Here is a 57671-nt window from a genome sequence, read left to right on the forward strand (position 1 = left end):
GAAAAGCCACGGCGCTAAAGCGGTCAGGCAGCGTACAGGCGGATAAAAACAGGCACAGCAGTAGTGTGATTGCGTAGGGCAACTTCATGGTGTTTTCCATAACAGACCGTTTGCGCTATCACATGTCAGAGCGAGGCGGCACGCAAATCACAAATGCTCAACACGGATACAATGAGGTGGGATGAGGAAAAATGATGCCGCTTCCCGGCGAATCGGAAAGCGGCGTGAAGGTTATTTGAGCATAGGTTTAAGGAAGCGGGCGGTATGCGACGCCTCGCACTCCGCCACGGTTTCCGGCGTACCGGAGACGAGAATTTCGCCGCCGCCGCTGCCGCCTTCCGGGCCGAGGTCGACAATCCAGTCCGCCGTTTTAATGACGTCCAGGTTGTGTTCGATCACCACGATGGTGTTGCCCTGATCGCGCAACTGATGCAGAACGTCAAGCAACTGCTGAATATCAGCAAAGTGCAGGCCGGTGGTTGGCTCGTCGAGAATATACAGCGTTTGCCCGGTGCCGCGCTTCGACAGTTCGCGCGCCAGCTTCACGCGCTGGGCCTCGCCGCCGGAAAGCGTCGTCGCCGACTGACCAAGACGGATATAGGTCAGCCCCACGTCCATCAGCGTCTGCAGCTTACGCGCCAGCGCCGGAACCGCATCAAAGAACTCACGCGCTTCTTCAATGGTCATATCCAGCACTTCGTGGATGGTCTTGCCTTTGTACTTAATCTCCAGCGTTTCCCGGTTATAGCGCTTGCCTTTGCACTGGTCGCACGGCACGTAAATATCCGGCAGAAAGTGCATTTCGACTTTAATGACGCCATCGCCCTGGCACGCTTCGCAGCGACCGCCGCGCACGTTGAAGCTGAATCGCCCTGGCGTATAGCCGCGCGAGCGAGACTCCGGCACGCCAGCAAAAAGCTCACGAACCGGGGTGAAGACGCCCGTATAGGTCGCCGGGTTGGAACGCGGGGTACGCCCGATTGGACTCTGGTCGATATCGATCACTTTATCGAAATGTTCCAGCCCCTGAATATCCCGATACGGCGCCGGTTCGGCGATAGTCGCCCCGTTTAACTGACGCTGGGCGATGGGGAACAGCGTATCGTTAATCAGCGTTGATTTACCGGAACCCGAGACGCCGGTGATACAGGTAAACAGCCCTACCGGTAGCGTAAGGGTCACATCTTTCAGGTTATTGCCGCGCGCGCCGGTGAGTTTGAGCACTTTTTCTGGATTTGCCGGCACGCGTTGTTTCGGCACTTCAATTTTGCGTTTACCGCTCATGTACTGGCCGGTCAGTGATTCCGGTACCGCCATAATGGCTTCCAGCGGGCCTTCCGCCACCACCTCGCCGCCGTGAACGCCCGCGCCGGGGCCAATATCAATCACATGGTCGGCGGCGCGGATGGCGTCTTCATCGTGTTCCACCACAATCACGGTATTGCCAAGATTGCGCAGATGAATCAACGTACCCAGCAGCCGTTCGTTATCGCGCTGGTGCAGACCGATGGACGGTTCATCCAGCACATACATCACGCCGACTAACCCGGCGCCTATCTGGCTCGCCAGACGAATACGCTGGGCTTCGCCGCCGGAAAGCGTCTCTGCCGAGCGGGAGAGCGTGAGATAGTTCAGGCCGACGTTCACCAGAAACTTGAGGCGATCGCCGATCTCTTTTAGCACTTTTTCGGCGATTTTCGCCCGTTGCCCGGAAAGCTTGAGATTAGTGAAAAAATCCATCGCATGGCCAATGCTCATATCGGAAATAGCAGGCAGCGGCGTATTTTCCACAAATACATGGCGCGCTTCGCGATTCAGTCGCGTTCCTTCACAGCTGGCGCAGGGGCGATTACTGATGAATTTCGCTAGCTCTTCGCGCACCGCGCTGGATTCCGTTTCTTTATAACGGCGCTCCATATTATGCAGCACGCCTTCGAACGGATGGCGGCGCACGGAGGTATCGCCGCGATCGTTCATATATTTAAATTCGATGTTCTCTTTGCCGGAACCGTACAGCACGACTTTGTGTACGTTGGCGCTGAGGCTTGCCCACGGCGCATCCACGTCGAACTTATAGTGTTCCGCCAGCGACTTGAGCATTTGAAAGTAGTAAAAATTGCGACGATCCCAACCACGAATCGCGCCGCCTGCCAGCGACAGGTCGGGATTCTGGATCACGCGGTCCGGATCGAAATATTGCTGAACGCCGAGGCCGTCACAGGTCGGGCAGGCGCCTGCCGGGTTGTTGAACGAGAACAGACGCGGTTCCAGCTCGCGCATACTGTAGCCGCAAATCGGACAGGCAAAATTGGCGGAGAACAGAAGCTCCTCCGATTTCTCATCGTCCATATCGGCAACAACCGCCGTGCCGCCGGATAATTCCAGCGCCGTTTCGAACGACTCCGCCAGGCGTTGGGAAAGATCGTTGCGAACTTTGAAGCGATCGATCACCACCTCAATAGTATGTTTCTTTTGCAGCTCCAGCTTCGGCGGATCGGAGAGATCGCAGACTTCGCCGTCAATACGGGCGCGAATGTAACCCTGGCTTGCCAGATTTTCCAGCGTTTTGGTGTGTTCGCCTTTACGCTCTTTAATAATCGGCGCCAGCAGCATCAGACGTTTGCCTTCCGGCTGTGACAGCACGTTATCGACCATCTGGCTAACGGTTTGCGCCGCCAGCGGCACGTCATGATCCGGACAACGCGGTTCGCCCACGCGGGCAAACAGCAGGCGCAGGTAGTCGTGGATCTCGGTAATAGTACCCACCGTAGAGCGCGGGTTGTGCGATGTCGATTTCTGTTCAATTGAGATCGCGGGCGATAGCCCCTCAATATGGTCGACATCCGGTTTTTCCATGAGCGACAAAAACTGCCGCGCGTAAGCGGAGAGCGATTCAACGTAACGACGCTGCCCTTCGGCATACAGAGTGTCGAAAGCCAGTGAGGATTTGCCTGAACCCGAAAGCCCGGTCACGACAATCAGTTTGTCGCGTGGGATGACGAGGTTAATATTTTTGAGATTATGGGTGCGGGCGCCCCGAACTTCGATCTTATCCATTCACCTTTCCCGGTAGAGACTCGGATGCCTGGTTTGTTTGAAGGACAAACGGCAGAAACGGCTAATTATGACACAATTTAACCTGTTTGAATATACAGTATTGGAATGCATCTTCAGCTAAAGTATGCAACAATATGAGGTTCGCGCGAGTGACCTGGAACCTGCATCGCAGCTATTAAAATGCTACGTGGAAATGGTACACTCACGCGTTTACACTATTTATGAAACGTATTCAGGAGACTCAATTATGGCCAGCAGAGGCGTAAACAAGGTGATTCTCGTTGGTAATCTGGGCCAGGACCCGGAAGTACGCTATATGCCGAGTGGCGGCGCTGTCGCCAACTTAACGCTGGCTACTTCTGAATCCTGGCGCGATAAGCAGACCGGCGAAATGAAAGAGCAGACTGAATGGCACCGGGTGGTGATGTTCGGCAAACTGGCGGAAGTGGCCGGCGAATATCTGCGTAAAGGTTCTCAGGTGTATATCGAAGGTCAATTGCGTACCCGCAAGTGGACCGATCAGAGTGGCCAGGAACGCTATACGACTGAAATTAACGTTCCGCAGATCGGCGGCGTGATGCAGATGCTGGGTGGTCGCCAGGGCGGCGGCGCACCGGCAGGCGGTCAGCAGCAGGGGGGTTGGGGTCAACCGCAACAACCTCAGCAGCCGCAGGGCGGCAACCAGTTCAGCGGCGGCGCGCAGTCGCGTCCACAGCAATCCGCGCCAGCGCCGTCTAACGAACCGCCAATGGATTTTGACGACGACATTCCGTTCTGATTTTTGGTAAAAAACTCAAAGCGTTATTTGCATTTTCGCTATAGTTCTCGTCTGCTGAAATGCCTGGTGTAAACCAGGCATTTTCTTACCTGGTATTATTGTCTTTGTCTCCCTTTCAAAAAAGAGAAGCACATATCTTACGGAAAAATGTCGCTTATCGCCTCTGGCCGACTCGCCTCGGCACATCATTATCCAGCCGAAGTTCATAAATGTACTGCAATAACCCGGATTGTCTTAAATATGAAAGAGAAATCTCATCTGCAAAATATATAATTTATAGCCATTTTTTGACAACAAAAAGATATTATAAAATAACGTTAGAGAATGGTCGGTATTATCAATAGTTAATTAAATGTTTGCTTTAGCTTGTGATGAGGTCAAATATGATATGTTCATCTTGCTTTATTTTTAATTGCTGAAGATAAACTTGTTACTTATAGCTGGCTTTATATAAAAAATGGTTTTATTTATGTATTTTTTTACGCAATTCTGATTTTTTACTCCCCGCTTATTATATTTTTAATGATTTAAGTTATATTGAAGTCCCTATGACCCTATGTTTTAATTGTGAAAATTCATTTTATCTTCTGGAGGCAAATTTATTAAATACGTATGATTATAACGCGTATTAAAAAGAAATATGTCCTTAAAATGATTTAGAGTTTCAATGATTAGCTAACAAATCTATTTATCGGCGAGTGGTTTTAATTTGCTGATGACTATTTTTTATTTATGAGCTGAGAGCTTATGCGATACCTATTATTGGGGAAGATATAGTTAGTGCAATAATTGATGTATACCTAATAAAAAAATGAAGAGTGTTTTTAATTAAAGCACTCATCTTTGTTGTGGGCGCATAAAAATGGCGTCATTGTTTTTATTTTTCTGATTACGAGATGTAGGAAAACTGAAATCTATAAAGCGTATTGGTAGCAGGAAGCCAAGGGCGGTAGCGTTCACTTTCTGAATAAGTTGAGCATCCTTTATCCTTTCTAATCCACAAAAACATTTTATTCACAATGTAATATCAGGAGACAACATGGAAGACGAAAGTAATCCGTGGCCTAGTTTTGTTGATACATTCTCTACGGTATTGTGCATTTTTATATTTCTTATGTTGGTGTTTGCACTTAATAATATGATTATTATGTATGACAACTCAATTAAAGTTTATAAAGCAAATATAGAGAATAAGACTAAATCTACTGCTCAAAATAGCGGAGCCAATGACAATTCAAATCCTAATGAAATAGTTAATAAGGAAGTGAATACTCAAGATGTGTCGGACGGAATGACTACAATGTCAGGTAAGGAGGTTGGAGTATACGATATCGCCGATGGTCAGAAAATTGATATAACATCTACAAAAAATGAGCTTGTTATTACGTATCATGGCAGGCTGAGAAGCTTTTCAGAAGAGGACACTCATAAAATAAAGGCTTGGTTAGAAGACAAAATCAATAGTAATTTATTGATAGAAATGGTTATTCCTCAGGCAGACATCTCTTTCTCTGACTCTTTACGACTGGGATATGAACGGGGAATTATTTTAATGAAAGAGATTAAGAAGATATATCCTGATGTAGTTATTGACATGAGTGTTAACTCCGCAGCATCAAGTACAACGAGTAAAGCTATTATCACGACTATTAATAAAAAGGTGTCCGAGTGAAATATATAAATCATTACCGCTATTTGTTTGTCTGTTTTTTCCTTGCCATACTCCCTTTTTCCGCTTTATCTTTTCCCGGTATAAGAGAGTATGTTTTTGATAACTTTATGGTTTCTGCAATTTACAATGGAGTCATTATTGCCATTTATATTACAGGCTCTTTGTGTGCATTATTCACTATTTTTAAAAATATTTCAGCAAAAGACATATTAATAGCTCAGGACGCCAGCAGAAAAAATAGTATTCTTTCTAACCTCAATCAGATTTTGTTTTCCGGAGAACCCAAACAGTGTGATTTCAATTTGCTGATGGAATTAGATGACAATGTGTCTACCGCCCGTAACCAACGATTGTCATTTATTATGAGTTGTAGCAATGTGTCGACGCTTGTTGGCCTGTTGGGGACGTTTGCGGGTCTGTCTATTACGATTGGTTCAATCGGGAATTTATTGAGCTCGCCATCAGATGTTGGCGGTGATAATGCAAGTAATACACTCAATATGATCGTGACAATGGTAGCGTCGCTTTCTGAACCATTGAAAGGGATGAATACCGCATTTGTATCTTCTATCTATGGTGTTGTTTGCGCCATACTCCTGACCTCACAAAGTGTTTTTGTTCGCAGCTCCTATTCCCTTGTTTCTACGGAAATCAAAAAATTAAAAATCATAAGCAACAGATCCAATAATAAACAACGAAGCCTGCGGGTTGAATCAGAGACGCTTGTAGAATTTAAAGAGTTGTTTAAAGCGTTTTTTGATAACTACCTGACAGTTGAAAACTTACGGACGCAGGATGAAGAAAAGAAACGAGTGATGCTATCAGATAGCTTTGTCACTTTGCAAAACCGGCTATTGGATAACTCAGCAAAACTGGAACAACTTTCTACGCTGATTGATGGTTATCTGGTAAGCAGTAACGAAAATCTCAAAAAATTATCTGACGGTGTAATAACAATTACCTCTCGTTTATCTGAAGGTAATATCCTGCTTGCTGATAATAATGCACGACTGGAGGCAATGAGTACAATACAAAATATTATAGACAAAAAGAATGATTCAATAATGGCATCAGTTGATAAATGTTATCAGGAATCTCTTTCACATGGTAAGACCATAAACGATATTGCCGCTGGCAGTGCCGATATTTCTCATACTCTCGATGGGCTGAGAAAAGAAATGGATGAGGATATGAACAATGTTCATTTAGCGCTATCCGATCTATCGGCTACTGATAAAAAGATTATTGCCAATACTAAAGAGATTAGTGCTGAAATGGTTAGCTACCGTGATACCTATATGCCATTAATGGAAAAAATAACATCTATGCACCAGGAAATAGTAAAGCAACGTTTGTTAAACAAGGAGGAAAAAAATGAAGATTAAGATGTTTTTTCTGACGACTGCTTTTATTACACAAAGCACATACGCCAGCGAGCTTCCGGTCATTCCTCTAAGAGATTTAGTTAATGCCGCATTAACGCATCAGCCCTCTGTTGCTGTTTCATATTATGAGACTGAAAAGAAAAACAGTGACTTAGATCTTTCACGGGCAGCACTTTATCCTACCCTGGATCTAACATCTGGCCTTAATAATAACAGGAAAGAGTCATCAGGTACCGAGAGAAACGTTGAAAATAAGGTGTCTTTATCATACCGAATAACGGATTTTGGAGTGAGGGGGGCTAATATCAGGAAATCTGAATACGAAAGAGATAATAGTAAAACTGACTATGAAAAAACAAAGAATATAGTGTCTCAGGAGGTTGTGACAACCTATTACAACATCAGTAAATATCGTGAAATGATTGATGGCGTAAATCTTGAGAAAGAGTTTTATAAAAAGATGCTGGAAACTTTTTCGCTGCTGGTATCTTCCGGTGTAGCGATGCAATCTGATATGCGTAAAGTACAAGTATCTATCGATGCATTAAATACCAGAAGCATTATGTATCAGTCGATGTTGGATGATGAAATGTATAAAATGCAGAATATGACTGGTCTGAATTTATCACCAGTTCAGATTCAAAGCGATGAAAAATTCAACCTCTTCAAAAAATATATCTTTGTCGAAAGCCCTGAAAAACTTATGGACATGGTGATGAAATACAACGATGACTATAAGATGCTTGTCAATACCCGAAAAGCCGCGACCGAAGATATTAATGCCGCAAAATCATCCTATTTTCCGACTGTAGATCTCGTTTCCAGCTATGTACAGAATAACCCGAGCGGTAGTGCCAAAAAAAGTGATTATGAAGATGAATTCAAAACGGGTATCAATGTCAGTTTCAACATTTTTAATGGGTTCAGAAATTCAGCCCAGGAAAGAAAAATGGTGGCAAGTTACTCGCAGTCTAAGCTGCAAATTGACGATTTTTTGATTAAAACGCGTTATAACATTGATTCACAACTTTCAAAATACACCGCTGCAAAAGAGACTTACTCAGTGGCGGAACGTTCACATACAAACGCGTTACAGCTTACTGAGTTATATGAGCAGGAGTTTCAGTTAGGGCAAAAAAGTTTGCTTGATTTAATTTCAAGCCGTAATGAAGCATTTCAGGCATATGTAAGCATGATCGACAGCAAATATAGCCTGTATATTTTAAAGTTACAGCAGCTCTCATTGATTTTTCATTTAATGGATTATTTAAAAGGAAATACTGAAAGTGAGTTAAATGGAATGAAATGAATAGAAGACAAAGCGATCATCTCATGATGATAATTATTTCTTTGACGATCTTAATTATTATCCTTACCTACTTTATAGAAATTAATTCAGTGGTTCATGGTCAGGGCGTTATCACTACTAAAGATAATGCTCAGTTAATATCTCTTTCTAAAGGAGGAACGATACAAGATATTTATGTGGCCGAGGGTGATACTGTAAAAAAAGGAGAACTCCTTGCAAAGGTCGTTAACCTTGATCTGCAAAAAGAATATCAAAGGTATAGAACTCAAAAAGGGTATCTGGATAAAGATGTTAACGAAATATCTTTCATTCTTGATAAGGAAAATGAGAGTGGGTTGATTACCCTGGATGGTACCCGTTCTTTAAGCAATAAAGAGGTAAAAGCGAATATTGAATTAGTGCATAGTCAGATAAGAGCTAAAGAGTTAAAAAAAACCTCTCTTGATTCTGAGATTAGCGGATTACAAGAGAAGCTGAGTTCGAAAGAAAAAGAACTAGCATTGCTTGCCGAAGAAATAAATATTCTTTCCCCACTGGTAAAAAAAGGAATTAGCCCATATACCAATTTTCTTAACAAGAAACAGGCGTATATAAAAGTTAAGTCTGAAATTAATGATATTGAAAGTAGCATCACTTTAAAAAAAGATGATATTGAGCTGGTTGTTAATGATATTGAGGCGCTTAATAATGAATTGCGATTATCTTTATCTAAAATAATATCTAAAAATCTTCAGGAACTTGAGGTTGTTAACTCTACATTAAAAGTAATAGAGAAGCAGATAAATGAGGAGGATATCTATTCACCGGTTGACGGTGTGATTTATAAAATCAATAAAAGTGCCACTACTCATGGTGGTGTGATTCAGGCGGCGGACTTACTTTTTGAAATAAAACCAAAAGTAAGGACTATGCTGGCCGATGTGAAAATACTACCCAAATACCGTGACCAAATATATGTAGATGAAGCCGTTAAGCTGGATGTCCAGTCAATTATCCAACCAAAGATAAAATCGTATAATGCGACTATCGATAATATTAGCCCTGATTCCTATGAGGAAAATACCGGAGGAACAATTCAGCGTTATTATAAAGTAATTATTGCATTCGATGTTAATGAAGATGATTTACGGTGGTTAAAACCAGGTATGACTGTTGACGCCAGTGTAATTACCGGAAAACACAGCATTATGGAATACCTGTTATCTCCCTTGATGAAAGGCGTGGACAAAGCCTTTTCAGAACCCGTTAATACTAAACGATTAGATACACCTTGAGAGTGAATATAATATTATGGGAAATAAAAGCATACAAAAGTTTTTTGCCGATCAAAATTCTGTAATTGATTTATCTTCTTTGGGTAATGCCAAAGGCGCAAAAGTTTCTCTTTCCGGGCCAGACATGAACATTACGACGCCGCATGGGTCAGTGATCATTGTCAATGGCGCTCTTTATTCAAGTATCAAAGGCAATAACCTCGCTGTTAAATTTAAAGATAAGACTATTACCGGCGCTAAAATTCTGGGCAGCGTAGATTTAAAAGATATTCAACTAGAGAGAATTGACAGCTCATTGGTTGATTCTGCTCAGGTAGAAAAGAAAGGTGATGGCAAACGACGAAATAAGAGGGAAGAAGAGGAATTAAAAAAGCAGCTTGACGAGGCTGAAAACGCAAAGAAAGAAGCTGATAAGGCGAAGGAAGAAGCTGAGAAAGCTAAGGAGGCTGCAGAAAAAGCGCTCAATGAAGCGTTTGAAGTACAGAACTCGTCAAAGCAAATTGAAGAAATGCTGCAGAACTTTTTGGCTGACAATGTAGCAAAAGACAATCTGGCTCAGCAAAGCGATGCTTCCCAGCAAAATACACAGGCTAAAGCAACGCAGGCTTCTAAACAGAACGATGCTGAAAAAGTTCTTCCTCAACCTATTAATAAAAATACCAGCACTGGCAAAAGTAATAGCAGTAAAAATGAGGAAAATAAGCTCGATGCCGAGTCTGTTAAAGAGCCGCTTAAAGTCACATTAGCGCTTGCGGCCGAGAGTAACAGCGGTAGCAAAGATGATAGTATAACTAATTTTACCAAACCTCAGTTTGTAGGTAGCACTGCTCCCAATGCCACGGTCATTATTAAAATTAATGGTATTGCTGTCGGTCAGGCTGTAGCGGATAGTTTGGGTAACTTCACCTTCACTGCGCCTGAAACATTGACTGATGGAACATACAATCTGGAGGCAGAGGCCAAGACTGCTGATGGGAGCGGTAGCGCCAAACTTGTCATTACTATCGATTCCGTTACCGATAAGCCAACATTTGAACTTTCGCCTGAAAGTAGTGTGTCTGGTCATAAGGGCTTAACGCCGACCTTGACGCCTTCAATTGTTGGTACGGCGGAAGAGAATGCCAAGGTTGACATTTATGTAGATAATAAACTGGTTGCCAGCGTTGATGTCGATAAAGATGGAAACTGGAGTTATGAATTTAAAGATAATGAATTATCTGAGGGCGAAAATAGTATAAAAGTCGTTGCCGTAGATAAAGCAGGTAATAAAAACGAAACGACGGATAGTATCATAACCGACACCATTGCTCCGGAAAAGCCGACGATTGAGCTGGATGATAGTAGTGATTCCGGCATTAAAAATGACAGCATTACAAATAGCACCCTGCCAACATTTATTGGTGTGGCGGAACCCGGTTCTACAGTCTCTATTTATCTTGGACTTAAACATCTTGGTGAGGTCATTGTTGCTAAAGATGGGACATGGAGCTATACGCTTACTACGCCGCTCAAGGATGGCGAATACAATATAACAGCAACAGCTACTGATATTGCCGGGCATACCTCAGCGACGGCAAATCTGCCTTTTACTATTGATACCCGTATCAGCTATTTCAGCGCTGAGATTGAAACTACTGATGATAGCGGTATTGTTGGAGATAACGTTACTAACAATACTCGCCCAACCTTTACAGGTAAAACTGAGCCAAATGCTATTATCAGTGTCATAAATAGTGAGACTGGCGAAGAGGTTATTTTTAAAGCGAATGACAAGGGCGAATGGACGTTCAATTTCACTTCCGACTCAGTGGAAGGGGTTAACAATCTTACGTTCACTGTTGAAGATGTCGCTGGCAACAAAAAGGATTTTTCCTTTAGTTACGTTATCGATACTGTTGCCCCTGTACCTCCGACAGTTTCTTTGGAGGATTTTGTTGTTTTACCGAATGGTATAATTTTATCAGGGAATGATTTACCGGCTTTAGTCGGTACGGCAGAGCCAAAGTCTACCATCTTATTGATGCGAGATGGTAAATTATATGACAGCATTGAGGTTGACTCAAACGGGACCTGGAATTATCAGTTTAGTAATAAATTTCTTCAGGGTGCCTATGATATTGAAATCATTTCTCAGGATGCCGCCGGTAATAAATCCTCTACTGTTAAATATTCTTTTACTATTCAAACTGAAGTTGTACCTCCAAAAGCGGAACTCGATGCCAGTGATGATTCCGGTGCAAAAGGCGACTGGATTACCAATAAACATAATGCTCTGACGTTACTGGGAACAGCGGATAGGTTTGCTACCGTAAATATCCTTATTGATGGTAAAACGATAGGCGTGACGACTGCGGATGCAGACGGTAACTGGAATTTTGATATTTCCCGAAATCTGTCTGACAATGTTTATAAGATTACGGTTGAATCCATCGATCCTTTAGGAAGAACGTCATCTGTAGATTATCAGCTTACCATTGATAGCTTTACGCCGATCCCTACTGTTATGTTGCATGATAGCGCTGATTCTGGCGTTAAAGGCGATATGATTACTAAAATTAATACGCCGTTGTTTACCGGGATGGCTGAAGCTAATGCTAAGGTTTCCATCTATGTTGACGGTGTGTTAAGTGGCGAGGCTATTGCTGGCGATGATGGTGTATGGAATTTTCAATTTACCACAGCGTTATCCGATGGCTCGCATGACGTAACGGTAAAGGTAGAAGATATTGCCGGTAATACTGCCTCCTCATCAGCGTATAATTTCCAAATCGTAACGCAAACACAAAAACCAACAATAGAGTTGGTCAACGATACGGGGGTTGATAATACAGACCATATTATTAATGAAAAGAATCCTGCACTGACAGGAACCGCTGCACCCTATTCAACGGTTAAACTCTATATTGATGGTGCGCTGATCGCTGAGGTCAGAACAAATAAAGATGGCAGATGGGAGTATACTCTAAAAGCCGATCAAGGTTTGGTTGATGGCGATCATAGAATAACCGCTTCAGTTGAAGATATCGCTGGCAACATTGCCCATTCGGATCCTTTCTTAATTAGCGTCGATACTGCTATTTCAATACCGATAGTTTCATTGAGCCCGGATTCAGATTCGGGAATTTCAGATGATAATTTAACGAATATCGTTAAACCTACCTTGCACCTAAAAGATATTGATCCGGACATTATCAGTGTTCAGGTATGGGATGCCGCGTCTGATACGCAGATCGGTGTTGCCACGCAACGACCTGATGGTTCATGGGCCTATACCTTTACTTCAGATTTAACGGAAGGCTTGCATCAGGTTTATGTCAAGGTTGAGGACATTGCGGGTAATAAAGCGAACAGCGCGGTATTCGATTTTACTATCGATACCACAGTATCAACGCCGGTGATTTCCCTGCTTTCTAAGGATGATACGGGGGTTACAGGCGATAACCTGACCAACATCAATAAGCCAGGTTTTGCTATTTCCGGTGTTGATGCCGATGCGCATCGGGTCGTCGTACAGGTGATGCACAATGGCGTGAGCGAAGAGATCGAACTTTCCCACCTCAATGGTAGCTGGTTATTTACACCAGGGAATACGTGGGCGGATGGCAGCTACACGTTAACGGTGAAAGTAGAAGATAAGGCAGGAAATACCAACTACTCAGCGCCGCTGACGGTCGTTATCGATACCCAAATCGCCATTGATGGGGTGGAACTGGTCAACGATAGCGGCGTGAAAGGCGATAATATGACCAATGACGACCGTCCCCACTTTCGTGTGACGGTACCGACGGATGTCAATGAAGTCCGTCTGAGCATTGACGGTGGTAATTCGTGGGTTCAGGCAACTCCGGGCGTGGCAGGAAGCTGGGAGTATATCTGGCCGACAGACCTGGCAGATGGTCAATACACGCTAACGGTGGAAGCGACTGATAAAGCAGGCAATACAGTGACGAAGACCATCGATTTCGCGGTGGATACCACGCTGTCAGTGCCGGTCATCGTACTGAATAGCGCGGACGATACCGGTGTCCAGGGCGATAACATGACGAATAGCACCCAGCCGACATTTGCCCTGCAGCATATTGATGATGATGCCGTTCGCGTTACGGTCAGCGTGGAGCATGGCGGCGTCACCACCACATTTGACGCCACGAAAGGCGTAGGCGGATGGAGCTTTACGCCGACAGGGGCGTGGGCGGATGGTGATTATACCCTGAGTGTGTCAGTCGAAGATAAAGCGGGGAACACCAGCCATTCTGCATCGTTGACGGTGACGGTGGACACGCAAATCGCCATTAATAGCATTGAACTGGTCAATGACAGCGGTATTCCCAACGATAATCTGACTAATAACGTGCGTCCGCACTTCCAGGTGACGGTACCGACGGATGTCAACGTAGTGCGCCTGAGCATTGACGGCGGCAAGACGTGGTTCAACGCTACCCAGAACGCGACGCCGGGCGGCTGGGATTATATCTGGCCGGATGATGTGGCCGACGGAGGCTATACCCTGACGGTAGAAGCGACCGATGAGGCGGGAAATAAGACAACACAGACGCTCGATTTCACCATCGATACCACTCTGTCTGTGCCGACCCTCTCGCTGGACAGCGCAGATGACAGCGGCATCGCGGGCGATAATATCACCAATGTTAAAACGCCGGGCTTTACCCTCAACAATATTGATACCGATGTCAGCCGGGTAACAGTGGAGGTAATGCACAATGGCATTAAACAGGAGGTGCCACTGGTTCAGACCGGCGGACAGTGGCGCTTTGCGCCGACCAGCGACTGGGCGGACGGCGACTATATCCTGACGGTGAAGGTAGAAGATAGGGCCGGAAATGTGAAGCAGTCCGCGCCGTTGACGGTGACAGTAGACACGCACATCGCCATTGACCGTATTGAACTGGTTAACGACAGCGGTATCCCCGGTGATAATCTGACCAATGAAGCACGCCCGCACTTTCAGGTGACAGTACCGGCGGATGTTAACGGTGTAAGACTGAGCATTGATGGCGGCAAAACGTGGTTTGACGCCACGCAGAGCGCGACGCCGGGCGTTTGGGATTATACCTGGCTGACGAATGTGGCTAACGGCCCTCACACCCTGATGGTGGAAGCGTCCGACAAGGCGGGAAACAAAACGACGCAGAAACTGGACTTCATCATCGATACCATGCTGTCAGAACCGACTATTACCCTGGACAGTGCGGATGATAGCGCCGCTGGCGATAACATCACCAACGTTAAGATGCCAGGCTTTACCCTCGGTAATATCGACGCCGACGTGACCAAAGTGGTGGTGACGGTGGCGCATGATGGTAAGAACCAACAGATAGAGTTGATTAAGAACGGCGGTGTGTGGCGCTTTACGCCGGGCGCAGCCTGGACCGATGGCGACTATACGCTGACGGTAAAGGTAGAAGATAAGGCGGGTAATACAAATTATTCTGCGCCGCTGACGGTGACTATCGATACGCAAACGTCTATTGATCGCATTGAACTTCTTAATGACACGGGTATTGTCGGGGATAACCTGACCAATGAAGCACGTCCACAGTTTCATATTACGGTACCGACGGACGTGAACTCTGTGCAACTGAGTCTTGATGGCGGCATCAACTGGGTTAACGCAACGCTGACGCCCGACGGCGTTTGGGAGTATATATGGCCGACAGATCTGGTCGAAAATACGTATACCCTGACAGTGAAAGCAACCGATGTTGCAGGCAACACGGCGACGGAAACGCTCAATTTTATCATTGATACCACATTGTCGACACCGACCATCACGCTGGATAGCGCAGATGATAGCGGCACCGCCAACGATAATAAGACTAACGTTAAAACACCGGGTTTTATTATCGGCGGTATTGATTCTGACGTGACTCAGGTCGTCGTGCAGGTGATGCGCGATGGTCACAGCGAGGAGGTGGAGCTGACGCAGACTAACGGGCAGTGGCGTTTTGTACCCGGCAGCGCGTGGACTGATGGCGACTATACGCTGACGGTAACGGTGAAAGATGAGGCGGGTAATATTCGCCACTCAGCGCCGTTGACGGTTACCATCGATACGCAAATCGCCATTGACCATATTGAACTGGTCAATGACAGCGGTATTCCCGACGATAATCTGACCAATGAAGCGCGCCCGCACTTCCAGGTGACGGTACCGACGGATGTCAACGTGGTGCGCCTGAGCATTGACGGCGGCAAGACGTGGTTCAACGCTACCCAGAGCGCGACGCCGGGCGTCTGGGATTATACCTGGCTGGCTGATGTGGGAGAGGGTAAGCATACCCTGACAGTGGAGGCGACCGACAAGGCGGGAAACAAAACGACGCAGCAACTGGACTTCATCATCGATACCCTACTGTCAGAACCGACTATCGTGCTGGACAACACGGACGACAGCGGAACAAAAGGCGATAACCTGACCAACGTAAATAAGCCGACGTTTTTACTGGGCAATATTGACGCAGACGCGCGGTATGTCACGGTTGAGGTGCAGCATGGCGGCACGAAAGAAGTGCTGACGGCCATCAAAGACGCGACCGGCAACTGGAGCGTAACACCGACCGGCACATGGGCAGATGGCGACTATACGCTGACGGTGAGGGTGGAAGATGAGGCGGGGAACGAAAAACACTCAGCGTCGCTGACGGTCACTGTTGATACCCAAATCACCATTGATGCTATTGAACTGGTTAATGATAACGGTATTCCCGGCGACAATATGACTAACGACGCCCATCCGCAGTTCCGCGTGACGGTACCGGGGGACGTTAACGAAGTCAGTCTGAGCATTGACGGTGGCGTGACCTGGGTTAAGGCGACACAGAGCGCGACGCCGGGCGTCTGGAATTATACCTGGCCGGGCACCGTGCCGGATGGCGACTATACGCTGAATGTGAAAGCGACTGACAATGCGGGTAATACGGTGACGGAGACACTCCACTTCACTATTGATACCACGCTGTCGACGCCGGTCATCGTACTGGATAGCGCGGACGACACCGGCATCCAGGGCGATAACATGACTAATCGCACCCAGCCGACATTTAACCTGCAACATATTGATGATGATGCCGTTCGCGTTACGGTCAGCGTGGAGCATGGCGGCGTCACCACCACATTTGACGCCACGAAAGGTGTAGGCGGATGGACCTTTACGCCGCCGACATCATGGGGGGCGGGCGATTATACCCTGAGTGTGTCAGTCGAAGATAAAGCGGGGAACACCAGCCATTCGGCATCGCTGACGGTGACGGTGGACACGCAAATCGCCATTAATAACATTGAACTGGTCAATGACAGCGGTATTCCCGACGATAATCTGACTAATAACGTGCGTCCGCAGTTCCAGGTGAAGGTACCGACGGATGTTAACGAGGTGCGCCTGAGCATTGACGGCGGCAAGACATGGTTCAACGCTACCCAGAGCGCGACGCCGGGCGTCTGGGATTATACCTGGCTGGCTGATGTGGGAGAGGGGAAGCATACCCTGACAGTGGAGGCGACCGACAAGGCGGGAAACCAGACGACGCAGAAACTGGACTTCATCATCGATACCCTACTGTCAGAACCGACTATCGTGCTGGACAACACGGACGATAGCGGAATAAAAGGCGATAACCTGACCAACGCGAATAAGCCGACGTTTTTACTGGGTAATATTGACGCAGACGCGCGGTATGTCACGGTTGAGGTGCAGCATGGCAGCACGAAAGAAGTGCTGACGGCCACCAAAGGCGCGACCGGCATCTGGAGCGTGACACCGACCGGCACATGGGCAGATGGCGACTATACGCTGACGGTGAGGGTGGAGGATGAAGCGGGTAACGTAAAATACTCGGCGCCGCTGACGGTCACGGTTGATACCCAAATCACCATCGATGTTATTGAACTGGTTAATGATAACGGTATTCCCGGCGACAACCTGACCAATGACGTTCGTCCACACTTCCGCGTCACGGTGCCAGGGGATGTCAACGAGGTACGTCTGAGTATCGACGGCGGTAATACGTGGGTTCGTGCAACACAGGGCACGGCAGGGATCTGGGATTACACCTGGCCGAAAGATGTGACCGACGGGCTACATACCCTGACGGTAGAAGCGACCGATAAGGCGGGAAATAAGACGACGCAGACGCTCGATTTTACCATTGATACCCGGCTGTCAACGCCTACCATCACTATGGATAGCAGGGACGATACAGGTGCCATTGGCGATCATATTACGAGCGTCAAAAGACCGGGCTTTACCATTGGCAATATTGACTCCGATGCGCAATCGGTCATTTTGCGGATCACACAGGGCGGCAATAGCCAGGAAGTGACACTAACCCAGGTTGGAGGACAGTGGCGCTTTACGCCAGATGCTGACTGGGCGGACGGTAGCTATACACTGACGGTAGAGGTAACGGATAACGCAGGAAACGTTCGTCAGTCCACGCCGCTGATAGTGACGGTAGATACGCAAACCAGCATTACTGATATTACATTGGTCAATGATCATGGCGTGCCGGATGACAATCTAACTAACAGCACCCGTCCGCAGTTTGAGATCACGGTGCCGGCGGATGTGAATTCTGTGCAACTGAGCATTGATGGCGGCGCAAACTGGGTGAGCGCGGCGCAGGGTATCGAAGGCGTCTGGGGCTATACCTGGCCAACGGATATGGGCGATGGAAAACACACCCTAACCGTCATGGTCACCGACAGAGCGGGCAATACGGCGACGCAAACGCTTGAATTTTTCATCGACACCCGGTTGTCGACGCCGACCATTGCGCTGGATAGCACGGATGATACCGGTACGCCTGGCGATGATATGACCAATCGCACCCGACCGACCTTTATTCTGCAGAATATCGATTCGGATGTTATCAACGTTACAGTCAGCGTCACGCATAATGGAACGACAACCTCGTTTACTGCGACACAGGGGGCTGGAGGATGGAGCTTTACACCGCCAGCACCGTGGGGCGACGGTGATTATACGCTGACGGTGACAGTGGAGGATCGGGCGGGAAATACGCGTCCGTCTACGCCGCTGACGGTGACAGTGGATACGCAAATAGCCATTGATCATATTGAATTAGTCAACGATAGCGGCGTCCCTGGCGATAATATCACAAAACATGTGCGTCCGCAGTTCCAGATCTCGGTACCGGATGATGTGGAAAAGGTTCTTCTGAGTATTGACGGCGGCACGACCTGGGTTACTGCAATCAAGAGTTCGACGGCTGGCATTTGGGATTACACCTGGCCGACGGATATGCCAGAGGGACAGCATACCCTGATCGTGGAAGTGACTGACGGTGCGGGTAATAAGATGACGGGGACGCTCGATTTCACTATCGACATCACGTTGTTGACGCCAACCATTGAGCTAGCGCCCGATCAGGATACCGGACAGAATAAGAATGATAATCTGACCAGTGTCACTCAGCCGGTATTTGTGTTGGGGAGTATCGATAAAGATGTTCGACACGTGGAATTGAGTATTGAGCATAACGGCACGTTTAAAACGGTGGTACTCACCGAATCAGCCGACGGCTGGCGTTATCGACCGGATTCTGCTTTGGCGGACGGTAGCTACACATTCACCGTGACGGTAACAGATGTGGCAGGCAACCAGCAAACATCCGCGCCTTTAAAGGTGACGATAGACGGTACGTTGACTACGCCGGTGATTGAACTGGCAGCTGGCGAAGATAGCGGTACTGTTGGCGATCGCCTCACTAATCACGATCGGCCGGTGTTCGACATACGCCAGGTTGATTCTGACGTTACGCGCGTGATGGTCAAAGTAACTTACAACGGTAAAACGCACGAGGAAGCGGCGGTATTCACCAATGGTCAATGGCGCTTTACGCCTTCTGCGAGCTGGGCTGATGGCTCATATCAGTTAGCCGTTGTGGTGGAAGATCTGGCGGGGAATGTAAAAGAATCTGCGCCGTTAGAGGTGCGTATTGATACCACGACAACCATTAACAATATCGTATTGCTTAATGATACTGGCGTGCAGAATGATCAATTAACGAATGTTGCCAAACCGTCATTCAGAATTGACGTTCCCGGTGATGTCATCCAGGTACGCGTAACCCTGGATGGTGGCGCTAACTGGAATGTGATACGCAAAAATGCCGACGGACAATGGATTTTTGACAGTCCGAATACTCTGGTTGACGGCACATATACCCTTCGCGTAGAGGCCACGGATGAGGCAGGTAATATTGCGAATAAAGATTTAGTATTTAATATCGATACTAATATACAGGTTCCGACTATTGCTTTAGACGCAGGACAAGATACCGGAGCGAATACAGCCGATAATATCACTAATATTTCACGACCCACCTTTACGATTGGTAATGTTGACCCCGATGTTATTAAAGTCGTGGTGACGATTGATGGTCATGATTATAACGCGACTAAGGTTGGGGCTGGTTGGCAATTTACACCAGGCAATGCCATTCCGGATGGTTCTTATAATATTACCGTTACGGTTGAAGATAAGGCCGGAAATACCGCGACATCGAAACCATTACCTGTTGTGATAGATACGACGGCTGAAATTGAAAGCGTCACGTTGGTTACAGATAGCGGTGATAGCGATGTAGATAACATTACCAAAGTCGACAAGCCGCAGTTTAGTATTGTTACCGCTGATGATATTACCCATGTGCGCGTTAAAATCGATAACGCCGCTAATTGGATTGAACTCACAAAAGGAGGGGATGGCCGCTGGATATTTAATGTCGGTTCGGCATTACCTGATGGGAAACACACTCTCTTGGTTGATGTGACTGATATCGCTGGCAACGTTGCGCAAGAAACGCTGCAGTTTACGATTGATACGACTCTGCGAGAGCCGACAATTGTACTCGATCCCACCCATGATACTGGTGATGATACTAATGATAATCTTACCAGGATTAACAAACCGGTGTTTATTATCGGTAATGTCGATAATGATGTATCACACATTGTGGTTCATATTGATGGTCGGGATTACACCATTGAAAACACAGGGGGGAATTTAACCTTTACGCCGGATCAACCGCTGTCTGACGGTCAGCATACGATCTCTGTTACCGTAACGGATATTGCTGGTAATACCAAAACATCGGCCGAACTGCAGATTGAAATCGACACGCAGGTTCAGATTGACAGTGTTACGTTAACAACAGATAGCGGCGTCAACGATCACGATAATGTCACCAATGCTACCCGTCCCTCTTTTGAAATTGCAACGCCTGATGATGTGACATCGGTGCTGGTTTCTTTCGATGGCGTAAACTGGACGCCTATCAGTAAAAATGCGGCCGGGCAGTGGGAATTTACTGCAGGTAGCGCATTGCCTGATGGTCATTATACTCTCCATGTCCAGGCGACGGATCGGGCAGGAAATACGGCAAATTCCACGCTGGGCTTCACCGTGGATACGCAGATTGACGGCCTGAGCGTCGTGATGCTGGACGACGCCGGAAAGGATTCTACGGATGGTATTACGAATATTACCTCTCCACGTTTTGAAATTTCAGCCAGAGAACCGCTGCAGAGCGTGACGGTAATTTTAAACGGGAAATCCAGCACACTGACTCAGGGGGCAGGTAATAAATGGCTGTTTACCCCTGATACACCGTTAGTGGATGGAACTTACAAAATAGAAATAGTGGCTGAAGATATCGCAGGTAATAAAATTAGCAAAGAGGTATCATTCACAATAGACACTATTGTTTCTGATCCCAGTATTGATTTGCTGGATGCGGATGATACTGGCGAAAGCGCTGTTGATAATATTACGAGTGTCACTAAACCACGTTTCGTTATTGGCAATGTACCCGCCGATATTGATACTGTTGTAATCAGAATTAACGGCGTTTCTTATCCGGTTACGGCAAATGGCAATAACCTCTGGGAATTTCAGGTTCCCGTTGCGTTAAACGATGGCGTATATGAAGCCGTTGTTGTCTTCAGAGATATTGCCGGAAATACTTCTGAAACTAAGCTGCCCTTTACCATTGATACCACGACAAGCGTCAGTGTCAGAATGGAGCCAGCGTCTGATACCGGCAGCTCCAATAGCGATAACCTTACGAATAAGCAAAATCCCAAATTCGAAGGTACTGCGGAGCCTAATGCGAAACTGGTGATTACCATTGTTGATGATAAGTCAGGTCGGGAGGTTCTAAAACACACGATTACGGTTGGCGCCGATGGCAACTGGAGTGTGACGCCGAATATACTGCCGGATGGCATGTATACCATCAACGTCGTCGCAACAGATGTCGCGGGAAATACTGCGCAAACGCAGGAAAGATTCACTATCGATACGGTTACGATCGATCCTACCATTCGCCTTTCGGATCCATCTATTGATGATCAGTATGAAGCAACCAGCCTGCGTCCTGAGTTCAAAGGGCTAGCCGAAGCGTTCTCGACGATTATGATTCAGTGGGATGGGAAAGTGGTCGGCTCGGCAAACGCCAATGCGAATGGCGAATGGAGTTGGACGCCGCCATCAGTATTAGCGCCAGGCTCCTATGTTGTGAGCATTGTTGCCAAAGATAAAGCGGGTAATGAATCGTCGCAGGTCGACTTTCCTGTCGTAATACCTGTTATTGATGTCACGCCTCCAACCATAAAGCTCAGCGAGGAGAGCGATAGTGGTGCCTTAGGAGACTTTACCACGAATAATAAAACGCCGACCCTGGTTGGGAACACGTTACCTAATGCGATTGTGAGTATTTATGTGGATGGCGTGAAGGTCGGCGAGGCGACAGCGGATACAGCGGGTCGATATACTTTCCAGTTATCGGAAATGAAAGATGGCCATTATGTCGTCCAGGTGGGTATCGTCAACCCTCGCGATAATAGCGAACTGCGTTCCACCGCCGTTGATGTCACTATCGATACCGAGGTTGCTGAACTGGTATGGAATATATCTGGAATGCATGAGGGCGGATATATCAATACGGTGACGCCGGAGATTGGCGGCACCAGTGAGCCAAACAGCAAAATCACTATCTTTGTGAATGGCGTTGAAAAAGCGATTGCTTATACGACAGGCGCAGGACACTGGGGCGTAGTATTACCTGCTTTGGGTAATGACGGTAATTATGTATTAACGTTTAAAGTTGAAGATGTTGCCGGCAATATCAGAGAGTTTGGTCCGCAGAATGTGATACTGGATACGGTAATTTCGCCGTTAACCGTGGTATTACGCGAAGCTGATGACAGTGGCAAAGTTGGCGACTGGATCACCAATAAATCTCATGTCACCATCGATGGTACTGCCGAAGCCGGAAGTACTTTAACCATCAGGAATCCGGAGGGGGTGGTTATTGCTACCCTGGTGGTAGGCAATGATGGTCGATGGAGCGCAGAATTAGATCTGCGTGAAGGTAGTAATGCCTTTGTCGTGGTATCGGAAGATAAAGCGGGCAACAGCCAACAAAAAGATATCCTGATAGAACATGATACGCAGATTGAAATCAGCGATATTTCATTAAGTCGGGATACTAATAGCGGTGATAAATATGATCTGATTACCAATAATAAGTCTCCGGTACTGGTTGCCATGACCGATCCCGGCGCGACGGTACAGGTTTATATTAATGGTGTGTTACAAGGCACAGTAGAGGCGAGTTCGTCAGGTAATATTAGCTATACCATGCCGGCAAATAGCGCCGACGGCGAGTATCAGGTGCAATTTGTTGCTACGGATACTGCTGGTAACCGGGTTGAGTCTGCGATTACAACCGTGACAATCGATTCTCAAATTGCTGTCTTTGACATTGATGAAGATTCATTACCGGCCCTCTCTAATAACCGGGCGTTGTCAGTCTCAGGTGTCGGGGAGGCTGGTTCTCAGGTCAGCATCTTTGTCGATGGTAAATTAGTCAACGTTGTTATGGTTGAGGCTGATGGCACATGGCGCGCGCCGATACTGCTGCAAGATGATGGTACGTTTAATATTCATTTCAGCATTACTGACGTTGCTGGCAACACTGAAGTGAGCAAGGATTATAGCGTGGATGTCGATTCATCAACCGACTTCCCAACGCTCAACCTTGAAGATGCGAGCAACTCTGGTTCACTTGACGATCTGATTACTAGTCACAACAAGCCTGTGTTAGTAGGCACCGCAGAAGCGGGAGCCACAATCCATATTTATGTGGATGAAAAGATCGTGGCAAATGTTCTTGTGCTTGAAGATGGAACCTGGTCCTATCAGTTTGATAATGCGTTAAAAGATGGTGAATATTCTATCCGAGTGGTTGCCGAAGACCCGGCAGGTAATACGGCAGAATCGCCTCGCTTACTCGTCACGATAGATACCAGTACGTTTATCGATAATCCTGTTATGATGGCAGGTTCTGATAACGGTATTTTCAGTAATGATAGTATAACGAGTCAAACCCGGCCTGCGTTTAGTATTTATGGAGAAATGAACCAGAGTGTTCAGATTTTCATTGATGGGGTGTTAGTCGATACGATCACGGTGACGGACAGAAATCAAGTTTATCGACCTGAGTCACCGTTGGGCGATGGTTCCCATAGCATTTATTATGTTATCACCGATAAAGCAGGCAACACGGCTACCTCGAAAACGCTAAACTTTACTATCGATACCTTAAATACGACGCCTGTCGCTATTGATTCTATCGGTGGACAAACGTTAGCAGAGATGACCGGTAGTGATGGCAAAATATATATAACGGACACGACACGTAACTTATTGTTTAGTGGCAGTGCCGAGCCCAATAGCAAAATAGAAATCATCATTAATGGCTTAAATGTAGGGGAAGTTTGGGTTAATGACAAAGGCCACTGGCAGATGCCGGTGAACCCGCTTTATTTCACAGAAGGCCAGCTGGATATCACTGTTAAATCTACGGACCGTGCTGGTAACGTAAATCAGGAAAAGTATTCCATTTGGGTCGATACGCATATCCAGGTATTTACCAGCGAGCTTGATGACAATAAATCATCATCGAAAACGGACTGGTGGAGTAATAGCTCCACTATTACCATGAGAGGTATGGGGGAAATTGGCGCTACGGTATCATTAATCGTGGCAGGGGTCACGCTGGCAACCGCTGTCGTTGCGGCTAATGGGCAGTGGGAGTTATCGACCGATCAGCTTCCGGAAGGGAAATACGATATCACTTTGAGTATTGAGGATAACGCAGGCAACCGTAAGGAAGAGGTACATGAAATATTTATTGATCGAACGCCGCCAAACGCTCCGGTCGTAACTTATTCAGATATTGTCAACGATCTAATTATTATGCAGGGGACGGCGGAAGCCAAATCTCAGCTAATAATAACCGATAGTAATGGGAATACTTATACGTTAACCGTTCCTGATAATGGTAAATGGAGTATGGCGATCCCGTATCCATCGGAAGGGAAGTTTACCATTACGAGTGTGGATGCGATTGGTAACCGGAGTGATGATGTCCCTCTCGATATCATGAAAGAGACTCCTGTTATTTCATTATCTCCAGACTCAGACAGTGGTACGGTGGGCGATAATATTACGCGAGATAATCAGCCTACCTTTATTATCGGGAATCTGGAAAGCGATGTTGTGGTCGTTCAGGTCGATATCAATGGGACCGTATATAATGCTGAAAAAAATGCCGATGGCGTTTGGTTCTTTACGCCAGGTACACCGTTAGCTGATGGTTCCTATACGATATCGGTAATCGCAAGCGATGCCGCGGGTAATCAGAAAAACTCGTTACCCATTACCGTTACGATCGACAGTACGCTGACCGTGCCGGAGATTGCGCTGGCAGCAGGTGAAGGCAATGGCGCTTCAGACAGCGATAACGTGACGAATCACAATCACACCCAGCCTAAGTTCACGCTGCAGCATATTGATGCTGACGTGACCGGGGTGACCGTAAACGTGACGCATAATGGCGTGACAGACATCTATCAGGCGACGCAAGGCGCGGATGGCTGGACCTTCACGCCGCCAGCCGCCTGGAATGATGGTACCTACACGCTGAGCGTGACGGTGGTGGATCGCGCGGGGAACTCACTGCAATCTGCTTCGCTGGAGGTGACGGTTGACTCAACGGTGACGGTAACAGCGGATAGCCAGCATGACGATGCGAGCGATGACGCCACGCCAACAGCGGTTACTCCACCGGAGTCTGAAACAGTGAATGCCGAAAGCGCTACGCATCTTCGTACAGTGCCGTCTGCGGCGGAAGAAAGCGTGGTGAAGGAGACAGCCTATAGTATTACATTGTTAAATGCTGACTCTGGGGATGAAATAGATCGTTCAATTAGTCAGACACCTTCTTTTGAAATATCAGTACCTGAGAATATTGTTAATGTCAGTGTTATGTTTGAAGGAGAAGAGTTTACTCTGCCGATAACTAACCAGAAAGCAATATTCGAAGTTCCGCTATCTTTGGAAGATGGTGAATATACTATGGACGTGAAATTCCTTGATAAGGACGATGATTTCCTGATTAAGGAGAAAACATTCTCAGTCGATCACTCCTCGGCGGATATTGTGAACGCAATGAATGCAAGAGGAAAGACCGAGGATGATATTAATGATTCCCCTTCAACGAGTTCTGTAGGGCACAACAATAACGGCGCTATTGATGTTTTCGCCGTTAATGAAGTTACGTTACCTGTAGATAATCAAGAAGAACACGCATAATAACGGAGACCCCTCACCTTTGGGTGAGGGGGTTTACTTATGGATAAAAAACTAGAACCTTATTATTTAAGTGCGGAAACGGCATTATCTATAGTGTCTAAAAAATTCAACATAAAAATTGACATCAAAGAGGATGATATAAATTTAAGATTTAAAAAGTACGACAGAAATAACACTGACGACTCTATACAAATGAAGAATTTCTTTTTGTCGTTAGGGCTTTCTCTACAGGATATATTATTTAATAATGGTGAGGATTTACTAAATGAGCCTATGCCGATTTTACTATTAACACCAGAAATGAAGTGGATGGTGTGTGTGAGTGGCGGGCAAAAAATAAAGTTGGTAAACGCGCGCGGTGAACTCTGTTATGTTGAAATTGAAGATGAATATTTAAAAGAGTTATCTGCATTTAGTATACTACCTTTAAATAAAGTTGTTGATAGTATAAGAGTAAAAAATATCATAAAAAACTCTTTATCGATGAACAAGATTTTTTATACTAAATACTTCTTTTCATCTCTTTTTATGGCAATTTTTGCGTTAACTATTCCAGTATTTAGTAATCTGTTCTATGATAAGCTTGTTCCAAGCGCTTCGGTTTCATCTTTATTTGGCGTGGCTATAATTGTTGCTGTATTTATTGTTTTTGAGTTTATCCTTCGTACTTCGAAAGATATTTATCAGTCTATCACAGCAAGGCAGGATGACGTCGATATTGATATCGCATTTCTTGAAGCGGTACTTTATAGTAAAAAGAAAAATGGCAGATCCATGTCATCAGCATTTGTGCTATGGAATGAGTTTCAGAAAATTAAACCCGTTTTATTAAACTCGATCTTTCAACGTATAGCCGATATTCCAATATTTATTATATTTCTCATTGTTATATATGTAAATTTAGGTCTGGTCGTTATTGTCCCTGTTACCATGTTTATCGTCTCTATTATTATTTCCCTCGTTAACCACCATTATACTAATGAGTTAATGAACAAACAAAAAGAAGGACAGAAGAACAGGAATATCTTCATCTCAGAGGTTTTCTTATCTATTAAAATGATCCATACCTTAAATAATCAAGGTTTACTTTTTGATTGGGTCAACACATCAAATGAACAGTCGTATCTTAACCTGAAGATAAGGAAATTAAATCTTATCTATCAATCTATATTGGGGAGTATGTCATCTATTACCCAAATAACTATTATGGTAATAGCCTTTTTTATGGTAATCAAGGGTGATGTTACTACTGGCGCAATTGTTTCATCTGTCATTGTCTCTGGTCGTATTTCCGGGATCATTTCGAATTTTTCTTCTACATTAATCTCTATTTTATCAGCAGAAAAAACCGGTAAGGATCTGCTTTCTTTTTTTGATGAAGATCAGGCAGAAAAAACACCGGCATTACAGTCCATATCAAAGTGCAATGGCGATATCTCTATTCGGGGTGTGAGTTATCAGTATGACGCTCAATCTCCGATGATTATTAACCGACTGTCTATAGACATACCTGCGGGGCAGCGTGTCGCAGTGATAGGCGAATGCGGTGCAGGAAAAAGCTCATTACTGGGAATGCTATCTGGCTACCTTTCGCCAACAGACGGCGCCATCTTATATGATGGATATAACTTAGGGCATTTATCGCAGAACTTTTTTTCTCAGCATTTAAGCGTGGTGACGACACATGATGTTTTATTCACCGGAACCATTGAAAGTAATTTCGCGTTAAAACCGCAAAACGACAGGGGCCGGGTACTCAAGGCGCTCCATCTGGCGAACTGTGGTTTTATCTTGCAACATCCTATGGGGCTGAAGTTTCCGGTGAATTTTATGGCTAAAAACCTGTCATCCGGACAGCAACAGCAGTTATTATTAGCACGTAGTCTGAGCAGTAACGCCAGCGTCTTTTTATGGGATGAACCAACATCAAATCTGGATGAAAATACCGAGAAGCAAATTTTTGATAACTTAGATGAGTTTATTCATGGGAAAACGTTGATCATGGTGACGCATCGTCGATATCTGATAAAGTATTTTGACCGGGTTCTGGTAATGAAAGGTGGAAAAATAATCCGTGATTGTTCTCCGGATAAATTATTAATGTAAAATAAGCAGCGCTTGTCGCTGTTATCAGGTGGTACTGCTTAATAAAAAAGACCCGTTGCACAAACGGGTCTTTTTTGTCATTTAACGAGTCGGCAATGTCTTCAATAAGTTTAGCTCGATTCTGTTAGGGCTATTCCACTTGCCATTTTTGGATAACCACACCTGGCGGCCCTCATCAACGGCAATGCGAGGGACGTGATGGTTCGCAAGGCTACTCCTGGCGCGCGATTCCGCGTTGAGATAACCGGTGGGCGGCTTCATCGGCAGCGATAGCGTATCAGGTCAGCACCATCGGCCATTCTGGCGGGGTCTGGCTCATCGTTTCGACCATTACGGCTTCAATGTTATGCCAGATCGCAGCGAGATCCATCATGGTAATACCGAGTAAACCGGTGGCAAACCAGCAGGCGGATACCACGCCCAGACCGCTACTGATCACCGCCAGACCAATATAATCTGATTTACGGAAACGGATATTGAGCGTGCTGGCTAAAAACATGAGCACGGCGCTCAACAGTTGCCAGCGGAGAAGAACGACACCAGTGGTTATGGCAGCCATGAAACATTTCCTCTGAATAGACCTTTGTCCAGGACAGCACGGCATTGTTCCCGGGAAACGTGGGACATTCTGGCTATCAACGGACGTCACATCAACATCGAATGAAACATTGTTTCTGTTTCATTGTTTTTGTGAACTATATCACAAAAACAGACTTATTCGCCAGATCGGCAATGTATTTTTTGTGCGTTTTATAACCTTATTTTTTGTGTGACTTCTGCGCGTCCGTAGAGAAACAGCCGGAAAGCAAAGATGTATTATTACTACTCTTTTATTTTTTTTCGTGAAATTCAGACCTGATAAAAATATCAAGTTATTTATCAAAAGAAAGGAGTAAAGATGTATGCCCCATCGTTTACTTAGGTATAAATCTGATGTTATCAAAAATATTTAGCGTCCTGCCTGGTATGCGAGAGAGATTGCGCTTAGTTATTAATGGTAAATGTTGATCGGTAAAAGTCTGTTGCTAATATTGATAAATTCATGCACCGTAAACCTCCGTTTGGTTCACGTCTTATTTTGCCAACAATAGTCACAAATAATGCAGGGAAATAGGCTGAAAATGAGTCAAAGCACACGACGCAAGGTGTTGAGATTTCTCGGAACGATCATTGTGGTGTTACTTCCTGTATTGCTGGCGATCTGGTTTGCTCATATCCGGGCAGTCTCTGAAACCAGAAATCAGTTACATTCATTTGCGCAGTTGGTATTAGATAAAACGGAGCGGGTTATCCTGCAAGCAGATTTAGCCCGCGATGCCGCTGAACAATATCAGGGGCAAGCCTGTACGCCAGCCCATCAACAGCGAATGCTGAATATTATCCGCGGTCGTTTGTACATTTATGAGTTGATTTATGCTAAGGGCCAGCGTTTTCTATGCTCTACGGTTATGACGCCAACAAGTCCTTATTTTATTCCCCGCGCTGACTATAAACGAAAGCCTGACATCGCTATTTATTACTATCGTGATACGCCTTTTTTCAACGGTTATAAAATGACATATATGCAGCGGGGAAACTATGTCGCGGTTATCAATCCCTTATCTTATAGCGAGGTGATGTCAGACGATCCGGCGTTGGCCTGGGGAATGTATGATACGGTGACCAACACCTTTTTCTCCCTGAGTGAACAGGCGCAGGCTGATCAGCTATTACCTTTGGTACGACGGAGTGAACCTGTGTTCCAACAGGGTGAGCGTTTTTATGCTCTGGTTAAATCAGCAAAACGACCGGTTGCCGCGATTGTGTCAACCTCAAAGCAACGCTTTTACCAGAACCTCTTTCATCAGCTTACGTTAACGCTACCGTTAGGGATCATCTGTAGCATTATCGTCTTATTTATGTGGTCACGATCCCGGCAGGCATATTACTCACCGCGTCGATTGCTGCAACGGGCCATTACCAGGCACCAGCTTTGCCTTCATTATCAGCCGATCATTGATATCCGAAACGGGACATGTGTAGGTGCCGAAGCGCTATTGCGTTGGCCGGGCTATCACGGTCCGGTGATGAGCCCGTGCGAATTTATTCCGCTGGCGGAAAAAGAGGGGATGATTGAGCAGATCACCGATTATGTCGTCGAAGAGGTATTTAATGATTTAGGTGGTTTTCTGGCCGCGCACCCGCATCTTTATGTCTCTATCAATCTCTCTGCCGCCGATTTTCTCTCTTCCCGACTAATTGTGATGATTCATGAAAAAACGCGTCAGCATTCAGTGCTTGCGCAACAGATAAAGGTTGAAGTGACCGAGCGCGGATTTATTGATGTGCCTAAAATGACGCCGATTATTCAGGCGTTTCGCCAGGCGGGATACGAGGTGGCAATTGATGACTTTGGTACCGGCTATTCGAACTTGCATAACCTGTACTCATTAAATGTCGACCTTTTAAAAATTGATAAATCTTTTGTCGACACGCTAACCACTAATAGCGCCAGCCATTTGATTGTGGAACATATTATTGAAATGGCGCAAAGTTTGCGGCTAAAAATCATTGCGGAGGGGGTTGAAACGGCTGAACAGGTTAGCTGGTTGCTAAAACGCGGCGTTCAGTATTGTCAGGGATGGCACTTTGCGAAGGCGTTACCACCGCAGGAATTCATCTCCTGGCTACAACAAACGCCCGCGCCTCTGACGATACGCGGGCAGACGCCCTACAGGCGGTGACGGTAATCGCTGGGAGTGCGATCGAACTCGCGGCGGAATACACGCGAGAAGGTTTGCTGCGATACATAGCCCAGGTCCATCGCGATATCAAAAATCGGGCGCTCGGTCGTTCGTAGCTCAACGGCCGCCAACAGGAGACGGCGCTGGCGAATATACTCGCCTAATGTTTGATGCGTTACCGTACGAAACATCCGCTGCAAATACCACTTGGAGTAGCCCGATTTTTTTGCCACCACATCAATGTTTAGCGGTTGGTCGATATGTTCATCAATCCATTCGATAAGGGTCTGAATTATCTGCTGATGCGACATATTGTTGCCTCTTAAACAGTATTCGATTCGTCGTTTTGTCTGCGGGCGAGTATAATTCCTCAAGTTAACTTGAGGTAAAGCGATTTATGGAAAAAAAATCTCCCCGTTTAAAAGCCTTACTGACGCCGGGGGAAGTTGCGAAACGTAGCGGTGTTGCTGTGTCCGCCCTGCACTTCTATGAAAGCAAAGGGCTAATTACCAGTATCCGTAATAGCGGTAACCAACGGCGATACAAGCGTGACGTGTTGCGTTATGTCGCGATTATCAAGATCGCCCAGCGTATCGGCATCCCGCTGGCAACTATCGGCGACGCGTTTGGTATCTTGCCGGAAGGGCATACGTTAAGCGCGAAAGAGTGGAAGCAGCTCTCCTCGCAGTGGCGCGAAGAGTTAGACCGACGTATTCATACGCTGGTGGCGTTGCGCGATGAGCTGGACGGTTGTATCGGCTGCGGCTGTTTATCGCGTAGCGACTGTCCGCTGCGAAATCCAGGCGACAGGCTTGGCGAACACGGGACGGGTGCCCGGCTGCTTGAAGATGATTAATATGCACTCGGCCATCGGGCTGAGTTCACCTAAAACTAAAGCGCCGCTAAGGGCGCTTTAGTTTGTTTCCGGTCTTTGTCTTTCGCTCTATCCCGCTGATTACAGGAGGGTTTCCCCCGACGTCAACACCCCTCATATCGAGCACGTGGTGGAGGTTCCGGTTTGTGTTGATACTGTAAGTGTAAGCGACGACGCCCTGTTCGCCAGCGAAATGCTGATTTTTTAGCCGAAATTTTTACGGCAACTGCCATAATTTTCTATAGTTAGTTGGCATACCTTACAGGAGACAGCCATGCTGACGGTGCACCATTTAAATCAGTCTCGTTCGCAGCGCATCCTCTGGGCGCTGGAAGAGCTGGCGTTGCCTTACCAGATTGTGCGTTACCAGCGTGAAAAGACCATGCTGGCGCCGCCGGCATTGAAAAAAGTGCATCCGCTGGGCAAGTCTCCGGTTATTGAAGATCACGGTATGGTTATTGCGGAATCGGGCGCCATCCTGGAATATTTGCAGGACACTTACGACAGTATCGGACGCTTTAAACCTGCGGATGCGCAGGGGAAACAACACTATCGATTCTGGCTACATTACGCTGAAGGTTCGCTCATGCCCTTACTATTGATGAGACTGCTCTTTACCTCTCTGGGTAAACCGCCGGTACCATTGGGCCTGCGAACGTTGGGCGGCGTTATCGGTAAGGGCGCGCAAAAAGCGTACCTCAATCCGCAACTGGAAACCCATGCGCGCTTTATTGACGGGCATCTGGCAAATCACCCCTGGTTTGCCGGAGAGCAGTTAAGTATGGCGGATATCCAGATGAGCTTCCCGCTATTTGCGCTGCTTGCCCGAGGCGGGATCGCTCATCTCGACCATATCAACGCATGGAAAGCGCGGGTAGAAATGCGTCCAGCCTGGCAACGAGCGATTCAGCAGGGCGGTCCGTTTACCATTCCTGGCGGATAATGGCGTTTTTGTGAGCAGATTGCGCAACGTATTTGCTAACAGCGATGCGAAAAATTGTTGCTGGATTGCGCAGGGACGATAACGTTTGCGCATCGTCTGGCGATTTATTGAGCATACTAAGCAGAAAAGCATAAAAAGCGGCAAAGTTCAGTTGAAAAAGCGTTGATGATCGCTGGATAATCGTTTGCTTTTTTTTTGCCACCCGTTTTGTATACGTGGAGCTAAACGTTTGCTTTTTTGCGGCGCCCCGGTTGTCGTAAATGTAGCACAAGGAGATAACGTTGCGCTGTTAGTGGATTACCTCCCGCGTATACCGACGAATAATAAATTCTCAGGGGATGTTTTCTATGTCTACGCCTTCAGCGCGTACCGGCGGTTCACTCGACGCCTGGTTTAAAATTTCACAACGCGGGAGCACCGTTCGCCAGGAAGTCGTTGCTGGCTTAACCACGTTTCTCGCGATGGTTTACTCCGTCATCGTGGTGCCAGGGATGCTGGGTAAAGCCGGGTTCCCGCCTGCCGCCGTCTTTGTAGCGACCTGCCTGGTCGCAGGCGTCGGCTCTATCGTTATGGGGCTTTGGGCGAATCTGCCGCTGGCTATCGGTTGCGCTATCTCGTTGACGGCGTTTACCGCGTTTAGCCTGGTCCTGGGGCAGCATATTAGCGTACCGGTCGCGCTTGGCGCCGTATTCCTGATGGGCGTACTGTTTACCGTTATCTCCGCCACCGGCATTCGTAGCTGGATTTTGCGTAACTTGCCGCAGGGCGTGGCCCACGGAACCGGTATCGGTATTGGCCTGTTTTTGTTGCTGATTGCCGCCAACGGCGTCGGCCTGGTCATTAAAAACCCGCTGGATGGCCTGCCGGTCGCGCTGGGCGATTTCGACACCTTCCCGGTGATTATGTCGCTCGTGGGGCTGGCTGTTATTCTCGGTCTGGAAAAGCTGAAAGTCCCCGGCGGCATTCTGTTGACCATTATTGGCATTTCTATTGTGGGTTTGCTCTTCGATCCTAACGTCCATTTTTCCGGCATTTTCGCCATGCCTTCGTTGAGCGATGAAAACGGCAACTCACTGATCGGCAGCCTGGATATTATGGGCGCGTTAAACCCTGTCGTTCTGCCAAGCGTACTGGCGCTGGTGATGACGGCGGTGTTTGATGCGACCGGAACGATCCGTGCGGTCGCAGGGCAGGCTAATCTGCTGGACAAAGATGGACAAATTATCGATGGCGGTAAAGCGCTAACCACCGACTCCCTGAGTAGCGTTTTCTCCGGCCTGGTCGGGGCGGCGCCTGCGGCGGTGTATATCGAGTCTGCGGCTGGTACGGCGGCGGGCGGTAAAACGGGCCTGACGGCGATTACCGTGGGCGTGCTGTTTTTGCTGATCCTGTTTCTTTCGCCGCTCTCTTATCTCGTTCCCGTCTACGCAACCGCCCCGGCGCTCATGTATGTCGGTCTGCTGATGCTGAGTAACGTGGCGAAAATCGATTTTGCTGATTTCGTCGATGCGATGGCGGGGCTGGTAACGGCTGTATTTATTGTACTGACCTGTAACATTGTCACCGGGATTATGATCGGCTTTGCCACGCTGGTCGTCGGGCGTCTGGTTTCCGGCGAATGGCGTAAGCTGAATATCGGAACTGTCGTCATTGCGGTCGCGCTGGTCGCTTTTTATGCTGGCGGCTGGGCTATCTAGTTCTGCCTTCATTCTGAAAAACGGGCGGCGTTGGTCGCCCGTTTTCATTTTCAGGACACATCACGTTACCTTTTGCGTTAATCTGAAGAAGGTGAAACCGAGGCATGATGCCTTTCTCCATCATAAAAAACATCGCAAACAGGGAACGCATGGAAATTTTCTTCACAATACTCATCATGACCCTTGTGGTCTCGCTGTCGGGGGTATTTACGCGTGTATTACCCTTCCAGCTTCCTTTACCCCTTATGCAGATCGCCGTTGGCGCGCTGTTGGCGTGGCCGACGTTTGGTTTGCATGTGGAATTCGACCCGGAACTCTTCCTGGTGCTGTTTATTCCGCCGCTGCTGTTTGCGGATGGCTGGAAGACGCCGACCCGTGAATTTCTTGAGCATGGACGAGAGATTTTCGGGCTGGCGCTGGCGCTGGTCCTGGTAACGGTCGTGGGAATCGGCTTCCTGATTTATTGGCTGGTGCCCGGCATTCCGCTGATCCCCGCCTTTGCGCTGGCCGCCGTGCTGTCGCCGACCGATGCGGTAGCGCTCTCCGGAATTGTGGGCGAGGGGCGTATCCCGAAAAAAATCATGGGCATTCTGCAGGGAGAGGCGTTAATGAACGACGCCTCCGGTCTGGTATCGCTGAAATTCGCCGTCGCGGTGGCGATGGGGACGATGGTCTTTACCGTCGGCGGCGCGACGCTGGAATTTTTTAAGGTCGCTATCGGCGGTATTCTGGCGGGTTTTGTGGTCAGTTGGCTGTATGGCCGCTCGCTGCGTTTTTTGAGCCGCTGGGGCGGCGATGAACCCGCGACGCAAATTGTCCTGCTGTTTCTGCTGCCCTTCGCGTCTTACCTGATTGCCGAGCATATTGGCGTCTCAGGCATCCTGGCCGCGGTTGCCGCCGGGATGACCATCACCCGTTCTGGCGTAATGCGCCGCGCGCCGCTGGCAATGCGTTTGCGCGCGAACAGTACCTGGGCGATGCTGGAATTTGTCTTTAACGGTATGGTCTTTCTGCTGTTGGGACTGCAATTGCCGGGTATTCTGGAATCTTCGCTGGCGGCGGCGGAAGCTGACCCGAATGTCGAAACCTGGATGCTCTTTACCGATATCGTGCTGATTTATGCGGCATTGATGCTGGTTCGCTTCGGCTGGCTGTGGGCCATGAAAAAGTTCAGCCTGCGTTTTTTGAAGAAGAAACCGATGGAGTTCGCCAGCTGGACGTCGCGTGAAATTCTGATTGCTTCCTTCGCTGGCGTTCGTGGGGCGATCACCCTGGCTGGTGTGCTCTCTATACCGTTACTTTTGCCGGATGGCAGCGGATTTCCGGCGCGTTATGAACTGGTATTCCTGGCGGCTGGCGTCATTCTGTTCTCGTTATTTGTCGGCGTGATCATGCTGCCGCTGCTGTTGCAACATCTGGAAGTCGCCGATCATGCGCAACAGTTGAAAGAGGAGCGTATCGCCCGTGCGGCGACGGCGGAGGTGGCAATTGTCGCCATTCAGAAAATGGAAGAGCGTTTGGCGGCGGATACCGAAGAAAACATCGATAATCAGTTGCTTACTGAAGTAAGCTCGCGTGTCATTGGTAACTTGCGTCGCCGTGCCGATGGGCGAAACGATGTCGAAAGCTCCATACAGGAAGAAAATCTGGAGCGACGTTTCCGTCTTGCCGCGCTGCGTTCTGAACGCGCCGAGTTGTATCATCTGCGCGCCACACGAGAAATCAGCAATGAAACATTGCAAAAGCTGCTGCACGACCTGGATTTGATGGAAGCGCTACTGATAGAAAATCAGTAGTCCTTGTGGCCCGGTGGCGCCATGCTTACCGGGTCTACAAGTAGGCCGGATAAGGTGCTTGCGCCGCCATCCGGCAAGGGTTTTAACCTATGGCTTACGGTTGTTTCAGCCAAAACCCTTCGCAACAGGTTAACCATGCCCGGGCGCTGTGCGACAGATACACGCCCTCTCGCCAAATCATGCCTAACTGCCAGCGGAGATCGCTTTCCAGCGGTAGCCAGCGCAGCGTGGCCTTATCCAGACGCTGACAAATCGGCTCCGGCAAAATGGCGATGCCGACGCCCGCTTGCACCATGGCGGCGAGAAAATCCCATTGCCCGCTGCGCACGGCAATCCGTGGTTTTACGTCATGCTGGCTAAATAAGGTCATCAACTGGCGGCTCAGGGCAAAGTCTTCGTTATAGATAAGAAGAGGATGCTCCGCCAGTGCTTCAGGCGCGATGGAGTCGCAGGTTGTCCACTGACCTGAACGGGGAACCAGCACGCACAGCGGATGACTGAACAGCGATAATGTCGTCAGCCCGCTCGCTTCTTCCACCGGGAGCGCGGTCATCGCAACATCCAGCTCGCCATTCATTACCGCCTGCTGTACCGTCAGGCCGCCAAACTCCGAAATTTTGAGTTCAACGCCAGGGTAGCGTTGTCGAAACAAACTGATTGGCCCGGCCATCAACATGCCGACCATCGGGGGAATACCCAGCCGCAGCACGCCCTTATTGAGATGGTTAATATCGCTCAACTCGGCCTCTAACTGGCGAAACTCAGCGAGGATCGCCAGACCGCGTTCAAACACCACGCGTCCGGTATCGGTCAGCAATAACTTACGTCCGTCGCGGATCAGTAGCGTACAGTTAAGCTCATCTTCAAGATTTTTCAGCATCTTGCTAATGGTGGGCTGGGTGACAAATAACTTCTCCGCTGCGCGGGTGAAACTTTGCTGACGCACCACCTCGACAAAATAACGCAGCGTTCTGATATCCATGATTATTCCTTCCGACTATGCCTGCAATGATTTTAATTCATTTCTGCCCGTGACGGAGGTTCTCTATACTGGCGCTCCGTATTATTTTTCAGGACATTCCCTCATGGCTGTGGCGATAAGCCGCGTTACGCCTGCCGTTGTGCAACGACTCCAGGTACCGGTTCAGGTACTGCTCTATGCAGGTTTATTTATTTTTTCCCAATATCTTGTCTCCTGGCTGCACCTGCCGTTGCCCGCGAATCTGGTCGGCATGGTGCTTATGTTGGCGCTGATCGTTTGCCGGATTATTCCGCTTAGCTGGGTACGCGCAGGCGCACGCTGGCTGCTGGCGGAGATGCTGTTATTCTTTGTTCCCGCTGTCGTGGCGGTAGTGAACTATGCCCATCTGTTACTGGTGGACGGCTGGCGCATCTTCTCGGTGATAGCGATCAGTACCTTAATGGTACTCGGCGCGACGGCGTGGGTGGTGGATAAAGTGTATCGCTATGAGATGAGCAGGCTAAACCGTGAATAACGTTCAGTTAAGCGTACTGTGCCTGGTGATTACGCTGGGGATTTACTTCGCCAATAAGCGTCTGTATCGCCGTTTTCGCAAACTGCCGTTGATGCCATTAGTGTTGACGCCGGCACTGCTGGTGTTAATGCTGGTGTTCGGTCATATCTCCTGGCAAAACTACATTGGTGAATCGCACTGGCTATTGTGGCTGCTCGGCCCGGCGACCATTGCCTTTGCGGTGCCGGTGTACGATAACCTCGCGATTATCAAACGTCACTGGATGTCGCTCACTGCGGGCGTAGTGACGGCGACGGTGGTGGCGGTCACCAGTTCCGTTTGGCTGGCGCGTCTGTTCACGTTATCGGATGAGATTCAGCGTAGTCTGGCGGTACGTTCCGTTACTACGCCGTTTGCGCTGGCGGCGGCAGAACCCCTGGGCGGGCAGCCAGATCTGGTGGCGCTGTTCGTGGTCGTCACTGGCGTGTTTGGCATGGCGGTCGGCGACGCGCTATTTTTGCGTCTCTCTATCCGGGAAGGCATGGCAAAAGGGGCAGGATTCGGCGCGGCGTCACATGGGGCGGGCACGGCGCGTTCCTATGAACTTGGTCAGCAGGAGGGTGTCGTCGCCAGTCTGGTAATGATGCTGTCCGGCGTGGTGATGGTGCTGGCAGCCCCGCTGGTGGCGAGGGTAATGTTCTGATTTTCCTCCGACCCACAGGGCCGGAGGAAACGGTAAGATTAATGCGCACGCCCTTGTTGTACGCCGAATCCCGTTTGGGAGCGGATAAACTGAGCGCGGAACTGCTCACGTTCACGGTTGCCTTCTGCCGAGTTATCGGTGGCCGAGAAAAACCAGATCCCCAGGAACGCCACGCTGATAGAGAACAGCGCCGGATACTCATACGGGAAGATCGCTTTTTCGTGGCCGAGGATCTGCACCCAAATGGTAGGGCCAAGAATCATCAGCACCACCGCTGTCAGTAAACCTAACCAGCCGCCCAGCATAGCGCCGCGCGTGGTCAGTTTTGACCAGTACATGGAAAGCAGAATGATGGGGAAGTTGCAGCTCGCGGCGATAGCAAACGCCAGGCCCACCATAAAGGCGATGTTCTGATTTTCAAACAGGACGCCGAGGATAATGGCGATCACGCCCAGCACCAGGACGGTGATTTTCGACACCTTCAGCTCTTCACGTTCGGTTGCGCCTTTGCGGAACACGTTAGCGTACAAATCATGCGACACCGCCGATGCGCCCGCCAGCGTCAGACCGGCGACCACCGCCAGAATGGTGGCAAACGCCACTGCCGAAATAAAGCCGAGGAACAGGTTGCCCCCTACCGCGTTGGCCAGATGTACCGCCGCCATGTTATTGCCGCCAATCAGCGCGCCCGCCGCATCTTTATAGGCGGGATTCGCCCCCACCAGCATGATAGCGCCGAAGCCGATAATAAAGGTCAGAATGTAGAAATAGCCCATAAAACCGGTGGCGTAGAACACGCTCTTGCGCGCTTCGCGGGCATCGCTGACCGTAAAGAAACGCATCAGAATATGCGGCAAGCCGGCAGTGCCGAACATCAGTCCCAGACCCAACGACAATGCCGAAATCGGATCTTGCACCAATCCTCCTGGGCTCATAATCGCCGTGCCTTTCGGGTGTACCGCCATGGCTTCGGTAAACAGATTATTGAAGCTAAAGCCGACGTGTTTCATCACCATAAAGGCCATAAAACTGGCGCCAAACAGCAACAGGACGGCTTTGATAATTTGCACCCACGTTGTCGCCAGCATCCCGCCGAACAGCACGTACATCATCATCAGTACGCCGACCAGCACCACGGCGATGTGATAGTTGAGGCCGAACAGCAGTTCAATCAGTTTACCGGCGCCGACCATTTGGGCGATGAGATAAAGCGCTACCACTACCAGGGAGCCACAGGCCGAAAGAATACGGATTGGCCCCTGTTTCAGGCGATAAGAGGCAACGTCAGCAAAAGTATAACGTCCCAGATTACGCAGGCGCTCGGCAATCAAAAACAGGATGATTGGCCAGCCGACAAGGAAGCCCAGCGAATAGATCAGCCCGTCATAACCGGAGGTAAACACCAGCGCGGAAATGCCGAGAAATGACGCGGCGGACATATAGTCGCCGGCAATCGCCAGGCCGTTCTGGAACCCGGTGATATTGCCGCCTGCGGTGTAGTAGTCGCTACGGGAACGTACGCGTTTAGAGGCCCAGTAGGTAATACCGAGCGTAAACACGACGAAAATCAAAAACATGATAATCGCCTGCCAGTTGGTGGGCTGGCGTTCAACCGCGCCGCTAATGGCATCCGCCGCATGAGCGGCGAAGGGGAGTGCGGCGGCAAGCGCCGTCAGAACTCTCTTCATAATGCTTTCACCTCATGCAGTACGGCGTTATTAAGACGATCGAATTCGCCATTCGCCCGCCAGATATAAATTCCGGTCAACACAAAAGAAATCACAATCACCCCGACGCCAATGGGAATTCCTCGGGTGACGCTGGTTCCCGCATGTAGAGGCGTGCCCAGCCAGCCAGGCGCGAAGGCGATCAGTAAAATAAAGCTGATATAAACCGCCAGCATGATAACCGACAGAATCGTGGCAAACCGTTGCCGTTTTTCGACTAATTCCCTGAAACGCGCACTGTCTTCTATCCGCTGATAAATTTGGTCATTCATCACAGAGCTCTCCAGAGGTCCCCCTGCGTCTTTCGCGCTACAGGCGCGTTGGCCGCACTCGCGCGCCCCAGCCACATAGTGAACTATGCTGCTGAGGATGTGCTCGCTTGCCGCCTTCCTGTAACACGAAATCCTTTGGGGGAGGTTTTTTTATATTTCCCTCTCCCGGTTTGAGAGAGGGCAGGGGTAGGGTCGTAGGCCGGATAAAACGCATTCGCGTTGCCATCCGGCATTTATGGTTATGACGGCATCGCGATGGCCTGCTTCTCTTCGAGTAGTTTCTCCACCACGCCAGGATCGGCGAGAGTCGAGGTATCGCCCAGATTGCTGGTATCGCCCGCCGCGATTTTGCGCAAAATGCGGCGCATAATTTTGCCGGAACGGGTTTTTGGCAGTGAGTCGGTCCAGTGCAGCACGTCCGGCGTCGCCAGCGGGCCAATCTCTTTACGTACCCAGTTGCGCACCTCCGCGTACAGTTCTGGCGACGGCTCCTCGCCGTGGTTGAGCGTCACATAAGCGTAAATCGCCTGGCCTTTGATAGCGTGTGGAATACCCACCACCGCCGCTTCGGCGATCTTCGGATGCGCCACCAGCGCTGACTCGATTTCCGCCGTACCCAGACGGTGGCCGGAGACGTTTAACACGTCATCCACGCGACCGGTGATCCAGTAATAGCCGTCTTCATCGCGACGCGCGCCGTCGCCGCTGAAATACATATTCTTAAAGGTAGAGAAATAGGTCTGCTCAAAACGTTCATGATCGCCGAACAGAGTGCGCGCCTGGCCCGGCCAGGAATCGGTGATGACCAGATTGCCTTCCGTCGCGCCTTCTTGCGGATGGCCTTCGTTATCCACCAGCGCAGGCTGTACGCCAAAGAAAGGACGGGTGGCGGAACCGGCTTTCAGTTCGATAGCGCCCGGTAGCGGCGTGATCATAAAACCGCCTGTTTCAGTCTGCCACCAGGTGTCGACGACCGGACATTTTTCCTTGCCGATCTTCTTCCAGTACCATTCCCACGCTTCGGGATTGATCGGCTCGCCGACGGAACCCAGAATGCGTAGTGAAGAGCGGTCGGTGCCTTCAATGGCTTTATCGCCTTCCGCCATCAGCGCGCGGATGGCCGTTGGGGCGGTATAGAGAATGTTGACCTGGTGTTTGTCGACCACCTGGCACATGCGAGCGGGCGTTGGCCAATTCGGCACGCCTTCAAACATTAAGGTGGTCGCGCCGCAGGCCAGCGGGCCATACAACAGATAGCTGTGCCCCGTCACCCAACCCACATCGGCGGTACACCAGTAAATATCGCCAGGGTGATAATCAAAGACATACTTAAAGGTGGTCGCGGCGTAGACCAGATAGCCGCCGGTGGTGTGCAGCACGCCTTTCGGCTTGCCGGTGGAGCCGGAGGTATAAAGGATAAACAGCGGATCTTCGGCATTCATCGCTTCAGGCTGGTGCTCAGGGCTGGCTTTTTCAATCAAATCGCGCCACCACAGGTCGCGGTCTTCTTGCCAGTCAATGTCGCTGCCGGTGCGCTTCAGGACGATCACATGCTCAACGCTAGTGACATTCGGGTTTTTCAGCGCGTCATCGACATTCTTTTTCAGCGGGATACTGCGTCCGGCACGTACACCTTCGTCAGCGGTGATCACCAGCCGCGAGCTGGAGTCGATAATGCGTCCGGCGACGGCTTCCGGCGAGAACCCCCCGAAGATCACCGAATGCACCGCACCGATGCGGGCGCAGGCCAACATTGCCACCGCCGCTTCCGGCACCATCGGCATATAAATCGCTACCACATCGCCTTTTTTAATGCCCAGATCCAGCAGTGTATTCGCGAAACGGCAGACATCGCGATGCAGTTCGCGATAAGAGATATGTTTACTCTGCGACGCGTCATCGCCTTCCCAGATAATGGCGGTGCGATCGCCATTTTCCTGCAAATGGCGGTCAAGACAGTTCGCCGCCAGATTTAGCGTGCCATCCTCGTACCATTTAATCGACACATTGCCTGGCGCAAAGGAGGTGTTTTTCACTTTTTGGTACGGCGTGATCCAATCGAGAATTTTTCCCTGTTCGCCCCAAAACGTATCGGGGTCGTTAATAGACTGTTTATATTTAGTCTCATACTGCTCTGGATTTATCAGGCAACGATCCGCAATGTTGGCGGGAATGGCGTGTTTATGTGTTTGGCTCATGCTGTTGTTCTCCTTGTAGGATGTTAATAATATGTCGCATAAACGTTAAATGTAGGGTCTTAATAAGTTTTGTTTAGTATTTGGGCGACAGATCACGCAAAAAGGGAACTGTGCAAATAAGCAGCAATCTATTTTTTGATTGTGTCCCGCAAAATTAGATAAATTTTCGGGATAACATGACGTTATATGAAATTTTTTAAAAAAGTGATCCGTGTCCGGAAATCAGAAAAGAGAGGGAGTTTTGTCCAGGTTGCTAACTCTAAAGTGGTATTTTACATACACTTACAATTGATTAAAGACAACATTTTAAGTATGGTTATTTGTTACACATAGAGGAGATCAATGTAATAACAGTATTTGTGCGGTTGCTGTTATGGAAAACGATAAAAAATCGCCATTAAAGATAATGGCGCAATCTGGATGAGACCTCTATGGCAAGGAAAACACTACGCGCACGCCGTTTCTTCAGCCTTATATTTCCTTTTTTCTTCATTACCTCTGTTTACGCTGAGCAAACGCCTGTATCCGCAAAAACCGTTACTGTTGAAGCGAAAAATGAAACGTTCGCGCCTCAACACCCCGACCAATATCAGTCATGGAAAGCGACGTCAGAACAGTCTGCCCGTGAAGATGCGCTGGCGGAAGACCCTCGTCTGGTGATCCTGTGGGCGGGCTATCCCTTCTCCCGTGATTACAACAAACCACGCGGCCACGCGTATGCGGTAACTGACGTGCGCGAAACGCTGCGTACCGGCGCGCCAAAAACGGCGGAAGACGGCCCGCTGCCGATGGCCTGCTGGAGCTGTAAAAGCCCCGATGTCGCGCGCCTTATCCAACAAGAAGGCGAAGACGGCTACTTCCATGGCAAATGGGCGCGCGGCGGCCCGGAAATTGTCAACGATTTGGGCTGTGCCGACTGCCATAACACCGCGTCGGACGATTTCGCCCAGGGGAAGCCCGCGTTAACGTTGTCGCGCCCCTATGCTGAACGGGCGATGGAGGCTATCGGCAAACCGTTTGATAAAGCGGGACGATTTGATCAGCAATCGATGGTCTGCGGCCAGTGCCACGTGGAGTACTACTTTGACGGTAAAAACAAAGCCGTTAAGTTCCCGTGGGATGAGGGCATGAAGGTCGAAAATATGGAGCAATACTACGACACTATCGCCTTCTCTGACTGGACTAACTCGCTGTCGAAAACCCCAATGCTCAAAGCGCAGCACCCGGAATATGAAACCTGGAGCGCGGGCATTCACGGTAAGAACAACGTGACCTGTATCGACTGTCACATGCCGAAAGTACAGAACGCCGAAGGCAAGCTCTACACCGACCATAAAATCGGCAACCCGTTCGACAATTTCGCGCAAACCTGCGCCAACTGCCACACCCAGGATAAAGCGTCCCTGCAAAAAGTGGTCGCCGAGCGTAAACAGGCGATTCATGACCTGAAAATCAAGGTTGAAGATCAGCTGGTACATGCGCACTTCGAAGCGAAAGCCGCATGGGATGCGGGGGCGACAGACGCGGAAATGAAACCGATTCTGAACGATATTCGCCACGCGCAGTGGCGTTGGGATCTGGCGATTGCGTCACACGGTATTCATATGCATGCCCCGGAAGAAGGTCTACGGATGTTAGGCAGTGCGATGGATAAAGCCGCGGATGCCCGTACTAAACTGGCGCGACTGCTGGCGACCAAAGGCATTACCCATGAAATTCCGCTGCCGGATATTTCGACGAAAGAGAAGGCGCAGAAAGCGATTGGTTTGAATATGCAACAAATCAACGCGGAGAAGCAGGACTTCCTGAAAACGGTCGTACCGCAGTGGGAAGATCAGGCGCGTAAAAACGGTCTGTTAAGCCAATAACCTCACATGTGACAAATTTGCCGGATGACAGCGCAAGCGCTTTATCCGGCCTACAGAAGTCTTGTAGGCCTTAAAGCTGCGCGCCATCAGGCATTATGTAATGGAGTGAATATGAGCGTATTACGTTCGTTATTAACTGCTGGGGTGCTGGCGTCAGGCCTGTTCTGGAGCCTGAGTGGAATTACTGCCACGCCAACGCCGCAGGAGTCGGATCAACGCTGGACGGTCACCCAGCAGCGTAATCCGGATGCTGCCTGTCTGGACTGTCACAAGCCGGACACCGAAGGTATGCACGGTAAACATACGGGCGCTATCAACCCGAACAATAAATTGCCGATAACCTGTACCAACTGCCACGGTCAACCGTCGCTTCACCACCGTGAAGGGGTGAAAGATGTGATGCGTTTTAACGACCCGATGTATACGGTAGAGCAGCAGAACAGCGTCTGTATGTCCTGCCACTTGCCTGAACAACTGCAAAAAGCGTTCTGGCCGCACGATGTTCATGTTACTAAAGTGACCTGCGCCAGTTGCCATTCCCTGCATCCGCAGCAAGACACGATGCAGACGCTAAACGAGAAAGGGCGGATCAAAATATGCGTGGATTGCCACAGCGATCAGCGTACTAACCCGCACTTTAACCCGGCGTCCGTTCCGTTGCTTAAGGAGCAGCCATGAGTTGCACCCGACGTCAATTTATTACCCGCGTCGGTGCGCTGGCGGCGGTCAGTGGGATGGCAGGACGCGTTGTAGCGAACACGTTGAATATTAATGGCGTGCGTTATGGCATGGTACACGATGAGTCATTATGCATCGGCTGCACGGCCTGCATGGATGCCTGTCGGGAAGTCAACAACGTGCCGGAAGGCGTATCGCGCCTGACGATTATTCGCAGCGAGCCGCAGGGGACGTTTCCGGAGGTGAAATATCGCTTTTTCCGCCACTCGTGCCAGCACTGCGACCATGCCCCCTGCGTTGACGTCTGCCCGACGGGGGCATCATTCCGCGATGCCGCCAGCGGTATTGTCGATGTGAATCCGGACCTTTGCGTCGGCTGCCAGTACTGCATTGCCGCGTGTCCCTACCGCGTGCGCTTTATCCATCCGGTCAGTAAGACGGCGGATAAATGCGATTTCTGCCGGAAAACCAACCTGAAAGCGGGCAAACAGCCCGCCTGCGTTGAGTCATGCCCGACGAAGGCGCTGACGTTTGGTAATCTGGACGATCCCAACAGCGATATCTCCCGTTTGTTGCGGCAAAAAACCACCTATCGTTACAAGCTGGCGTTGGGCACAAAACCGAAGGTCTACCGCGTTCCCTTTAACTATGGGGAGGTGAGCCAATGACACCCGCTTCTGCATTTCATTTTGCATCACTGGTGTGGGACTGGCCCATCGCCATCTATCTGTTTCTGATTGGCATCTCCGCCGGACTGGTCACGTTGGCGATTCTGCTGCGTCGCTTCCATCCGGAGGCGGGTGGTTCGGACAGCACGCTGCTGCGCACTACGCTGGTGTTAGGGCCGGGGGCGATTATTCTTGGTCTGCTGATTCTGGTCTTTCACCTGACGCGCCCGTGGACCTTCTGGAAGCTGATGTTCCACTACAGCTTTACCTCGGTGATGTCGATGGGGGTGATGCTGTTCCAGTTGTACATGGTAGTGCTGGTGCTGTGGCTGGCGAAAATCTTTGAAAAAGAGGTGATTGCCCTGCAGCAGCGTTGGCTGCCGCGGTTAGAGATCGTGCAGAAAGTGTTGGCGCTAATAACGCCGTTTCATCGCGCGCTGGAGACGTTAATGCTGGTGCTGGCGGTCCTGCTCGGGGCGTACACCGGCTTTCTACTGTCGGCGCTGAAATCCTATCCGTTCCTGAATAACCCGATCCTGCCGGTGCTGTTCCTGTTCTCCGGCATCTCCTCCGGCGCGGCGGTGGCGCTGATCGCTATGGCGTTACGCCATCGTAGCAACCCGCACAGCACCGAGGCGCGCTTTGTGCATCGCATGGAGGTTCCGGTGGTATGGCTGGAAATTTTCCTGCTGGCGGCGTTCTTCGTCGGTCTGGCGCTGGGCGATGACGGCAAAATGCGCGCGCTGGCGGCGGCGCTGGGCGGCGGATTCTGGAGCTGGTGGTTCTGGCTTGGCGTCGTAGGGCTGGGATTGATTATCCCGCTGCTGCTGAAACCCTGGGCAAATCGTAGCGTCACGTTTCACGGCGTGCTGGCCGTTTGCGGCGCCAGTTTGACCGGCGTGCTGCTGCTGCGCTTTTTCATTCTTTATGCGGGACAGCTAACGGTTGCATAATCTGGACATCTTCCTTCCTGAAGCCGGATTTCTGGCGCTGTTGTTGAGTCTCGGGGTCAACGTGTTGACCCCGCTGGCGACGTGGTGCGGGATGGGGCAGCACTGGCGTGGCGTCATGCGCCTGACGACCTGCGGCGCGTGGACGGCGTTCACGCTGCTGCTACTGGCGTTTGCGATTCTGGTTAGCTGTTTTCTGACCAGCGATTTTTCGGTCGTTTATGTTGCGCAGCATAGCCATAGTCAGTTGTCATGGGGACTGAAACTGGCGGCGGTATGGGGCGGTCATGAAGGCTCGCTCCTGCTGTGGGCGCTGCTTCTTTCGGGGTGGACGGCGCTATTCGCCTGGCGCTCCCGGCATGAATCTGACGCGCTTTTTCCGCTGACCCTGAGCATCTTGTCCCTCATTATGGCCTCGCTGCTGCTATTTATTGTGCTGTGGTCCGATCCGTTCCTGCGTATTTTCCCTCCCGCCATGGAAGGGCGCGACCTTAATCCCATGCTGCAACATCTGGGGCTGATCTTACATCCGCCTCTGCTCTATCTGGGTTATGGCGGCCTGATGACCGCGGCGAGCGTAGCGCTGGCTTCGCTACTGTGCGGCGGCTTTAACGCGGCAACCGCCTGGGTGTGCTGGCGCTGGGCGTTACCCGGCTGGTGCGCTCTGACGCTGGGGATCATTCTCGGATCGTGGTGGGCGTATTGCGAACTGGGCTGGGGCGGCTGGTGGTTCTGGGACCCGGTGGAAAATGCCTCGTTGTTGCCGTGGCTTGCCGCCAGCGCCTTGCTGCACAGTCTGTATGTCAGCCGCCAGCGCGGGAGCTTCCGTCACTGGTCGTTGCTGCTGGCGATACTGACGCTGATCCTCTCGTTGCTGGGAACGCTGATTGTGCGTTCCGGCATTCTTGTTTCGGTACATGCTTTTGCGTTAGATAACGTGCGCGCGGTGCCGCTGTTTACCCTTTTTGCCGCGTTAAGTCTGGCATCGCTTGCTCTGTACGGCTGGCGGGCGCGGGAGCCGTATCCGGCGACGCGTTTGGACGGCGGAAAGTGCGAAACGCTCATTCTGGCGACGTTGCTGCTCTTTAGCGCCGTCTTGTTGATCGTGCTGGTCGGGACGCTCTACCCCATGATTTATGGTTTGATGGGCTGGGGAAGGCTTTCGGTGGGCGCGCCCTATTTTAATCGCGTCACGCTGCCGTTTGGTCTGCTGATGCTGGTGGTTATCGTACTGGCGACAATCAGAAGCCGCAAAGTCTCTGTGCATCGTCAGCTTCCGGCATTGCTGGCGCATACGGGCGTATTTATCTTCGCCGCCGGGATCATGGTTTCCAGCGGTAGTCGGCATGAAATCAGCCTTAACCTCAGCCCCAGTCAGCAGGTAGTACTGGCGGGCTATACCTTTCGTTTCGAGCGTCTGGATCTGGAGGCCAAAGGCAACTACACCAGTGAAAAAGCGCGGATCACGTTGTGGCGGAATGAAAAACGCATTGGCAGCCTGCAGCCTGAAAGGCGCTTCTATGCCGCGCGTCGTCAACAGATGATGGAGCCGGGGATTCACTGGAACCTGCTACATGACTGGTACGCGGTGATGGGCGAAAAAACCGGAGCGGATCGTTACGCCATGCGCTTATACGTGCAGACCGGCGTGCGCTGGATCTGGGGTGGGGGATTGTTGATGGTGTGTGGCGCGCTGCTGAGCGGATGGCGGGGGAGGAAGCGTGATGCGTAAATTACTCACAGCGTTGCCGGATGGCGGCGTAAACGCTTTATCCGGCCTACAGGATGCGCAAACCGTAGGCCGGATAAGCGTAGCGCCATCCGGCAGAAAGTTTTTACTCTTAACGATCGTCCTGTTTTTAATCACCTTCGCCACCCACGCCCAGGTGGTGGATACCTGGCGCTTTGACAATCCACAACAGCAGGAAAAAGCGCTGTCTATTGCCAGTCAACTGCGCTGTCCGCAGTGTCAGAACCAGAATTTGCTGGAATCCAATGCGCCCGTGGCGGTCAGTATGCGCCATCAGGTTTACAGCATGGTGGCCGAAGGTAAAAGCGAAGCGGAAATCACCGCCTGGATGACCGACCGTTATGGTGATTTCGTGCGCTACAACCCGCCGTTGAATGAGCAAACGCTGCTGTTGTGGACGCTGCCGTACCTGCTGTTATTGCTGGTGGGTGTGGTGGCCTGGCGGGTGAGAAAGCGTCAGCACGCAGAAAAGGGGGAACAATGAGCCAGTCTGAACACTCCACTGCGCCGTTACGTCCCATGCCCGTAAAGCGTCTGGCGGCTGCGGCGGTGTTGATGGTGGCTGCCTGTGTCGGCGGCTATCTGTTGACGCCGAAATGGCAGGCTGTGCGTAGCGAGCAACAGCGTCTGGCCGATCCGCTACGTGACTTTACGAACCCGCAAACGCCAGAGGCGCAGCTTTCCAGGCTGCAAGAAAAAATCCGCGCCAATCCGCAGGATAGCGAGCAATGGGCGCGGCTGGGCGAGTATTATCTCTATCGCAATGCGTATGACAATGCGCTGCTGGCATATCGTCAGGCGTTGCGTCTGCGAGGCGATAACGCGCAGCTTTTCGCCGCGCTGGCAACGGTGCTGTATTACCAGGCCGGGCAACATATGACGCCTGCGACGCGTGAAATGATTAGTAAAGCGTTAGCGCTGGATGCGACAGAAGTGACCGCGCAGATGCTGCTGGCGGCGGATGCGTTTATGCAGGCGGATTATGCGCAAGCCGTGTCGCTGTGGCAAACCTTACTGGACGCTAACTCGCCGCGAGTGAACCGCGCGCAGCTGGTAGAGGCCATTAATTTGGCTAAATTGTTACAAAATCGGCAGAAATAATTTTTTCTTTTTTGTGACTTTTGTCATGTGTGCTGTTTAAAAAAACGGCGAATGAGACACAAGTAAAAATTAATTACCTCAGTGTATTATTCGTTTTTGACGAAGTAAAAAACTTTCCATAACAAATAGTTATTCATCATTAACGCCATAAACTCGCGTTATTATGCATAAAAACAGCCAAAAGCCCTGTTATGAAAGGGTTGCGCAAGACGCTATGCAAATGATACTGATTATGCGCGTTAAAAAACTCTACAAACCAACGCAACACAAATCATACCCTTTCAGTATGTATTGCTCTCATGCTTTCGGCGGAGAGCAACGCTTCATCGAGGAAGTCTGTTGTTATGAAAAATTTGAAAGTCAGCCTGGCCTGGCAAATTTTGCTGGCTATGGTGCTGGGCATTCTGTTGGGCAGCTATCTGCATTATCACAGTGACAGTCGTGAATGGCTGATTGCCAACCTGCTGTCGCCTGCTGGCGATATCTTTATCCACCTGATTAAAATGATCGTTGTGCCGATCGTGATCTCGACTCTGATTGTCGGCATCGCCGGCGTTGGCGATGCGAAACAGCTAGGCCGTATCGGCGCCAAAACCATTCTCTATTTTGAACTGATCACCACGGTGGCGATTATCCTCGGCATTACGCTGGCGAATGTCTTTCAGCCAGGCTCAGGCATTGATATGTCGCAACTGGCGACCGTCGATATTTCGAAATACCAGAACACCACGGCGGAAGTACAAAGTCATGCGCATGGGCTGATGGGGACAATACTGTCGCTGGTGCCGACCAATATCATCGCATCGATGGCCAAAGGGGATATGCTGCCAATTATCTTTTTCTCGGTCCTGTTTGGGCTGGGGTTGTCGTCCCTGCCGGCAACGCACCGCGAACCGCTGGTGACGGTATTTCGTTCCATCTCTGAAACCATGTTTAAAGTCACCCATATGGTGATGCGCTATGCGCCAGTAGGCGTTTTTGCGCTGATCGCCGTCACGGTAGCGAATTTTGGTTTCGCGTCGCTGTGGCCGCTGGCGAAACTGGTGCTGCTGGTACACTTTGCCATTATCTTCTTTGCGCTGGTGGTGCTGGGCATCGTGGCGCGCCTGTGCGGGTTAAGTATCTGGATTCTGATTCGCATTCTGAAAGATGAATTGATTCTGGCGTACTCGACCGCCAGCTCCGAGAGCGTGCTGCCGCGCATTATCGAGAAGATGGAAGCTTACGGCGCGCCAGCCTCTATCACCAGTTTCGTGGTGCCGACCGGTTACTCATTTAACCTCGACGGCTCCACGTTATACCAGAGCATCGCCGCCATTTTTATCGCGCAGCTATACGGTATCGACCTGTCGCTGTGGCAGGAAATTGTACTGGTGCTGACGCTGATGGTGACGTCGAAAGGGATTGCCGGCGTGCCAGGCGTTTCCTTCGTGGTGTTACTGGCGACGCTGGGCAGCGTGGGCATTCCGCTGGAAGGGCTGGCGTTTATCGCCGGTGTCGACCGTATCCTCGACATGGCGCGTACTGCGCTAAATGTGGTGGGGAATGCGCTGGCGGTGCTGGTGATTGCCAAGTGGGAACACAAGTTTGACCGTAAAAAAGCGCTGGCCTATGAGCGCGACGTACTGGGGAAATTTGATAAGACCGCCCAATAACGGATTGCCGGATGGCGCTTTGCTTATCCGGCCTACAGAGAAAGAAAATGTAGGCCGGATAAGGCGTTCACGCCGTCATCCGACACCCTGCTCCGGGTTGCCTGATGGCGCTACGCTTATCAGGCCTACAACGACTACGTTCATCAGGCAATAAACATCAGCCATTTGTTAGCGTTTCGAACTCTTCGCAACCGGTATCAAACCCTTCCAGACAGCTTAGATTCAACCAGTGCAACGCCTTCTGCTTGTTCTTTTCAATAAAGCCCGGTTCACCGTTTAAAAACATCATTCCCGCCCAGTATTCTGAATAGCCGGTACGGGAAATGGCGGAACTGCGTTTGAAATACCAGGCGGCTTTTTCATCATCGGCGGCAATGCCCACGCCGTTGGCGTAAATCAGGCCAAGCAACATTTGCGCATCCACCGCGGAGTCGTTATCCAGATCTTCAGAGGCCTTTTGCAGCAGCGAGATGGCTTTTGGGTAGTCCGGACGCCCGGCCTGGGTGTTGACCAGGATCCGCGCCAGCGTAATTTCGCCCGCTTTACTGCCCGCGTTAGCCGCCTTTTCAGCCAGCTTTTTCGCGTCGGGATAATCCAGGCTTACCGGATTAGTGATTTTGATTTGCGCCAGTAGCGCGCAGGCGTCGGCGTCGCCATTGTCGGCGGCTTTTTGCGCCCAGTATTCAGCTTTGTTCAAATCGCCATAGCTCAACCAACTGTCGGCCAGAAAATATTGCGCGCGTCTGTCACCTGCCTCTGCTGCCTGCAAATACTGGCTACCCGGCTCAGGATCTGCGGCATGGGCAAAGAATGTCATAAACAACATCAATGCAAGAAGTGGTTTCATTTTGAATTTTATTTAGGGTACGGAAAATACAGTATAAAGAGATCGTATGGATAAAAAAACAGCCTCCGGGCGGAGGCTGTTATAGGGAAAATGCCTGATGGCGATGCTAATGCATCTAATCAGGCCTACAGTAGACGCAGGCCGAATAAAGCATTCTGATGCCGCCATCCGGCAGATCAACCCATTGCGCTTTCGCGCAGGCGGGTTTTCAGTTTGTTGTACTCATCAATCACATACTGCTCGGCGGCTCGCTGATCGGCGATCGGCTCAACGCGTACGGCGCAGTATTTGTACTCCGGCGTTTTGGTAATCGGGCTGAGGTTTTCAGTCACCAGCTCGTTACAGGCGCCAATCCACCACTGGTAGGTCATGTAAATCGCCCCTTTGTTCGGGCGATCGCTGACCTGCGCGCGGGTGATGATTTTGCCTTTGCGCGAATGAACCCACACCAGCGCTTCATCTTCAATGCCCAGACGCGCGGCGTCGGCGGTATTGATTTGCGCATAGCCCGGTTCATCGGCCAGCGCGGCCAGCGCCGCACAGTTACCGGTCATTGAGCGGCAGGAGTAGTGGCCGACTTCGCGCACCGTCGACAGTACCATCGGGTACTCTTCGGTGAGTTTATCGATAGGCGCTACCCAGTCGCAGGTGAAGAACTGCGCCAGACCGTTGGGGGTATCGAACTTCTCTTTAAAGAGGTACGAGGTTCCCTGATCGGCATCCGACGTGTCGCGGCACGGCCACTGGATATAGCCCAGCTCGCCCATTTTCTCGTAAGTGGCGCCGTAGAAATCCGGGCACAGATGACGCAACTCATCCCAGATCTCCTGGGTGTTGTTGTAGTGCATCGGATAGCCCATCCGGGTGGCGATTTCACTGATAATCTGCCAGTCGGTTTTCAGGTCCCACTTCGGCTCAACGGCTTTAAAGAAACGCTGGAAACCACGGTCAGCCGCAGAGAAGACGCCTTCATGCTCGCCCCACGAGGTGGAGGGTAAAATCACATCCGCCGCCGACGCGGTTTTGGTCATGAAGATATCCTGCACGATGACCAGTTCCAGATCCTCAAACGCTTTACGTACTGCAGAGAGTTCCGCATCGGTTTGCAGCGGATCTTCACCCATAATGTACGCCGCGCGCACTTCGCCATGCGCCGCACGGTGCGGCAGCTCGCTGATGCGATAGCCGGTATGCGCAGGCAGACTTTCTACGCCCCAGGCTTTAGCGAACTTCTCGCGGTTTTCCGGGAACTTAACGTACTGGTAGCCCGGATAAGTATCCGGCAGCGCGCCCATATCGCACGCACCCTGAACGTTGTTCTGGCCGCGAACCGGGTTAACGCCCGCGCTTGGCTTGCCGAGGTTGCCGGTCAGCATCGCGAGGCTGGTCAGTGAACGCACGGTTTCCACACCCTGATAGAACTGGGTGACGCCCATACCCCACAAGATCGCTGCGCTTTTCGCGCTGGCATACATCCGCGCCGCCTGATGAATCTCCTGTGCGCTCACGCCAGTGATCTCTTCGACGGACTCCGGCGTATAGCCTTCGACAATCTTACTGTACTCTTCAAAACCTTCGGTACGGCTGGCGACAAACGCTTTGTCGTACAGGTTTTCTTCAATAATGACATGACCCATTGCATTGAGCAGCGCGATATTCGAGCCGTTTTTCAACGCGATATGCATGTCGGCAATGCGCGCGGTTTCAATTTTGCGCGGATCGCAGACGATAATTTTCGCCCCGTTGCGTTTAGCGTTAATCACATGATTCGCCACGATAGGGTGGGAATCCGCCGGGTTATACCCGAAGACGAACACTAAATCAGTGTTATCAATTTCGTTAATCGCATTACTCATTGCGCCGTTACCGACCGATTGGTGCAGACCTGCAACCGATGGGCCGTGTCAGACGCGAGCGCAGCAGTCAACGTTATTGGTACCAATAACGGCGCGTGCGAATTTTTGCATTACATAGTTGGTTTCATTTCCGGTACCGCGAGAGGAGCCGGTTGTCTGGATTGCATCCGGACCGTACTTCGCTTTGATGGCGCTCAAACGTTCAGCGACGTAATTGAGCGCTTCATCCCAGGAAACAGATTCCAGTTTGCCGCCACGCTGGCGACGGATCATTGGGGTTTTCAGGCGCGGGGTCAGGATCTGGGTATCATTAATAAAATCCCAGCCGTAGTAGCCCTTCAGACACAGGGTACCCTGGTTGGTTTTCCCCTGCGCCGCCTCAGCCCGGACGATTTTGCCGTTATCGACCACCAGATTGATTTTGCAACCTGATGCGCAATACGGGCAAACCGTGACGACTTTTTTCATCGGTTTCGCTCCAGTTAATCAAATCGCGCATACGCGCTGTCGCCCTCAGTATGCATGTTTTATGCCACTTTTTTAGTATGGGCTTTCCCTGATATTACGGGCGAATTTTGTTCAAAACCCTGACGAAAAACAGGCTATCGTCAGTTTTGACGTGTCGAAAGAAAATGCCGCATGACATTTATTATGGGGAGAAACGCTGAGCGCAGGCCAGATAGGGCGGAGCCGCCATCCGGCAATCTGCTCTGCCTGAAGTGGGGGTTTTTAATAAATTGTCCGGATGGATAGACTCAAGGCCAGGGAACGCGTTGAGACTAACGCCAGGATAGAACGGGCCGCGGCAGGCAGTTCCATACCGCGGCCCGGCTTCAGAGGAGGCTGAAAAGGATTATCGCGGCAAAAATAGCGGCAATAACGAGATATTTCAGCGCGTAATAGAGAGTGCGGTTTTTCTTTTTCAGCCGTTGCCCGGCATCGCGTGCTGCGTGAACGTATTTAAAGATGCGATTAATCGCACCGGTGCGATCGTTCTCGTCGTTTGGCGAACTGGCGGCGGACATCAACGATGCGCCGACCCAGTGGTTTACGCTCTGCGCCCAGCGCCATTTCATTGGGCGCTCAATATCGCAAAAGAGGATAATACGTGTCTGCTCAGTTTTATTTTCCGCCCAATGAACGTAGGTTTCGTCGAAGATGACGGCTTCGCCGTCGCGCCAGCTATGGCGCTGTCGATCAACTTCAATAAAACAGCGGTCGTCATTCGGTGTGCTTAATCCAAGGTGGTAACGTACTGAACCGGCATAGGGGTCGCGATGTTTTCCCAGATAGGCCCCGGGAGGCAACTCGGCGAACATCGCCGCTTTGATAGAGGGGATGCTGTTGACCAGCTTTGTCGTTATCGGGCATAACGTTTCCGCCGACGGGTGGGCATCGGAATACCATTTAAGGTAAAACCGTTTCCAGCCGCGCTTGAAAAAGGTGTTGAATCCGGCGTCGTTATTGGCCTGCGCGGCTTTTATGTGATGCTGAAGCCGTAGCGCCTCTTCACGAATCACCTGCCAGTTTTCCGTCAGCTTCTGCAGCTCTGGAAATGCCGTGGTATCAAAGTACGGCTGCTTTGCCGGTAACGTTGAGAAGCGAGTCATGAACATATTGATCGGCGCCATAAACGTCGAGTGGTCAAAGAGCTGACGGGAAAGCTTTTGTTTTTCCACCCCGCGTGAATGCGCATAAATGACGCTGATAATAAAAATACCGATAATGATTGCTGCGAACATAACGTCACTGTCCTTCTAAGAAAACCTCATCCCGGGATTTTCAGGCAACCCTCCCGGTGATGCCAAAGAGAATAGTGTAGTTCGTTGACAATAAGTTTACATTTCTACAACTTAAAAGGGCCATTTTTGTTAAAGAAGCGAGTCAGCTCGTTTAACCTTTATCCAGGCTTGCCGACAGTAGAATTAAGATGGCTCCGCTACTTCACCCGGTGACGGTTGATTACGTTATGTCTTATCTCCCGATGACGGCTGCCAGATCACAATGCTTTCGTAAACCGAAAATGACTTTGCTTGTAACCTTCGCGAAGATAAAAACGGTGTGCATCGCGGCGTTTAATATTTGTGGAAAGCTCCGTTAGCTCGGCGCCCGCCTGACGTGCTTCTTCTTCTGCCCAGGCCAGAAGCTGACTGCCAACTTTTTGTCCCCGCATCTGCGGTAATACCACCAGCTCCTGAATTTCGCCAATCCAGTTGGCATGATGGAGATGAAACTGCATATGCAGGCTGATCATGCCGACTACCTCTCCGTTGCGCAGCGCTAAACGATAATGAACGTTGGGGTCCAGTAAATTAGCGGCGAACCCATCCCTGAAAGCCTGATAATCAAGCTCATCTTTAAGTAACTCACAGATAAGCGCGTAAACAGAATCGGTATCCTCTGTTGTCGCGTGGCGTAATTCACAGACTGACATAATGTCCTCCCGATGCTTCATCAGGATCAACCATCTTTCGCCAGACTGTAACAAACTACCGTCATTATTTATTCTATGGCAGTTAAACGGCGGATAACGTGCAGCCAAAGATCACTCTGATGGCAAGGGGGAGGGCGAGCCTCCCGGGGAGTTAGGTGGCAGGCTGATGTTTAACCACGTTAATCATCCACGGCACACCGAAACGATCGCTGACCTTGCCGAACCCCTGCGCCCAGAAGGTCTCCTGCCAGTCCATTTCGATTTGCCCTTGTGCGGCAAGGTTATCAAACCAGCGCTTCCCTTCTGCTACATCCTGGGTATCAAGCACCAGCGTAAAGCCGGAATAATGCGCCGTTCCCGACGCGCTGGCATCACTCATCATGATATCGCTGCCGGCAATGCGCATGTTGGCGTGGGCGATAGCAGTATCGGGAAAGCGCATTCCTGACGGGCAGCCCTCTTCGTTATCCGCCGCCGAGGGGGGCATTTCACCGAAGCTGAGTTTATAAAGCAGTTCTGCGCCTAACGTTTGTTGATAATACGCGATGGCGTCGGCACAGTTGCCGGCAAAAGAGAGATAGGGACTTAACGGCATGATGGTTACCTCAGGTAAGAGATGCTCGTTAAGTGTAGTTCGAAATTGGCACAATATTGTCGGTGGCAGGGCCGCTCAGGCCCGGTAAGCGAGGCGCTACCGGGCAATGACACGGTAAATCAGTTCTTTTTCACGAACTCGGATTTCAGTTTCATCGGGCCAAAACCATCGATTTTGCAGTCGATGTTATGGTCGCCTTCAACCAGACGAATATTCTTCACTTTGGTGCCGATTTTCAGCATGGAAGAGCTGCCTTTTACTTTCAGATCTTTCACGATGGTGACGCTATCGCCGTCCGCCAGCAGGTTGCCGTTGGCGTCTTTGACAATCAGCTCATCGCTCTCCTGAGCGGGTTCCGCATCGTTCCATTCGTGAGCGCATTCCGGGCAGATGAACATGCCGTTATCTTCGTAGGTATATTCGGAGTTACATTGCGGGCAGTGGGGTAATGACATGTTGGTATCCTCAAAAAGTCAGCGGGGGCAAACGCGCCCAAAAATGGCAGATCGCCGAAAAAGGCCGCAATTATACACAAAATCCTTAGCGTTGTCGGGACTATTGCCGCTTTTATAAATGGG

General features: G+C 49.8%; 36 protein-coding genes and 1 pseudogene (1 of these 37 only partly in view). 22 read left to right on the forward strand and 15 right to left on the reverse strand.

The window, feature by feature from the left end; genetic code table 11:
* Positions 1-100, reverse strand: partial view of a hypothetical protein gene (locus ACLJRH_RS13565; protein WP_072105320.1) — the 5' portion only. It extends 356 nt beyond the left edge of the window; only the first 100 of its 456 coding nucleotides appear in the window; the start codon lies at positions 98-100; its stop codon lies off the left edge, out of view.
* Between the two features lie 131 nt (positions 101-231).
* Complete coding sequence (gene uvrA / locus ACLJRH_RS13570; RefSeq protein ID WP_023137212.1) at positions 232-3057, reverse strand: excinuclease ABC subunit UvrA; 2826 nt, start codon at positions 3055-3057, stop codon at positions 232-234.
* A gap of 247 nt (positions 3058-3304) precedes the next feature.
* On the opposite strand from uvrA, the gene ssb1 reads away from it, so the two are divergent.
* From ssb1 to siiF, 7 genes are all read left to right on the forward strand, one after another.
* Entirely contained in the window at positions 3305-3835 is a 531-nt protein-coding gene (gene ssb1, locus ACLJRH_RS13575) for a single-stranded DNA-binding protein SSB1 (RefSeq protein ID WP_000168322.1), read from the forward strand.
* Between the two features lie 1039 nt (positions 3836-4874).
* Positions 4875-5507, forward strand: coding sequence for an SPI-4 type I secretion system auxiliary protein SiiA (gene siiA, locus ACLJRH_RS13580; protein WP_000389240.1), 633 nt, complete (start codon positions 4875-4877; stop codon positions 5505-5507).
* Positions 5504-6892 carry a MotA/TolQ/ExbB proton channel family protein gene (locus ACLJRH_RS13585; protein WP_000875198.1) on the forward strand — a complete coding sequence of 463 codons (1389 nt, stop codon included), beginning with the start codon at positions 5504-5506 and terminating at the stop codon, positions 6890-6892. The genes siiA and ACLJRH_RS13585 overlap by 4 nt, the downstream gene beginning before the upstream one ends.
* A complete protein-coding gene (siiC, locus tag ACLJRH_RS13590) occupies positions 6882-8201 on the forward strand; it encodes an SPI-4 type I secretion system protein SiiC (protein WP_023137211.1) in 1320 nt (439 codons plus the stop codon). The genes ACLJRH_RS13585 and siiC overlap by 11 nt, the downstream gene beginning before the upstream one ends.
* Positions 8198-9475, forward strand: coding sequence for an SPI-4 type I secretion system protein SiiD (siiD, locus tag ACLJRH_RS13595; RefSeq protein ID WP_001081935.1), 1278 nt, complete (start codon positions 8198-8200; stop codon positions 9473-9475). Before siiC ends, siiD begins: the two co-directional genes overlap by 4 nt.
* 16 nt (positions 9476-9491) lie before the next feature.
* Positions 9492-26177: a non-fimbrial adhesin SiiE gene (gene siiE / locus ACLJRH_RS13600; RefSeq protein ID WP_023137210.1), complete on the forward strand. Its 16686-nt coding sequence runs from the start codon at positions 9492-9494 to the stop codon at positions 26175-26177.
* Between the two features lie 39 nt (positions 26178-26216).
* Positions 26217-28283 (forward strand): SPI-4 type I secretion system protein SiiF, encoded by a 2067-nt coding sequence (gene siiF, locus ACLJRH_RS13605; protein WP_000358574.1) that lies wholly within the window; start codon positions 26217-26219, stop codon positions 28281-28283.
* 277 nt (positions 28284-28560) lie between these two features.
* On the opposite strand, the gene ACLJRH_RS13610 is transcribed toward siiF, so the two are convergent.
* A complete protein-coding gene (locus tag ACLJRH_RS13610; protein WP_000719058.1) occupies positions 28561-28842 on the reverse strand; it encodes a YjcB family protein in 282 nt (93 codons plus the stop codon).
* Between the two features lie 562 nt (positions 28843-29404).
* On the opposite strand from ACLJRH_RS13610, the gene ACLJRH_RS13615 reads away from it, so the two are divergent.
* Positions 29405-31006 carry an EAL domain-containing protein gene (locus ACLJRH_RS13615; protein ID WP_023137209.1) on the forward strand — a complete coding sequence of 534 codons (1602 nt, stop codon included), beginning with the start codon at positions 29405-29407 and terminating at the stop codon, positions 31004-31006.
* Here ACLJRH_RS13615 and soxS read toward each other — a convergent pair.
* Positions 30994-31317, reverse strand: a complete 324-nt coding sequence (soxS, locus tag ACLJRH_RS13620; protein WP_000019483.1) for a superoxide response transcriptional regulator SoxS — start codon at positions 31315-31317, stop codon at positions 30994-30996. The two genes, ACLJRH_RS13615 and soxS, sit on opposite strands and share 13 nt — an antisense overlap.
* Positions 31318-31403: 86 nt before the next feature.
* Here soxS and soxR point away from each other — a divergent pair, with 86 nt between their 5' ends.
* Positions 31404-31862 (forward strand): redox-sensitive transcriptional activator SoxR, encoded by a 459-nt coding sequence (gene soxR / locus ACLJRH_RS13625; RefSeq protein ID WP_000412686.1) that lies wholly within the window; start codon positions 31404-31406, stop codon positions 31860-31862.
* Positions 31863-32154: 292 nt separating this feature from the next.
* Positions 32155-32823, forward strand: a complete 669-nt coding sequence (locus tag ACLJRH_RS13630) for a glutathione S-transferase family protein (protein ID WP_000958575.1) — start codon at positions 32155-32157, stop codon at positions 32821-32823.
* Here ACLJRH_RS13630 and ACLJRH_RS13635 read toward each other — a convergent pair.
* On the reverse strand, positions 32804-33025 hold the full coding sequence (locus ACLJRH_RS13635; RefSeq protein WP_168175303.1) for a hypothetical protein: 222 nt from the start codon (positions 33023-33025) through the stop codon (positions 32804-32806). The genes ACLJRH_RS13630 and ACLJRH_RS13635 overlap by 20 nt on opposite strands.
* 145 nt (positions 33026-33170) lie before the next feature.
* Here ACLJRH_RS13635 and ghxP point away from each other — a divergent pair, with 145 nt between their 5' ends.
* Together ghxP and ACLJRH_RS13645 are read left to right on the forward strand one after the other, a co-directional pair.
* The gene (gene ghxP, locus ACLJRH_RS13640; protein WP_000106907.1) at positions 33171-34520 is read left to right on the forward strand and encodes a guanine/hypoxanthine transporter GhxP; all 1350 of its coding nucleotides are present in this window, start codon (positions 33171-33173) and stop codon (positions 34518-34520) included.
* A gap of 149 nt (positions 34521-34669) precedes the next feature.
* Positions 34670-36316: a Na+/H+ antiporter gene (locus ACLJRH_RS13645; RefSeq protein WP_001549778.1), complete on the forward strand. Its 1647-nt coding sequence runs from the start codon at positions 34670-34672 to the stop codon at positions 36314-36316.
* A gap of 94 nt (positions 36317-36410) precedes the next feature.
* On the opposite strand, the gene ACLJRH_RS13650 is transcribed toward ACLJRH_RS13645, so the two are convergent.
* A complete protein-coding gene (locus ACLJRH_RS13650) occupies positions 36411-37298 on the reverse strand; it encodes a LysR family transcriptional regulator (protein ID WP_000354962.1) in 888 nt (295 codons plus the stop codon).
* A 103-nt stretch (positions 37299-37401) separates the two neighbouring features.
* On the opposite strand from ACLJRH_RS13650, the gene ACLJRH_RS13655 reads away from it, so the two are divergent.
* Positions 37402-37812 (forward strand): CidA/LrgA family protein, encoded by a 411-nt coding sequence (locus ACLJRH_RS13655; RefSeq protein ID WP_000257347.1) that lies wholly within the window; start codon positions 37402-37404, stop codon positions 37810-37812.
* On the forward strand, positions 37805-38494 hold the full coding sequence (locus ACLJRH_RS13660) for an LrgB family protein (RefSeq protein WP_001067096.1): 690 nt from the start codon (positions 37805-37807) through the stop codon (positions 38492-38494). The genes ACLJRH_RS13655 and ACLJRH_RS13660 overlap by 8 nt, the downstream gene beginning before the upstream one ends.
* A gap of 38 nt (positions 38495-38532) precedes the next feature.
* On the opposite strand, the gene actP is transcribed toward ACLJRH_RS13660, so the two are convergent.
* The 3 genes from actP to acs form a co-directional block, all read right to left on the reverse strand.
* Positions 38533-40182, reverse strand: a complete 1650-nt coding sequence (gene actP / locus ACLJRH_RS13665) for a cation/acetate symporter ActP (protein WP_000832536.1) — start codon at positions 40180-40182, stop codon at positions 38533-38535.
* Positions 40179-40493 (reverse strand): DUF485 domain-containing protein, encoded by a 315-nt coding sequence (locus ACLJRH_RS13670; protein WP_000999620.1) that lies wholly within the window; start codon positions 40491-40493, stop codon positions 40179-40181. Before ACLJRH_RS13670 ends, actP begins: the two co-directional genes overlap by 4 nt.
* A 239-nt stretch (positions 40494-40732) precedes the next feature.
* Complete coding sequence (gene acs / locus ACLJRH_RS13675) at positions 40733-42691, reverse strand: acetate--CoA ligase (RefSeq protein WP_000083874.1); 1959 nt, start codon at positions 42689-42691, stop codon at positions 40733-40735.
* 431 nt (positions 42692-43122) lie between these two features.
* Here acs and nrfA point away from each other — a divergent pair, with 431 nt between their 5' ends.
* The 8 genes and pseudogenes from nrfA to gltP all read left to right on the forward strand — a co-directional run bounded on the left by nrfA (position 43123) and on the right by gltP (position 51361).
* On the forward strand, positions 43123-44559 hold the full coding sequence (gene nrfA / locus ACLJRH_RS13680) for an ammonia-forming nitrite reductase cytochrome c552 subunit (protein ID WP_000101786.1): 1437 nt from the start codon (positions 43123-43125) through the stop codon (positions 44557-44559).
* Between the two features lie 111 nt (positions 44560-44670).
* Positions 44671-45237, forward strand: coding sequence for a cytochrome c nitrite reductase pentaheme subunit (gene nrfB / locus ACLJRH_RS13685; RefSeq protein ID WP_000115063.1), 567 nt, complete (start codon positions 44671-44673; stop codon positions 45235-45237).
* Entirely contained in the window at positions 45234-45905 is a 672-nt protein-coding gene (gene nrfC / locus ACLJRH_RS13690) for a cytochrome c nitrite reductase Fe-S protein (protein ID WP_001278026.1), read from the forward strand. Before nrfB ends, nrfC begins: the two co-directional genes overlap by 4 nt.
* Positions 45902-46858, forward strand: coding sequence for a cytochrome c nitrite reductase subunit NrfD (gene nrfD / locus ACLJRH_RS13695; protein ID WP_000186604.1), 957 nt, complete (start codon positions 45902-45904; stop codon positions 46856-46858). Before nrfC ends, nrfD begins: the two co-directional genes overlap by 4 nt.
* The gene (locus tag ACLJRH_RS13700; protein WP_000551711.1) at positions 46851-48587 is read left to right on the forward strand and encodes a heme lyase CcmF/NrfE family subunit; all 1737 of its coding nucleotides are present in this window, start codon (positions 46851-46853) and stop codon (positions 48585-48587) included. Before nrfD ends, ACLJRH_RS13700 begins: the two co-directional genes overlap by 8 nt.
* A 63-nt stretch (positions 48588-48650) precedes the next feature.
* Positions 48651-49089, forward strand: a pseudogene (gene nrfF / locus ACLJRH_RS13705) (heme lyase NrfEFG subunit NrfF); the annotation flags it as partial.
* Entirely contained in the window at positions 49086-49706 is a 621-nt protein-coding gene (gene nrfG, locus ACLJRH_RS13710) for a heme lyase NrfEFG subunit NrfG (RefSeq protein WP_001609647.1), read from the forward strand. The pseudogene nrfF and the gene nrfG, both read left to right, overlap by 4 nt.
* 344 nt (positions 49707-50050) lie before the next feature.
* A complete protein-coding gene (gene gltP, locus ACLJRH_RS13715) occupies positions 50051-51361 on the forward strand; it encodes a glutamate/aspartate:proton symporter GltP (protein ID WP_000793278.1) in 1311 nt (436 codons plus the stop codon).
* A gap of 157 nt (positions 51362-51518) precedes the next feature.
* Here the strand turns inward: gltP and yjcO are convergent, their stop codons facing one another.
* The 6 genes from yjcO to ACLJRH_RS13745 all read right to left on the reverse strand — a co-directional run bounded on the left by yjcO (position 51519) and on the right by ACLJRH_RS13745 (position 57548).
* On the reverse strand, positions 51519-52208 hold the full coding sequence (gene yjcO, locus ACLJRH_RS13720; RefSeq protein ID WP_000803307.1) for a Sel1 family TPR-like repeat protein YjcO: 690 nt from the start codon (positions 52206-52208) through the stop codon (positions 51519-51521).
* Positions 52209-52384: 176 nt separating this feature from the next.
* The gene (fdhF, locus tag ACLJRH_RS13725; RefSeq protein WP_077911185.1) at positions 52385-54532 is read right to left on the reverse strand and encodes a formate dehydrogenase subunit alpha; all 2148 of its coding nucleotides are present in this window, start codon (positions 54530-54532) and stop codon (positions 52385-52387) included.
* A 365-nt stretch (positions 54533-54897) separates the two neighbouring features.
* Positions 54898-55806: a lipid A hydroxylase LpxO gene (gene lpxO / locus ACLJRH_RS13730; protein ID WP_000457029.1), complete on the reverse strand. Its 909-nt coding sequence runs from the start codon at positions 55804-55806 to the stop codon at positions 54898-54900.
* Between the two features lie 257 nt (positions 55807-56063).
* Positions 56064-56498 carry an aminoalkylphosphonate N-acetyltransferase gene (phnO, locus tag ACLJRH_RS13735; protein ID WP_001542849.1) on the reverse strand — a complete coding sequence of 145 codons (435 nt, stop codon included), beginning with the start codon at positions 56496-56498 and terminating at the stop codon, positions 56064-56066.
* A 151-nt stretch (positions 56499-56649) separates the two neighbouring features.
* The gene (gene yjdN / locus ACLJRH_RS13740; protein ID WP_001131301.1) at positions 56650-57093 is read right to left on the reverse strand and encodes a VOC family metalloprotein YjdN; all 444 of its coding nucleotides are present in this window, start codon (positions 57091-57093) and stop codon (positions 56650-56652) included.
* Positions 57094-57212: 119 nt separating this feature from the next.
* Positions 57213-57548 carry a zinc ribbon domain-containing protein YjdM gene (locus tag ACLJRH_RS13745; protein WP_000056482.1) on the reverse strand — a complete coding sequence of 112 codons (336 nt, stop codon included), beginning with the start codon at positions 57546-57548 and terminating at the stop codon, positions 57213-57215.
* Positions 57549-57671 lie beyond the last annotated feature (123 nt).

The sequence above is a fragment of the Salmonella sp. SAL04162 genome (genome assembly GCF_046551535.1).
Taxonomy (GTDB): domain Bacteria; phylum Pseudomonadota; class Gammaproteobacteria; order Enterobacterales; family Enterobacteriaceae; genus Salmonella; species Salmonella enterica.

What these genes read in the sequence shown, in the direction of transcription:
- uvrA (WP_023137212.1), bottom strand. Translation starts at nt 3,057, where the DNA reads ATGGATAAGATCGAAGTTCGGGGCGCCCGCACCCATAATCTCAAAAAT.
- ssb1 (WP_000168322.1), top strand. Translation starts at nt 3,305, where the DNA reads ATGGCCAGCAGAGGCGTAAACAAGGTGATTCTCGTTGGTAATCTGGGC.
- soxR (WP_000412686.1), top strand. Translation starts at nt 31,404, where the DNA reads ATGGAAAAAAAATCTCCCCGTTTAAAAGCCTTACTGACGCCGGGGGAA.
- nrfB (WP_000115063.1), top strand. Translation starts at nt 44,671, where the DNA reads ATGAGCGTATTACGTTCGTTATTAACTGCTGGGGTGCTGGCGTCAGGC.
- gltP (WP_000793278.1), top strand. Translation starts at nt 50,051, where the DNA reads ATGAAAAATTTGAAAGTCAGCCTGGCCTGGCAAATTTTGCTGGCTATG.
- nrfD (WP_000186604.1), top strand. Translation starts at nt 45,902, where the DNA reads ATGACACCCGCTTCTGCATTTCATTTTGCATCACTGGTGTGGGACTGG.
- siiD (WP_001081935.1), top strand. Translation starts at nt 8,198, where the DNA reads ATGAATAGAAGACAAAGCGATCATCTCATGATGATAATTATTTCTTTG.
- nrfC (WP_001278026.1), top strand. Translation starts at nt 45,234, where the DNA reads ATGAGTTGCACCCGACGTCAATTTATTACCCGCGTCGGTGCGCTGGCG.
- siiA (WP_000389240.1), top strand. Translation starts at nt 4,875, where the DNA reads ATGGAAGACGAAAGTAATCCGTGGCCTAGTTTTGTTGATACATTCTCT.
- yjcO (WP_000803307.1), bottom strand. Translation starts at nt 52,208, where the DNA reads ATGAAACCACTTCTTGCATTGATGTTGTTTATGACATTCTTTGCCCAT.
- phnO (WP_001542849.1), bottom strand. Translation starts at nt 56,498, where the DNA reads ATGTCAGTCTGTGAATTACGCCACGCGACAACAGAGGATACCGATTCT.
- ACLJRH_RS13615 (WP_023137209.1), top strand. Translation starts at nt 29,405, where the DNA reads ATGAGTCAAAGCACACGACGCAAGGTGTTGAGATTTCTCGGAACGATC.
- siiE (WP_023137210.1), top strand. Translation starts at nt 9,492, where the DNA reads ATGGGAAATAAAAGCATACAAAAGTTTTTTGCCGATCAAAATTCTGTA.
- ACLJRH_RS13610 (WP_000719058.1), bottom strand. Translation starts at nt 28,842, where the DNA reads ATGGCTGCCATAACCACTGGTGTCGTTCTTCTCCGCTGGCAACTGTTG.
- ghxP (WP_000106907.1), top strand. Translation starts at nt 33,171, where the DNA reads ATGTCTACGCCTTCAGCGCGTACCGGCGGTTCACTCGACGCCTGGTTT.
- ACLJRH_RS13645 (WP_001549778.1), top strand. Translation starts at nt 34,670, where the DNA reads ATGGAAATTTTCTTCACAATACTCATCATGACCCTTGTGGTCTCGCTG.
- ACLJRH_RS13745 (WP_000056482.1), bottom strand. Translation starts at nt 57,548, where the DNA reads ATGTCATTACCCCACTGCCCGCAATGTAACTCCGAATATACCTACGAA.
- ACLJRH_RS13650 (WP_000354962.1), bottom strand. Translation starts at nt 37,298, where the DNA reads ATGGATATCAGAACGCTGCGTTATTTTGTCGAGGTGGTGCGTCAGCAA.
- actP (WP_000832536.1), bottom strand. Translation starts at nt 40,182, where the DNA reads ATGAAGAGAGTTCTGACGGCGCTTGCCGCCGCACTCCCCTTCGCCGCT.
- soxS (WP_000019483.1), bottom strand. Translation starts at nt 31,317, where the DNA reads ATGTCGCATCAGCAGATAATTCAGACCCTTATCGAATGGATTGATGAA.
- yjdN (WP_001131301.1), bottom strand. Translation starts at nt 57,093, where the DNA reads ATGCCGTTAAGTCCCTATCTCTCTTTTGCCGGCAACTGTGCCGACGCC.
- siiF (WP_000358574.1), top strand. Translation starts at nt 26,217, where the DNA reads ATGGATAAAAAACTAGAACCTTATTATTTAAGTGCGGAAACGGCATTA.
- siiC (WP_023137211.1), top strand. Translation starts at nt 6,882, where the DNA reads ATGAAGATTAAGATGTTTTTTCTGACGACTGCTTTTATTACACAAAGC.
- ACLJRH_RS13630 (WP_000958575.1), top strand. Translation starts at nt 32,155, where the DNA reads ATGCTGACGGTGCACCATTTAAATCAGTCTCGTTCGCAGCGCATCCTC.
- ACLJRH_RS13655 (WP_000257347.1), top strand. Translation starts at nt 37,402, where the DNA reads ATGGCTGTGGCGATAAGCCGCGTTACGCCTGCCGTTGTGCAACGACTC.
- nrfG (WP_001609647.1), top strand. Translation starts at nt 49,086, where the DNA reads ATGAGCCAGTCTGAACACTCCACTGCGCCGTTACGTCCCATGCCCGTA.
- acs (WP_000083874.1), bottom strand. Translation starts at nt 42,691, where the DNA reads ATGAGCCAAACACATAAACACGCCATTCCCGCCAACATTGCGGATCGT.
- lpxO (WP_000457029.1), bottom strand. Translation starts at nt 55,806, where the DNA reads ATGTTCGCAGCAATCATTATCGGTATTTTTATTATCAGCGTCATTTAT.
- nrfA (WP_000101786.1), top strand. Translation starts at nt 43,123, where the DNA reads ATGGCAAGGAAAACACTACGCGCACGCCGTTTCTTCAGCCTTATATTT.
- ACLJRH_RS13670 (WP_000999620.1), bottom strand. Translation starts at nt 40,493, where the DNA reads ATGAATGACCAAATTTATCAGCGGATAGAAGACAGTGCGCGTTTCAGG.